The 50,809-nt window shown below is 66.6% G+C and carries 49 protein-coding genes, 1 tRNA gene and 2 pseudogenes; 23 read left to right on the forward strand and 29 right to left on the reverse strand.

The genetic code is table 11. The features are described from left to right. Positions 1–298 precede the first annotated feature (298 nt). Together Aple_RS31910 and topA are read right to left on the reverse strand one after the other, a co-directional pair. Complete coding sequence (locus tag Aple_RS31910) at positions 299–1,510, reverse strand: FAD-binding oxidoreductase (protein ID WP_246264923.1); 1,212 nt, start codon at positions 1,508–1,510, stop codon at positions 299–301. Positions 1,511–1,884: 374 nt separating this feature from the next. Then, positions 1,885–4,545, reverse strand: a complete 2,661-nt coding sequence (topA, locus tag Aple_RS31915) for a type I DNA topoisomerase (RefSeq protein ID WP_155348429.1) — start codon at positions 4,543–4,545, stop codon at positions 1,885–1,887. Positions 4,546–4,750: 205 nt separating this feature from the next. On the opposite strand from topA, the gene Aple_RS53680 reads away from it, so the two are divergent. Next, positions 4,751–4,936, forward strand: a complete 186-nt coding sequence (locus Aple_RS53680; protein ID WP_155348430.1) for a DUF5703 family protein — start codon at positions 4,751–4,753, stop codon at positions 4,934–4,936. Positions 4,937–5,099: 163 nt separating this feature from the next. Here Aple_RS53680 and Aple_RS31925 read toward each other — a convergent pair whose 3' ends face one another. The 3 genes from Aple_RS31925 to Aple_RS31935 all read right to left on the reverse strand — a co-directional run bounded on the left by Aple_RS31925 (position 5,100) and on the right by Aple_RS31935 (position 9,193). Further along, entirely contained in the window at positions 5,100–7,052 is a 1,953-nt protein-coding gene (locus Aple_RS31925; protein WP_155348431.1) for a chaplin family protein, read from the reverse strand. A gap of 193 nt (positions 7,053–7,245) precedes the next feature. Further along, complete coding sequence (locus Aple_RS31930; protein ID WP_155348432.1) at positions 7,246–7,803, reverse strand: hypothetical protein; 558 nt, start codon at positions 7,801–7,803, stop codon at positions 7,246–7,248. 94 nt (positions 7,804–7,897) lie between these two features. Continuing rightward, positions 7,898–9,193 (reverse strand): M20/M25/M40 family metallo-hydrolase, encoded by a 1,296-nt coding sequence (locus Aple_RS31935; protein WP_155348433.1) that lies wholly within the window; start codon positions 9,191–9,193, stop codon positions 7,898–7,900. A 132-nt stretch (positions 9,194–9,325) separates the two neighbouring features. Between Aple_RS31935 and Aple_RS31940 the strand changes: the two genes are divergently transcribed. After that, a tRNA-Leu gene (locus Aple_RS31940) sits at positions 9,326–9,411 on the forward strand. Positions 9,412–9,946: 535 nt separating this feature from the next. Here Aple_RS31940 and Aple_RS56410 read toward each other — a convergent pair. The 6 genes and pseudogenes from Aple_RS56410 to Aple_RS31970 form a co-directional block, all read right to left on the reverse strand. Further along, positions 9,947–11,065, reverse strand: a pseudogene (locus Aple_RS56410) (recombinase family protein); the annotation flags it as partial. 1,054 nt (positions 11,066–12,119) lie between these two features. Next, positions 12,120–12,617, reverse strand: a complete 498-nt coding sequence (locus Aple_RS31950; protein WP_155348434.1) for a hypothetical protein — start codon at positions 12,615–12,617, stop codon at positions 12,120–12,122. Beyond that, complete coding sequence (locus Aple_RS31955) at positions 12,614–12,769, reverse strand: hypothetical protein (protein WP_155348435.1); 156 nt, start codon at positions 12,767–12,769, stop codon at positions 12,614–12,616. Before Aple_RS31955 ends, Aple_RS31950 begins: the two co-directional genes overlap by 4 nt. Positions 12,770–13,337: 568 nt before the next feature. Next, complete coding sequence (locus Aple_RS31960) at positions 13,338–14,045, reverse strand: hypothetical protein (protein ID WP_155348436.1); 708 nt, start codon at positions 14,043–14,045, stop codon at positions 13,338–13,340. 113 nt (positions 14,046–14,158) lie between these two features. Continuing rightward, positions 14,159–14,791 carry a PDDEXK family nuclease gene (locus tag Aple_RS31965; protein ID WP_155348437.1) on the reverse strand — a complete coding sequence of 211 codons (633 nt, stop codon included), beginning with the start codon at positions 14,789–14,791 and terminating at the stop codon, positions 14,159–14,161. Between the two features lie 421 nt (positions 14,792–15,212). Then, positions 15,213–15,365 carry a hypothetical protein gene (locus tag Aple_RS31970; RefSeq protein ID WP_155348438.1) on the reverse strand — a complete coding sequence of 51 codons (153 nt, stop codon included), beginning with the start codon at positions 15,363–15,365 and terminating at the stop codon, positions 15,213–15,215. 147 nt (positions 15,366–15,512) lie between these two features. Between Aple_RS31970 and Aple_RS31975 the strand changes: the two genes are divergently transcribed. Next, positions 15,513–16,328 carry a type I restriction enzyme HsdR N-terminal domain-containing protein gene (locus Aple_RS31975; protein ID WP_155348439.1) on the forward strand — a complete coding sequence of 272 codons (816 nt, stop codon included), beginning with the start codon at positions 15,513–15,515 and terminating at the stop codon, positions 16,326–16,328. A 65-nt stretch (positions 16,329–16,393) separates the two neighbouring features. Here the strand turns inward: Aple_RS31975 and Aple_RS31980 are convergent, their stop codons facing one another. The 3 genes from Aple_RS31980 to Aple_RS31990 form a co-directional block, all read right to left on the reverse strand. Further along, a complete protein-coding gene (locus Aple_RS31980; RefSeq protein ID WP_155348440.1) occupies positions 16,394–17,731 on the reverse strand; it encodes an AlbA family DNA-binding domain-containing protein in 1,338 nt (445 codons plus the stop codon). A gap of 164 nt (positions 17,732–17,895) precedes the next feature. After that, positions 17,896–18,186: a hypothetical protein gene (locus tag Aple_RS56415; RefSeq protein WP_373869661.1), complete on the reverse strand. Its 291-nt coding sequence runs from the start codon at positions 18,184–18,186 to the stop codon at positions 17,896–17,898. Beyond that, on the reverse strand, positions 18,171–18,356 hold the full coding sequence (locus tag Aple_RS31990; protein WP_373869662.1) for an ArsR/SmtB family transcription factor: 186 nt from the start codon (positions 18,354–18,356) through the stop codon (positions 18,171–18,173). The genes Aple_RS56415 and Aple_RS31990 overlap by 16 nt, the downstream gene beginning before the upstream one ends. A gap of 344 nt (positions 18,357–18,700) precedes the next feature. On the opposite strand from Aple_RS31990, the gene Aple_RS31995 reads away from it, so the two are divergent. The 3 genes from Aple_RS31995 to Aple_RS32005 all read left to right on the forward strand — a co-directional run bounded on the left by Aple_RS31995 (position 18,701) and on the right by Aple_RS32005 (position 20,924). Next, positions 18,701–19,921, forward strand: coding sequence for a sigma-70 family RNA polymerase sigma factor (locus Aple_RS31995; protein WP_155348441.1), 1,221 nt, complete (start codon positions 18,701–18,703; stop codon positions 19,919–19,921). A gap of 124 nt (positions 19,922–20,045) precedes the next feature. Next, on the forward strand, positions 20,046–20,699 hold the full coding sequence (locus tag Aple_RS32000) for a hypothetical protein (RefSeq protein ID WP_155348442.1): 654 nt from the start codon (positions 20,046–20,048) through the stop codon (positions 20,697–20,699). A 9-nt stretch (positions 20,700–20,708) separates the two neighbouring features. Continuing rightward, entirely contained in the window at positions 20,709–20,924 is a 216-nt protein-coding gene (locus Aple_RS32005) for a hypothetical protein (protein WP_155348443.1), read from the forward strand. A gap of 54 nt (positions 20,925–20,978) precedes the next feature. Here the strand turns inward: Aple_RS32005 and Aple_RS32010 are convergent, their stop codons facing one another. Together Aple_RS32010 and mobF are read right to left on the reverse strand one after the other, a co-directional pair. Then, positions 20,979–22,004 carry an abortive infection family protein gene (locus Aple_RS32010; RefSeq protein ID WP_155348444.1) on the reverse strand — a complete coding sequence of 342 codons (1,026 nt, stop codon included), beginning with the start codon at positions 22,002–22,004 and terminating at the stop codon, positions 20,979–20,981. 227 nt (positions 22,005–22,231) lie between these two features. Then, positions 22,232–26,473, reverse strand: a complete 4,242-nt coding sequence (gene mobF / locus Aple_RS55740; RefSeq protein WP_155348445.1) for a MobF family relaxase — start codon at positions 26,471–26,473, stop codon at positions 22,232–22,234. 846 nt (positions 26,474–27,319) lie between these two features. Here mobF and Aple_RS32020 point away from each other — a divergent pair. Both Aple_RS32020 and Aple_RS32025 read left to right on the forward strand, forming a co-directional pair. Further along, positions 27,320–27,463: a hypothetical protein gene (locus Aple_RS32020; RefSeq protein ID WP_155348446.1), complete on the forward strand. Its 144-nt coding sequence runs from the start codon at positions 27,320–27,322 to the stop codon at positions 27,461–27,463. 49 nt (positions 27,464–27,512) lie between these two features. Further along, entirely contained in the window at positions 27,513–28,043 is a 531-nt protein-coding gene (locus Aple_RS32025; RefSeq protein ID WP_155348447.1) for an NUDIX hydrolase, read from the forward strand. Between the two features lie 14 nt (positions 28,044–28,057). Here the strand turns inward: Aple_RS32025 and Aple_RS32030 are convergent, their stop codons facing one another. The 10 genes from Aple_RS32030 to Aple_RS32075 all read right to left on the reverse strand — a co-directional run bounded on the left by Aple_RS32030 (position 28,058) and on the right by Aple_RS32075 (position 36,702). Beyond that, positions 28,058–28,879: a class I SAM-dependent methyltransferase gene (locus Aple_RS32030; protein WP_155348448.1), complete on the reverse strand. Its 822-nt coding sequence runs from the start codon at positions 28,877–28,879 to the stop codon at positions 28,058–28,060. 70 nt (positions 28,880–28,949) lie between these two features. Beyond that, the gene (locus Aple_RS32035; protein ID WP_246264926.1) at positions 28,950–29,882 is read right to left on the reverse strand and encodes a DUF2797 domain-containing protein; all 933 of its coding nucleotides are present in this window, start codon (positions 29,880–29,882) and stop codon (positions 28,950–28,952) included. Positions 29,883–29,918: 36 nt separating this feature from the next. Further along, the gene (locus Aple_RS32040; protein ID WP_155348449.1) at positions 29,919–30,632 is read right to left on the reverse strand and encodes a dTMP kinase; all 714 of its coding nucleotides are present in this window, start codon (positions 30,630–30,632) and stop codon (positions 29,919–29,921) included. 15 nt (positions 30,633–30,647) lie between these two features. Further along, positions 30,648–31,718, reverse strand: a complete 1,071-nt coding sequence (locus Aple_RS32045; protein WP_155348450.1) for a hypothetical protein — start codon at positions 31,716–31,718, stop codon at positions 30,648–30,650. Then, positions 31,715–32,584, reverse strand: a complete 870-nt coding sequence (locus Aple_RS32050; protein ID WP_218038586.1) for a hypothetical protein — start codon at positions 32,582–32,584, stop codon at positions 31,715–31,717. Before Aple_RS32050 ends, Aple_RS32045 begins: the two co-directional genes overlap by 4 nt. Next, a complete protein-coding gene (locus Aple_RS32055) occupies positions 32,574–33,377 on the reverse strand; it encodes a 7-carboxy-7-deazaguanine synthase QueE (RefSeq protein WP_155348451.1) in 804 nt (267 codons plus the stop codon). The genes Aple_RS32050 and Aple_RS32055 overlap by 11 nt, the downstream gene beginning before the upstream one ends. Positions 33,378–33,413: 36 nt before the next feature. After that, the gene (gene queD, locus Aple_RS32060; RefSeq protein WP_155348452.1) at positions 33,414–33,824 is read right to left on the reverse strand and encodes a 6-carboxytetrahydropterin synthase QueD; all 411 of its coding nucleotides are present in this window, start codon (positions 33,822–33,824) and stop codon (positions 33,414–33,416) included. Then, on the reverse strand, positions 33,821–34,537 hold the full coding sequence (folE, locus tag Aple_RS32065) for a GTP cyclohydrolase I (RefSeq protein ID WP_155348453.1): 717 nt from the start codon (positions 34,535–34,537) through the stop codon (positions 33,821–33,823). The genes queD and folE overlap by 4 nt, the downstream gene beginning before the upstream one ends. 183 nt (positions 34,538–34,720) lie before the next feature. Then, positions 34,721–35,656 carry a M20 family metallopeptidase gene (locus tag Aple_RS32070; protein WP_246264927.1) on the reverse strand — a complete coding sequence of 312 codons (936 nt, stop codon included), beginning with the start codon at positions 35,654–35,656 and terminating at the stop codon, positions 34,721–34,723. 338 nt (positions 35,657–35,994) lie between these two features. Continuing rightward, positions 35,995–36,702: an XRE family transcriptional regulator gene (locus Aple_RS32075; protein ID WP_218038587.1), complete on the reverse strand. Its 708-nt coding sequence runs from the start codon at positions 36,700–36,702 to the stop codon at positions 35,995–35,997. 245 nt (positions 36,703–36,947) lie between these two features. On the opposite strand from Aple_RS32075, the gene Aple_RS32080 reads away from it, so the two are divergent. The 5 genes from Aple_RS32080 (at position 36,948) to Aple_RS32100 (ending at position 39,215) form a co-directional block, all read left to right on the forward strand. Beyond that, positions 36,948–37,256, forward strand: a complete 309-nt coding sequence (locus tag Aple_RS32080) for a hypothetical protein (RefSeq protein WP_155348456.1) — start codon at positions 36,948–36,950, stop codon at positions 37,254–37,256. Between the two features lie 296 nt (positions 37,257–37,552). Beyond that, positions 37,553–37,870: an RNA-binding protein gene (locus Aple_RS32085; protein ID WP_174889904.1), complete on the forward strand. Its 318-nt coding sequence runs from the start codon at positions 37,553–37,555 to the stop codon at positions 37,868–37,870. Between the two features lie 28 nt (positions 37,871–37,898). Further along, a complete protein-coding gene (locus tag Aple_RS32090) occupies positions 37,899–38,363 on the forward strand; it encodes a DUF6879 family protein (protein ID WP_246264928.1) in 465 nt (154 codons plus the stop codon). Positions 38,364–38,482: 119 nt separating this feature from the next. Further along, positions 38,483–38,854 carry a hypothetical protein gene (locus Aple_RS32095; protein ID WP_155348457.1) on the forward strand — a complete coding sequence of 124 codons (372 nt, stop codon included), beginning with the start codon at positions 38,483–38,485 and terminating at the stop codon, positions 38,852–38,854. 196 nt (positions 38,855–39,050) lie between these two features. Continuing rightward, entirely contained in the window at positions 39,051–39,215 is a 165-nt protein-coding gene (locus Aple_RS32100; protein ID WP_155348458.1) for a hypothetical protein, read from the forward strand. 125 nt (positions 39,216–39,340) lie between these two features. Here Aple_RS32100 and Aple_RS32105 read toward each other — a convergent pair whose 3' ends face one another. Further along, positions 39,341–39,877 carry a GNAT family N-acetyltransferase gene (locus Aple_RS32105; RefSeq protein WP_155348459.1) on the reverse strand — a complete coding sequence of 179 codons (537 nt, stop codon included), beginning with the start codon at positions 39,875–39,877 and terminating at the stop codon, positions 39,341–39,343. After that, positions 39,877–41,328, reverse strand: coding sequence for a hypothetical protein (locus Aple_RS32110; RefSeq protein ID WP_155348460.1), 1,452 nt, complete (start codon positions 41,326–41,328; stop codon positions 39,877–39,879). The genes Aple_RS32105 and Aple_RS32110 overlap by 1 nt, the downstream gene beginning before the upstream one ends. Positions 41,329–41,701: 373 nt before the next feature. On the opposite strand from Aple_RS32110, the gene Aple_RS32115 reads away from it, so the two are divergent. The 10 genes and pseudogenes from Aple_RS32115 to Aple_RS32155 all read left to right on the forward strand — a co-directional run bounded on the left by Aple_RS32115 (position 41,702) and on the right by Aple_RS32155 (position 49,031). Beyond that, the gene (locus Aple_RS32115; protein WP_246264929.1) at positions 41,702–42,580 is read left to right on the forward strand and encodes an SAM-dependent methyltransferase; all 879 of its coding nucleotides are present in this window, start codon (positions 41,702–41,704) and stop codon (positions 42,578–42,580) included. After that, positions 42,577–43,185 carry a hypothetical protein gene (locus tag Aple_RS32120; RefSeq protein WP_155348462.1) on the forward strand — a complete coding sequence of 203 codons (609 nt, stop codon included), beginning with the start codon at positions 42,577–42,579 and terminating at the stop codon, positions 43,183–43,185. Before Aple_RS32115 ends, Aple_RS32120 begins: the two co-directional genes overlap by 4 nt. Next, a complete protein-coding gene (locus Aple_RS32125; protein WP_155348463.1) occupies positions 43,185–43,472 on the forward strand; it encodes a hypothetical protein in 288 nt (95 codons plus the stop codon). The genes Aple_RS32120 and Aple_RS32125 overlap by 1 nt, the downstream gene beginning before the upstream one ends. A gap of 238 nt (positions 43,473–43,710) precedes the next feature. Then, entirely contained in the window at positions 43,711–43,917 is a 207-nt protein-coding gene (locus Aple_RS32130) for a hypothetical protein (RefSeq protein WP_155348464.1), read from the forward strand. Positions 43,918–43,979: 62 nt separating this feature from the next. Next, entirely contained in the window at positions 43,980–44,933 is a 954-nt protein-coding gene (locus Aple_RS32135; protein WP_155348465.1) for a hypothetical protein, read from the forward strand. A gap of 414 nt (positions 44,934–45,347) precedes the next feature. Further along, positions 45,348–46,322, forward strand: a complete 975-nt coding sequence (locus Aple_RS32140) for an endonuclease/exonuclease/phosphatase family protein (protein WP_155348466.1) — start codon at positions 45,348–45,350, stop codon at positions 46,320–46,322. Then, positions 46,319–46,879 (forward strand): HAD family hydrolase, encoded by a 561-nt coding sequence (locus Aple_RS32145; RefSeq protein WP_155348467.1) that lies wholly within the window; start codon positions 46,319–46,321, stop codon positions 46,877–46,879. The genes Aple_RS32140 and Aple_RS32145 overlap by 4 nt, the downstream gene beginning before the upstream one ends. Before the next feature lie 9 nt (positions 46,880–46,888). Beyond that, positions 46,889–47,344: pseudogene (locus Aple_RS56420) on the forward strand (GntR family transcriptional regulator); the annotation flags it as partial. Between the two features lie 159 nt (positions 47,345–47,503). Further along, positions 47,504–48,757, forward strand: a complete 1,254-nt coding sequence (gene fxlM / locus Aple_RS32150) for a methyltransferase, FxLD system (protein ID WP_246264930.1) — start codon at positions 47,504–47,506, stop codon at positions 48,755–48,757. A gap of 82 nt (positions 48,758–48,839) precedes the next feature. After that, on the forward strand, positions 48,840–49,031 hold the full coding sequence (locus Aple_RS32155) for an FxLD family lanthipeptide (RefSeq protein ID WP_155348469.1): 192 nt from the start codon (positions 48,840–48,842) through the stop codon (positions 49,029–49,031). Between the two features lie 249 nt (positions 49,032–49,280). Here Aple_RS32155 and Aple_RS32160 read toward each other — a convergent pair whose 3' ends face one another. Further along, positions 49,281–50,687, reverse strand: coding sequence for an IS1380 family transposase (locus Aple_RS32160; protein WP_155348470.1), 1,407 nt, complete (start codon positions 50,685–50,687; stop codon positions 49,281–49,283). Positions 50,688–50,809: the final 122 nt, after the last annotated feature.

Below are 50,809 nucleotides of genomic sequence, written 5' to 3' on the forward strand. Positions count from 1 at the left end.
CGACCCCGTCATCCCCGTGGTCGCTCGTATGAAGCGGCAGCTTGATCCCCGGGTTCTCCCACCCACCCACTCTTCATTTCTTACCGGGACTTCCGCTCCGCCTCCCGGAACCGTGGACTCCGCCTTACAGGGCCGTGGGCTACTCCGGAGGCGTTCCCGGGGGCCTCCGGAGGTGTGATTGAACCCGAGGGTGAGGGCCGCTCCAGGGCATGAGCCGCTCCGGGATTTCCGCCCACCCCGGGACTCCCTCGGACAAACCACGGGCCACTGTCCCCACAGGCCGTGGGCCGTTCCCCTGCTATCGCAAGACCGGGAAATTGCCGCGAAACACGTTATGCGGATCACGACTACGCTTCAGCTCCCGCAGCCGGAGCAGCGTGGCTTCCGGGAAAGCCTTGGACGCATCCTCACCAGGAGCCAGGCACATATACGGCTTACTCCCGCTGACGTACCCATCAAACGCATCCGCCATCTCCCCCATCTTGGCCCCGACAGCCCTCCTGGCCTCGGCATCCGACGGAACTCCGAACATGGACAACAGAAAGGGCTCGATCAAGGGCGGAACCACGCCCCCATCAGCCCGATCCACAGCCACAGCTCCGCCGAGTTGGCGGAGTTGCAGGGCAGTCAGTGGCTCCATGGATTTGGCGTTGGCAAGCAGGAGCTGGCCCACGGTGTCGTCCAGGACGGTGAGGAGTTCGCTGCGCCACAACCCAGGACTCGGCTCAATGGGTTCAGCGCAAATACCACCCAACTCCTCCACCGGCATAACACCACGGTTATCCGAGACCACCCCCTCAACCGCCTCGAAGCGACTCAGCAACCTCTGCGCCTCCTCAGCCTCGCCCAAGAACGTCACCTCGACAGCAACCGACGGCGCGGCATCGGGCGGCTGGAGCAGACTGAACCAGACCGTCAGGTCCTCAGGAGCCGTAGCCGTGACCTCACGATAGGCATCCAGAACATAGGAAGCCCGATCAGCCGCCCACACCATCCGCCCGCCGTACAACTTCGGCGCGGGCTGAAGGTCGAACTCAATCGCGGTGACGACGGCGAAGTCACCGCCACCCCCACGCAGCGCCCAGAACAGATCAGGATCGGTCTCCGGCGTCACCCTGATCGGCAGCCCATCAGCGTCCACGGCGTCGAAAGCCCGGACGGTGTTCGCGGCGAAGCCGTACTTGCGGCTGAACCAGCCGATACCCCCGCTCAGCACGGCGCTGAGCGCGCCGACCGTGGCAGAGCTGCCGACCAGACCGGTCAGCCCATGCGGACTGGCCAACCTCAGAACCTGATCCCAGGTCGCCCCCGCGCCAACCCGAGCCGTACGCGTCACAGGATCGACCGCCACGTCATTCAACCGGTCGGTCCGCAGCAGGATCACCCCGTCCACGTCCCCGCTGGGCCGGTGCCCGCCTCGCTGCGCGGTGACGGTCAACCGCTCCTGCCGCGCATACGTCACCAGGGTGGCCACGTCGTCGGCGTCATAGGCCTCCACCACCGCCAGCACCCACTGATCGATCGCCCGGTTCCACGGCTTCCTGGCCTCGTCAAAACATTCATCACCACGCAACACCACGCGGCCTTTGATCGTTTGGCGCAGATCATTCAAGGTCATGCCGGCTCCAACGGGTCGGATAGCGGGTTCCTACCCCGACGACCCTAGACACCGCCTCCGACAGAACCGCCCCGCCTATCCGCAGGTCAACGCCACCCTAACCACCAGGCAACCCCAACCCACAAAAACCATCAACCACCCGAGAACCCACAAAGACCCCCCGACACCCCAACCCCATAGCCCGAAATATCAGCAAATACCAACCCCTCAAAAAGTCAGGGCCCGCAGCCACCAACGGCCACGAGCCCAGACCCACCCAGCAAAAACTATTTCTTCGTCGCCGCCGGCCGCGCCCGCGTGGCCCGCTTCGGCTTGGGCGCAGGCTCCCGCGCCCGCCGCTCCGCCAGCAACTCCGCCGCCCGCGCGATCGTGATCTCCTCCACCGTGTCCCCCTTACGCAAGGACGCGTTGGTAACCCCATCCGTCACGTACGGCCCGAACCGCCCGTCCTTCACCACAACCGGCTTATTCGAGTTGGGATCATCCCCAAGCTCCCGCAACGGCGGCGCCGCGGCCCGCCCACGCCCCCGCGGCTTCGGCTGCGCGAACAACGCCTTGGCCTGCTCGATCGTCACCGTCAGCAGCTCCTCCTCCGCCGCCAACGACCGAGAATCAGTCCCCTTCTTGATGTACGGCCCGAACTGCCCGTTATACGCCACGACCTCTTCGCCATCGATCTCCCCAACCACCCGGGGAATCGTCAGCAACATCAGCGCGTCCTCAAGCGTGATCTCCTGCAGATCCATCGACTTGAACAGCGAACTGATCCGCGGCTTGGGAACATCCGCCTTCTTCGTCCGCTTCTTGGCCCCATCCGCGGCAGGCACCGGCTCCGGCAGCACCTCCGTGACATACGGCCCGTACTTCCCGTCCCGCGCCTGGATCACAAACCCGGTCTCCGGGTCCTTGCCCAGCTCACGCGTCGTGCTCGGCCGCGCGAACAGCTCCTCGGCCTTCTCCGCCGTGAGCTCGTCCGGCGTCATGTCCTCCGGCACATTGACCCGAGCCCCATCCCGATCCAGATAGGGCCCGAACCGCCCCACCCGGATCACGATGTCGCTCCCCCGGATCGGGAACGAGCTGATCTCCTTGGCGTCGATGTCGCCAAGATCGCTGACCATCTCCTTGAGGCCCTCGTCCCCTTCGCCCTCGCCGAAGTAGAAGCGCCGCAACTCCGGCACCCGCTCCGCCCGATCATTGGCGATGTCGTCGAGCACCTTCTCCATCTCGGCCGTGAAGTCGTAGTCGACCAGATTCCCGAAATGCTGCTCAAGCAGGTTGTTCACCGCGAACGCCAGGAACGACGGCACCAGCGCCGTGCCCTTCTTGAACACATACCCACGATCCAGGATCGTTCCGATGATCGACGCATACGTCGAGGGCCGCCCGATCTCCCGATCTTCCAGCTCCTTGACCAGCGACGCCTCGGTGTATCGCGCGGGCGGCTTGGTCGCGTGACCGGCCACGTTGAGCTCCAGCGCGGTCAGCGCGTCCCCTTCGGCCAGGTTCGGCAGCCGCTTCTCGGAGTCGTCCCGATCCGTGGACGGATCATCGGCCCCCTCCACGTACGCCTTGAGGAACCCGTGGAACGTGATCGTCCGCCCAGTGGCGCTGAACTCGGCCTCCTCCCGATCGGCGAGGACCTTCACCGACACCGACTCGCCCACCGCGTCCTTCATCTGCGAAGCCACGGTCCGCTGCCAGATCAGCTCGTACAGCCGGAACATGTCCCCGGAGAGCCCGGTCTCGCCGGGCGTGCGGAATTCCTCCCCGGATGGCCGGATCGCCTCGTGCGCCTCCTGAGCGTTCTTGACCTTGCTCGCGTACACCCGCGGCTTGTCCGGCACATACGCCGAGCCGTACAACTTGACCGCCTGACTCCGCGCCGCCGCCACCGCGGTCTCCGACAGCGTGATGCTGTCGGTTCGCATGTAGGTGATGAAGCCGTTCTCATACAGCTTCTGCGCCACCTGCATCGTGTACTTCGCGGAGAACCCCAGCTTCCGGCTGGCCTCCTGCTGCAATGTGGTCGTCCGGAACGGCGCGTACGGCTTCCGCGTGTACGGCTTGCGCTCAACCGACCGCACCGCGTACGACGCCCCGGCCAGACGCCCCGCCAGCGAGGTCGCCGCCGCTTCGTCCAGATGCAGCACATCGCCGTTCTTCAGCTGCCCGGTGGAGGCGAAGTCACGCCCCTGCGCGACCCGCTTACCGGCCACACCGGTCAACGTCGCGCCGAACCGGCTCGGGTCGTCGGCCTTGCGGCCGGTGTCGAAGACGGCGGCCAGATCCCAGTAGGCCGCCGACGTGAACGCCATCCGGTCGCGTTCCCGCTCGACCACGAGCCGGGTCGCGACCGACTGCACTCGCCCGGCCGACAGCCGGGGCTTGACCTTCTTCCACAGGACCGGGCTGACCTCGTATCCGTACAAACGGTCGAGAATTCGCCGGGTTTCCTGGGCGTCGACAAGCCGCAGGTCCAGGTCACGCGGGTTGGAGACCGCGTCCTGGATCGCCTGCGGCGTGATCTCGTGGAACACCATGCGGTGCACCGGGACCTTGGGCTTGAGCACCTCGCGCAGGTGCCACGCGATGGCCTCGCCCTCGCGGTCCTCGTCCGTCGCGAGGTAAAGCTCGTCGGCGTCCTTGAGGAGCGCCCGGAGCTTCGTCACCTGGGACTTCTTGTCCGGATTCACGACGTACAGCGGCTCGAAATCGTGGTCGACGTTCACGCCGAGTTTGGCCCACGACTCTCCCCTGTATTTTTCCGGGATGTCGTCGGCCTTGCCTGGCAGGTCACGGATGTGACCGATGCTGGATTCCACGATGTAGCCGCGCCCGAGGTACCCAGCGATCGTCTTCGCCTTCGCCGGCGACTCGACGATCACCAGGCGGGTTCCGCCGGCGTTGCCGTTGTTGGCTGGCACGCTGCTACCTACCTCGCTGTTCGCTGTCGTATCCCCGTACTTACCGGAGTCGTGGCTCTGCCGACTCCGTTTCGACGGTAACCCGTCTCCGGTAGTCCTACCCCCACGGGCTACCCGGATCGGTCACCGCCTGGACCCGTCTCTCCACGAGGACGCAGAATAGAGCCCAAGAGGTTCCACCGTCCCAACGGGAGACTAATCGCAGATGCAGGAGTACTCCTACATGGATCTGTACTTGCCGCGCGGAACATCACGCGAAACCGCTCGCCAGGTACTGACCGAGCATGCGGAGTACGGGCATTGGGAACTGGACCGGCTGCGACTGTATCCCGACGGTAGCCGACGCGTACGCCTACGGCGAAAGATCATACGTGTCGCCCGAACCATGTGATCGTCCCAAGTCACGCCAGTTCCGCGCGAAAAAGGCTTTGCCCGTCCCGGGCCGCGCCCCCGGAACGGGCAAAGCTTCTCTGCTCCCATCCGCTGGATGCGGGGAGCGTCTGTGGTCACCCGGATAAGGGTGAGAAAACCGTTACCTTCGACCGACGGCCTTGTTACCTCCGGCCGAGACGAAAGCGACGGGTGGACGCGAAGAGCGCCGCCGAGGCGGCGAACATCGCGCCGAGCAGCAGGGCCGCCAGCGAGCCCGCGTTCATCCCGGTCACGCCGACCGGCTGGGCGGCGCTCATCAGGCCGAGCCCACCGACCGGCAGCGCACCGGCCGCCTGGCCGAGCGAGCTCGCCACCGGCAGCGAACCGGCCAGATCGCTCACCGGAGCGAGCGGGTTCGCGGCCGCGGTAGCCGTACGGGACGGGCCCGTGGGAGCAGCCGGAACGGCGGGAGAGCCGGGCAGACCAGGCAGGCCGGGCAGCGCGGGCAGGCCGAGCATGCTCGGCAGGTCACCCACGACCGGCAGCGCGGGCAGGCCCGCGGCGCTCATCTTCTGCGTGAAGTTGCCCACGTCCTTGACCCCCGCCAGCGCCGGGACCGACGGCAGACCGGGCAGCATGCCCCCCGCCTGGCTGGCGTTGACCTTGCCCCAGCTCCTGGTCCAGTACGCGTAGCCCTCGTCCACGGCCGACTGGGCCACCGCGGCCGGGCCGACCCGCGAGCCGCCCAGGCAGCCCGCGGCGGCGTCGCCCAGGACGGCGACCGCGTTGCCGCAGGCGTTGATCGGAGCCGTGATCGGCGCCACGACCTGGTTCCCGGCCAGCACCCCGGACTTCCCGTCGGTACGGTTACCACCGCCGCCAGGCCCGCCGTCGGCGGAGACCAGGCCCTTGCAGTGCGCCTCGGAGGCGCCCAGCGCGGCCACCGCGTTGCCGCAGGCGTTGATCGGAGCCGTGATCGGCGCCACGACCTGGTTGCCCGCCAGCACGCCCGAGCGCCCCGACGTGGTGTTGCCCCCGGCGCCCTTGCCGCCGTTCTTGACCGACGAGCCCCCGATGCAGCCCGCGAAGGCCTCCCCCGCGATGGCCACGGCGTTGCCGCAGACGTTGATGGGCGCGGTGATCGGCGCGACCACCTGGTTCCCGGCCAGCACCCCGGACTTCCCGTCCGTACGGTTGCCACCGGCGGCCGTGCCCGGCACGGAGTTCTGCACGTCGGTGCCGCCCTTGCAGCCCGAGATGGCGCCGCCGACGGAGTTGCCGCACAGGTTGATCGGCAGGCTGACCGGCGCGATCACCTGGTTGCCGCTGCCGACCCCGAACCGCCCGTCGGTGTCGTTCCCGGTCGAACCCGCGGCGGTGTGGTAACGAGGTCTGGGCTTGCCCGGCTTGCCGGTGTTGGTCACCGACGAGCCGCCCTTGCAGCCCGAGAACGCCTCACCGAAGATCGCGACGGTGTTCCCGCAGATGTTGATCGGACCGCTGATCGGCGCGATGACCTGGTTGCCGCCGAGCGCGGACGACCGCCCCGATGTGGTGTTGCCGCCCGGCCCGACCCCGGTGTTCTTGACCGACGAGCCGCCCTTGCACCCGGCGACGGCGTTCCCGAAGATCGCGATGGCGTTGCCGCAGGCGTTGACGGGCGCGCTGATCGGCGCCGTGATCTGGTTGCCGCCGAGCAGGCTGTGGTCGCCGTTGGTGGTGTTGCCACCGGCGCCGCCCTGGCCGGAGTTCTTGACCGACGAGCCGCCCAAGCAGCCCGCGTCGGAGCCGCCGAACAGCGACACCGCGTTGCCACAGGCGTTGACCGGCGCGCTGATCGGCGCGTTCACCTGGTTGCCGCCGAGCACGCTGCCGTTACCTGAGGTCTTGCCGGGAATACCCTTAGTGGTGTTCTCGACGGAAGCGCCGCCCTTCGACCCGGCGGTCGCGTCGCCGGCCACGCCGACCGCGTTTCCGCTGATGTCGATCGGCAGGGAGATGGGCAGGTTGACCTGGTTGCCGCCACCGACAGAGTTGGTGCCGGAGGTGTCGGCGATAGCCGTACCGCTGCCGAGGGCCATGACGCCGGCCGCGAGCAGCGCGGCGGGGGCTGAGCCCTTCGCCCACGTTCGCATGATGAATGCTCCTAGTGGTTCTTCTTGGGGGTTACCTGACAGCTCGCGAGAGATGTCCCAGGCCGGAGGGCATGGCACGTCGCGAGGGTGGTGGAATTTCCGCGTCACCCGCGTCGGAGCGGCTCGACGGAGATGTCGAAGGGCACGCTCCGCCACCGGTCGCTCTGGACGAGGGACCGGTATGGAGGCGGGGTCAGTCAGGAGAGAAGGAAGGATCGTCCGCCGCAGTGCGGACGACAGGGGGCACGAGCGCCGCCAGTGGGGCGGGCGAGTGCGTGAGCCGCGGGTCGGCGAAGGACCTCGCGACATCCCCGAACAGAATCAAGCCACCGCTGCTCTGGGGAATCAGACCGTTCCCCGGGGTGTGGTCAGCGGTGGACGGATCGGGCAGGACGGGCGTGGACTGGCTGGTCAGCCCGTCGACGTTCCGACCCGCCATCGCCTCGGCGTTGTCCGAGGCATGGATGCCGCCGCCCGTGGGGAAACCGCCGGTGTGCGACACCGACCCGGAGACGACAGCTGAGGGCGCCGTCTCGGCCACGGCCGAAGCCGTGCCGAAGACACCGAAGATCACGCCGACCAGCCATCCGACGGCGATCAGACCGCCGATGACCAGCAGACGAGCAAGCCGGGAGTCGGCCGCGAACCGCGCCATCCGATCGTCCCGGGCAGGACGGCGGTCGGCCGCGGGCACGCACAGGTCAGCGGAGGGCGAAACGGCCCCCTGCTGAAACCCCGGCGTGCGTGCCACGCGACCTCCCGAACTCCGTCGAGCCGCCCGATGCGGATCAACCCCTCAACGGAGCGTTACGTTAGCACCACCCACCGTCAACGCAACGGCTTTCTCAGCAGTAATCGAGGAACCGGTCAAGAACTCGGACCCCAAACTTGAGCGAATCCACCGGAACTCTCTCGTCAATGCCATGGAACATCCCCGAGAAGTCCAAGTCCGGCGGCAACATCAGCGGCGCGAACCCGAACCCGCGCAGCCCCAGCCGGCTGAACGCCTTCAGATCCGTCCCCCCCGACAGCGTGTACGGCACCGCCTTGGCCCAGGGATCCTCCGCCCGCAGCGCATCCGACATTGCCGTGACCAGCCGCCCCTCGAAGGCCGTCTCGACCGCGACATCGTGGTACACGTGCTCCCGCTGGATGTTCGGCCCGAGCAGCTCGTCGAGGGTTTCGAAGAACTCCTCCTCGAACCCCGGCAGGAATCGCCCGTCCACATGCCCGATCGCCGTCTGCGGGATCACGTTCGCCTTGTATCCGGCGTCGAGCATGGTCGGATTCGCGGTGTTTCGCAGCGTCGCCCCGACCATCCGGGCCAGCGGCCCCAGCTTGGCGACGGCCTGTTCCGCGTCCTCGGCCTTGATCTCGATGTCGAATGCTTCGCGGAAGAAGGACTGGACCGTGGGCGTGAGCCGTACCGGCCATTCGTAGCGCCCCAGCCGCCCGATCGCCTCGGCCAGCTCAGTGACCGCGTTCTCACTGTTCAGCATGGATCCATGCCCCGCACGACCGGTAGCGGTCAGCTTCATCCAGGCGATGCCCTTCTCGGCCGCCTCGATGAGATAGACCCGCTGCCGCTCCCCAACGGTCACACTGAACCCACCGACCTCACCGATCGCCTCGGTGCACCCCTCGAAGACATCCGCGTGCTTCTCGACCAGCCACTGCGCCCCGTAACGCCCGCCCGCCTCCTCATCAGCGGTGAACACGAGCACGACATCCCGCGGCGGCCGACGCTTCTCGCTGAGCCGCTTCCTGACAACCGCCAGGATCATGGCATCCATGTCCTTCATATCGACGGCCCCGCGCCCCCACACGCACCCGTCGACGATCTCCCCGCTCAGCGGATGCACCCGCCAGTCGCCTGGATCGAAGGGCACCACATCCAGATGCCCGTGCAGCACCAGCGCGTCCCGCGTCGGATCCTCCCCCGCGATCCGGGCCACCACATTGGCCCGCCCCCGATCACTCTCCAGAATCCGCGCCTCCACCCCCACCTCGGCGAGCTTCTCCGCCACATACTCCGCGGCGACCCGCTCCCCCGGCCCCGCATTGTCCCCCGCGTTGCGCGTATCGATCCGGATCAGATCGCCGCACAGGCCTGCAACTTCATCTTCACCAAGGCCGGCCATCCTGTTTCCTCCAGAGTCGGTACGGCTTGCGCCTCCCATCCTGGCCGATCGGATAGCGGGATGAACCACAGGCCCGCGAGTGCTAACCTTTAACAGCCGACGCGGGATGACGGTCCCGCGTGCAGGCACCACGTCCGGGTGGCGGAATAGGCAGACGCGCTAGCTTGAGGTGCTAGTGCCCAGTGATGGGCATGGGGGTTCAAGTCCCCCCTCGGACACATTCGATTCGCCCATGGAGTCCTGGTCAGATGTAGAGCTGACCAGGACTTTTTGTTTGCTCGGATGATAGGTCAGCCGGACGCCTAGCTTCGTGTACAGCCGGGCCTTCCTGATCGGCTCAGCCGTTCCCAGGAGCCGTACGGCGTCGCCCACGGTACGCATTGCCTCCGCCAGGTCATCTCGGCTAAGCCGACGCCTGCAGGCCGGTTCTCGGCGAAGCCGTGCTTCGGCTTGCACCTTCTTGGCCTGCTCATCCCGGATCCAGCCGGCGACGACCACGGGGTCAGCACCGGCTTCCAGGGCGGCACGATGCTGGGCGAGCTTCCGATCGCATTCGGCCAGTAGCCGCCGCGCCAGGGCCAGACCCTCATGCTCCGATGGCTCGATCTTCTGAGCTTCGACCAGGAGATCAAGCGTCTCATCGACGCGGTGAGGGGCGAACAACCTCCCGAGCCACCGATCAAGCTTCGGGACGATCACGTCCTCTCGGACGTAGACGTTGCGAGGATGCATGATCCGATTCGCCAGGGCGTACTCCTCCGGAAAGCGGCACCGGTAGTAAGGCGCCTCATTGGACCAGTTGCCCTGCATCCGGCGATCGCACGCCCCGCAGAAGATCAGCCCTCGGAGGATGTAGGGGTGGCTCGCGGTCTTGAGACGGCGACCGGTCTGCTGCCCGCCGCGCCCGGTGAGCAGCTCTTGGACGGCGTTGAAGTCTTCGGCCGACACGATCGGAGGGTGCACGATGTCGTCGGACCACACCCACTTTTCGCTTGAGTTCCAGCGCAGCTTGGTGGTGTGGCCAAGGCCGACATCGTCAATATCGATGAGTACCTCGTCTTTTCGCTGCCGGTTCCATACCTGGTGGCCCGTGTAGCGAGGATTGGTGATGATGGCCCGGACCGCGCTCTTGGCCCAGGCGATCCCGGATCTGTGGCGGTTGCGTTCCGGGTCGTGGGCTGAAGGGCTGGGAACGCCATCGGCGGTCAACCGTTCGGCGATGGCGTAAAGACCGTGGCCCTCCAGAAACTCGCGGAAGATCCCGGCGACGACGGAGGCGGCGAACTCGTCGAGTTCTAATCGGTGCTGTCGCTTACCGTCAGCGGCCTTGGCGGGGTTGGGGTGTGGGCCTGCGTCGGCCAGTCGGTAGCCGTAGGGTGGCCGACCTCCTAGGAAGCGGCCTTCCATCTGGGCCTGGGCGGACATGGCGCTGCGCACGCGGACCTTGATGCGGTTGCGCTCGCCCTTGCTCATGCCGCCGAACACGCTCATGACCAGGTCATGGGCCTCGTTGTTGGGGTCGATCGGACCGCCCACTTCGGGTACCCAGAGGGGGATCCCGAAGTGCTCGAAGACGGGGAAGGTTAGGCCGTACTGGTTGCCGTAGAAGGCACGGTGCGGTTCGCCGATCACCACCGCGTCGAAACCGCGGTCGGGCTTGCGTAGTTCGGCGAGCAGCGCCGCCGCCTGCGGGCGGCGCTGCCAAGGCATCGAGCGGGATTTGTCGATGTCGAAGAACTCGGCGACGATCACGCCCCCGCGCGACTCGATGAGCGCGCGGGAGCGGGTGATCTGCCAGGCCCGTGAGGACCGGGGGTCTTGGTGGTCCTCGGTGGAGACCCGGCCGTAGAAGGCGAAGGGGATGGCGTTCATAGGGATTCCTCAGGCCACGTCTGGGCGGCTGGTCGGCAGATTCTGTTTGTGCTGGGCCTCTAACAGGATGGCGAGCAGTTCGGTAGCGGCGCCTCGCGTGAGCCGAGGCGGTCCGCTTGGTAAGACAACTTCCAGAACCGGTTGGTTACGGATGGTGGATGCGGCCATGATGGAGGCACTCCTATCAGTTCATTACTGGCGGTAGGGGTGCGGCCCCGGCGACGTGCTTGGAGGTATGGCGTCGGGGCCGTGATAGCCGTACCGAGCCTAGATCCGCGCGGTGCGGATGGGACCTCGGCAGGGCGGTAGTCGGAGATCTCGATGACGTCGCCTGGGCGGGTACGGCCAAGGACGTCGTACGCAGTGGATGGATGGGTCACGTCGACACGGGAGAGCGTGGCGCGGTTGAGGACACATATCGCGTCGGACAAGGTTGTGAGGGTCTCACTGGTGTTGTCGTCATGTGGGTCGTCTGACGGTAGCCAGGCCAGCCATCGACCTCGGCTCTGATCGCCGGAAACTTGTCATGGCGCTTGTGTAACGTCTGAGTCGTCACGAGAGTCAGCAGCCGGTATATGAGCGATCTGGGCACCTTCGAGGTGTGCGTACTCGCGATGGATGGCACGCTGAACATGACCAACTCCTTTCGAGTGGGGCTGGCGGGAAACCCGGTGCCACGCGAGTCACAAGCGATCGCAGAACTGGGTCATCCCCTGACAGGGATCTGGGAGAGGCCTGCAATGCAGGCCGTCAATCGGAGCTGCCCTCATCTGCTTGGACGTGTCTAAGTTGCCCGTCCTCATCCAGCCGCCGACAGGTCCAACGTTCCACCCCCCTTGAGATTCCGGGGTCACACAGGTAGCAGAGGTATCAGCCATAGCCGTACAAACATCATTACACAATCTTGACTGGTATTGTCAGACTCCCTCACCAGGACCCTAACGCAGTCGGCTTCCGTCACGATCTGTTATAGGTCAACCTTATGGAGTAGCCGGTCGAGGGACGCCTGTACTGCGGCAGCGTGAAGTCCAGGGCTGAGTGGCCCGGGGAGATGTCACACCCTGCGCAGGTCAACCTCGCGCCGGAATGCGCTCAACGCCTCGTTGTACGCCTCCCGCTTGCGTGTGTACACGGCCTCGTTCTGGCCCAGCGCTTCGGTGAGTTCTCCGACCGCGTCCGTGAGCGGTCCGGCTGCCCGTACGAGCGGCCTGTGCCTTCGGGCTCGCGAGAGGGTCACAAGGGTGAGGGCGTCCAGTATGCGGCCCATCGCGGGCAGGAGGATGTGTTGGGAGTCGTTGGCGAGTTTTGTTCTCGTGCCTGGAATCAGACGCCCGTGCCAGGCCGCACGGAAGACCTGGAGGGACAGTTGGAACATTGCGGCACCGGTCAGCACGTCTTGGAGGGCCTTCTCGTAGGCGTCCCTGTCGTGCTTACGGTGGCGTGTCCACTGTTGGACTCCCGCACCCAAGATGCCGACCACAACACCCACAATGGCCGCCCCAGCGCTGATCAACGCGACCGCCAGTTCGAGGCCACTCTCTTCGGGGGTCATGCTGCGTCCGCCGCGTTGTCGGCCTGGCTCAGCAGCTCTTCCGCGAGTTCCCGCTGCTGCTCGGGGGTGAGCCGCGCGTGCACGGTGCCAACCAGGACCGGGTTGAGGTCCCCCGTCTTCGCGCGCGGGAGCAGGTTGAGTGGGAGCGGCATGCAGGCATTCTGTCAGGCGCGACCGACGATCCGGCAAACGGCGTCATCCCGTCGGCACCCGCAGACCACAGGCTTCGCTGAGAGCCATCCTCGCGCCCTGGGCGTCGACCCCCGTAGGGGGGTACAGGGGTAGTGAATGGCTTAGTACTTCTGGAACTAATAATGATTCATTAATTCCGCGACCGCCTTTCTCTGCTTAATACATAGCCTGTCGCTAGAGGCTGGTGCGAGACCCTGGAGCGTTGTGGACTAAAAAGGTGGACTTTAAAGTCGCCCTACTCGGGACATCCATGAAGCCATGGCGTGACCTGCTAAGGCCTGCATGACGGCTCATCCACCGGTTCTGCACCTCCCCGCTATGGGGCCGAGGCGCTAGGGCCGCCAGTTATTCACCCAACTAGCCCAAGAATCACCACAGAAGCGGTCGCGATCGGTATGATCCGTGGCGGCATCTGCTTTTGTGCGGGCCGGGGTGGCGACCCCGGCCCGCGCCTAAGCGGGTACTGCCGGGCTTTGGGCCCTGTCGGCTGCCGCTTCGGATTGCACATCATCAGTGTAGCGACGCACGTCAGGGTAGGTCTTCAGATCGCTCCCGAGGCCCGGATCTTCTTATCCGCCTTTCAGGGGAGATTCCATGCGCATAGATGTGTCCATCGTCGGTGGCGTCAACGTTTCGCGACACCGAGTGCAGGTACTGATCATTCTCGTGCTCGTCGTGCTCGTGCTGCGGCCCGAGATCGGTCAGCATCTCGCCACCGCTGTACTGCCGTAGCGTCTCGAAGGTACGCGGGCGGGGGTGCGCCAGGCACCTCCCGCCCTTACGGCCGCAGGTAGCGAGAAGTCGCCCTCGCCATTGTGGCAAACTGCTGTGCGCCCTAGGCGCAGACTTCGTCGGCAGGGCAAGGTGATAGGAGACGGAGTCTCCGTTGCCTCGATGTGCTAGATAGCCTGCCTCCGCCATGTGCAGCAGCGCCTCAGTGAGGAACGCGGAAGTGAAGGTGTCGTAGGTGATCGGGGTGGTCACATCGTCGGGCTCCATGCCCATCGCGGGCAGGATCTCGGTCTCGTAGAACTTAGGCATCTCAAAGTTGACGATGCGCCCGGTCTTGTCACTGACCGCCGCGAGAGCATTGGCCAGCACGTTGTACACGACACCGACGCGCGGCTGATGCTTGAGGTACTCCTCCGGAGCAACGAGACGCGCGTCGTTCGCCACGTCGAACCCGTCGACGGTCTTGAAGTTCGGGATGTCATGGCCGATGAGGCAGAGGAACACGAGAGTCTCCCACGAGTCAGGCGATGGCATGGACCAGATTGAACCTGCGGATCCCCGGTACCGCTTCACGGTTCAATGTCGGTGGAATCCGCCCGATGGTATCGGCCGCGCGTTCACCCTCTTGGCGTTTCGCCGTGCTCGAAGCGAGCCACGCGGGCAGCGTCATAGGCAGCTCTTGTGGAATCCGGGAGGCGGGCACCCGCAGGGAACCCCGTGAGGAGTGTCTGGGCGATCCGCTCAGGGGTGAGTCCTCGGCGCGCCTCCTCGTAGATGTCATCGCCGCCCACGTCCGCTGCGATGCGCACGCCGCCGTAGTCGCACCCGGCCCCGGGCTCGAACATCCAGGCCGACCACTGGAGGTCGCCCTTATGCATGTGCAGGCGGGTCGGGGATAGATCCTGGCCTTGCTCTGGGATGCGGCCGAACACCACGATGTCGTTGCCGCCGCTGTCGTGGCAGCCGCCACCGTCGTTGGTCGATAGGGACGCAGCGACGTCGAGGAGCCGGGTAAGGGATTCGGTGTCGAGCTGCCCCTTCACTTCGCCGAACATCCCGTATTCGGGAAGCCAAAAGTCGGGAAGATAGGCGATCGGTTCAGTGCCGAGGGTGAGTCTCGCGCTGCACTCGTACCCTTGGCGCTCGTACTCCCACGCAATCCCCAGGTGGTCGAAGTAGACGGCCCATCGCGCCTCTAAGCGAGAGCGGAAATGGCACCCGGCATATCTGGTTTCGATGGCAGATATCACGACACTGGACCGTCTGTACTGTTCATGTGCCCATCCTGGCTGAGTCAGGGGCTACGCACGAGAGCATGGCCAGCTTGAACCACGACCGTTCAGCCGACGCCCAGGCACGGTCGAAGCTGTGGAAACCCTGGCGTTGTACAAGCCGCACGCCATCGCATGCGATCAGTACTCTCGCTCCCACTGGGTACCTTGATTTCGCCCGGCAGGCACGCACCGTACTCGCTCTTGGGCAGATTCCGGGGTTCCAGTAGTCGCAAGGCCCCGCGCTTCTTCGGGTCCGCGCAACCTGCCACCTTCGCCGGAGTGGCGACCGGCCGCGACGCTGACACCAACCAGGCTGACCGCCATAACGACAGCGGCCAGAACAGCGATGATCTCCCTCATTCGTTCTCCTTGAAGGAGGCCGCCCACGTGAGGCGGCCTACAATGCCGTCGTCGGGAAGGTCAACGCGGCGCTGAAAGGTCTTGCACACGTTCCGGACTGCTGGCCGTACGCGCCGTCGACGTCGAACTCGAAGCCCTGGACGACCCGGCGGAGCAGCCGTCGCCATGAACAGGCCCAAGCCGCTGCCACCCGGCTCCTGCCTGAGAACTCGATCAACTGACCCCGTATGTGAGCGAGATGGAACGATCCGGGATCTATTGACACGATTTCCTGCGACGAGCTGAAAGCGGACCGTAATCTGCCGGGGCCAATGAGACGAGACGGAGGCAGACGGGTATGAGTGACCAAACAGCACAGACAAGGGTCGCCAAGGCACAGGAAGCGGCCGCGGACTCGGCTGCGACGATGGTGCCCGTCAGGATCGCCGGAATCGACGCGGTGCTCACCAAGAAGACGGTGGCACCCTCACGATCGGCGCCCAAGTGGGAGATCGATGCGCGCGACCGCGTCCGCTCGGCTATACGCCGCTACGCCAAGCCGCTGGCGACGCTGATCGCCCGCGACGCCAACGAAGCCGAGACGCGCCTGCTGGTCACTGACTTCCTGTGCGAGGGCCTCGGCTACGACAAGTACGAGGACCTGACGATGGAATACCAGGTCAAGGGCGAGTTCGCCGACTACGGCGTGCGCATCGACAAGCAGTTGGTGGCCTTCATCGAGGTCAAGCGGTGCAACCAGAAGCTGGACCTGCGGCATCTGCGGCAGGTCCAGATGTACGCGGTCAACGAGGGCGTGGAGTGGATGATCCTGACCAACGGCCAAGCGTGGCAGGTCTACCATCTCACTGGCGGGCTGCCCGTGGTGGTTGATCTGGCCCTGGAGGTGGATCTGCTGGGCGAGGACCCGCGCTCGGCCAAGGCTGACGCGCTGTTCTATCTGAGCAGGAACGCCCTCAAGAAGCGCTTGATCCACGAAGTGTGGAAGAGCCGGGCCGCCACCTCGCCCAAGGCGCTGGCCCAGGCCCTGCTGTCAGAGGGGGTGCTGGAGGCCATCCGCAAGGAAGTCCGCCGCCAGACCAGTCACAATGCCGAACCCAAAGACCTGGCCCGGATCCTGCGCGAAGAGGTCCTCCGCCCCGAAGCCCTCGCCTGATTGCCTCCCGTGCTGGCCGCACGACCGGCCTCGATGTTCCATCGCCCTGGGCCGGCCACCCGCTGCTAAACCGTCTCGATACCCGCCCTCTCGGCCCAGGCCCGTATCGAACCTGCGTACTCGCCCCACCGGCCTGGGGCGACCCGGCCGTCGGTGGTGATGTGCAGGACATCGGGGTGTCCGAAGGCTCGCATAATGTCCCCGACAAGGTACGCGGCGGTGGCCACCAGCTGGGGAGTGTCGTCAGCGAGTTCCTCCAGCGGGGCGGCCCGCTCCGCGCTCGCCCCGTGCCGGACGAACTGGCCCAGCCGCACAGTCGCTCCGGAGCCCATCGTGCCGAGTTCCATGCGCAGAGGGTCGGGGTCACCGACCTTTACCCGGATCAGCGCGTCACCTCCGGCGTAGGCGTAGTCACGCGCGTATCGGGCAAGGAACCGGACGCCGGAGAGCACAGCGACCATGAGGGACAGCTCACCGAGGCGGCAGGGCAAGTCGTCTCCTCGCCCGTCGAGGCGGGCCCGGGCGTTGAGGTCGGGCTGGTGCATGGCGAACACGCCGGCGCCATCGGCATACAGCTGAGCGGTCTGTCCCTCCACCCGCTCGTCGTACTCAAGACGGGCACCGGTGTCCAGGATCAGACAGCGAGGCCCGGGGGCTATCCGCTCCCAGGAGTTCCAGCCGTTGGTTAGCAGCACCGGATCCTCGCTGCCGAAGCCGCGTTTGAAGGCGGTGAAGGTGTCCCAGTTGACGACCATGTCGCCCGGCAGGTCCGGCACGAGGGACACCATCACCCAGGAACCGGGGTGGACGGCACACCGGTTCCGTGTGATTTCCTCGATCTCTCCGGAGCGGCTGAGCTGATCGCGGGCGAGGGCGAACCGGGCCCGGTACCTGGTGGCAAGCTCCGGCTCGGAGATGTTGACGGTCTTGTGGCCGAGACGCCGTGGCCACCGGTAGCCCTCGTTGATGAGGACGCCGTGCGGTGCCCGGGAGCTGCGGTGGACGGCGATGACGTAGCAGCCCATGCCCTCGCGATCGGGGTCGGGCACGGGGATCACCTCGAACTCGGCGTACGGGTGAACGTGGTCCCCGATGAGGCTGAGCAGGCGGGTGTGCTCCCTATCGGACAACAGGACCCCCGGCAGGTCGGTGAGTTGCGCGTCATCATCCTCATCGGCACCGATGAGGATGAGCCCGCCTTGGGTGTTGGCCATCGCCGCGACATCCCCGCCGGGCTTGTGCCGGTCGCTCGGCTGAGTCCCGTACATGAGCTTGTAGTCCAGGTCAGCTGCTTCGCGAATCTTGGAGTCCTTGAGCGTGAGGAGATGCTTCCACGTCAGGGAGTCGGCGGTGATCTGCGTGCCCAGGAGCTTCTCCAGCCGCTGGGATCGGAACTTCCTCATGAGCGGGCACGGTACGCGCTAGAGGGGACAACGTCGCGTCCTTCGCCCCGCCACTGCGGGCAACTCACCGTAACTCGATTATGACGGAAGATCGTCGGGCGATTCCGGCCCGGATGACCGGTTCTCCTCTGGGGCGGCGGAGCCGGCCCCGGGTCCGCCAGTCCTCACCAGGCGGCCCGTCCCCTCCGCAGTGGCCTCCAGACGCCACCCCGGCCGGCCAGCAGCTCCACCCTGCCGTCCCGGCTGAGCCGATCCGCCTGGATACCCGAGCCCACCACCACGGCCACCAGCGCCGGCAAACCGACCGCCTCAGCCGCCACGCGCCGCCCCAGCCCGGGAAGGCTCATGCGCCGGACCGGCCGAGCAAGGGCCTGACCGGAGGCCACAGGGGCGGTGGGGGCCTGGAGCAGGCCGGACAAGCGGTTCAGCGCGGCCGGGATCACCCAGTAGTACACCCAGGTCCCGCGCCGTTCCGAGCCGACCAGACCAGCCTCCGCAGCACCTTCAGATGGTGGGAAATGGTCGGCTGGGAGACCTCGAACGGGCCGGTCAGGTCACACGCGCACGCCTGGCCACTCTCGAAGGAGGCGATCAGCGACAGCAGCCGCAAACCGGACCGCCTCATCAGGAGCTCCTTGACTGGCGGCGAAGGTGACTACGGTGGAGGCCAGGCGTGCGCCCTTTCACTTAATTCATGTAGATGCATTGGGTGCCAGGTCAAGGCCATCTGAAGAGCGTTTCGTTGCGTCGATCGCGCGAGGCCTTGCCACGCCGAAACGCGCGAAGGTAGCGTCCTGCTGCCCTGGAACAGGGCAGGGCTGGAAACGAAGCCGGACCGCAGTGTCTTGTCCTTGTGGGTGACGTCCACGGTGTCGCCAGCGACGAAGTTCCGGGTCGGCGGAACGAAAACGGCTTCGTGTGCCGTGAGGTAGGCATGGCAGAGACACCATCAACCGGGAAGCCGATCAGATGACTGACGACCGCGAGCTGACCGCCGCTGAGATCGAGGCCTTCCAGCGCGAGGGATTCTTCGCCGACGAAGATGAGGCCACCGCCGAGACGTACCCGCGGGTCTTCAACCGGTCGGCCGGCTTCCTGTACAAGCGGGTGGTCCGCCCGCATGAACCGCTCCCGCCCGAGTACGTCACGCTGCCGCTGACTGGTCTGAGGGGTGAGGACAGGATGTGGATAGACCTGGCCGTCGCCCGGTGGAACATGTTGTGGGAGTGTGCTCAGTTCCGGCGTCACTTCTTCTCCGAGGAGGACCTTCCGGAACCGATGCACGAGGTGGCCGATCGCGGCGACGTGAACGTGGTCTTCGTGCCGAGGACGACCAGCCGCTTCCACGAGTATGCGCCACTGTTTCACCTGCTGCCGCGCTCGACCGTGCAACGGCAAGGGCTGCCGTTGCTGCGTGCGGGGCAGTGGCCGTACCTCGTGCAGACGGATCCGGTTGATCGGTTCCTGCCCGGTGACTTCGAGGAGCGGCTGTCGCGGGCGTGGGCTTCGACGGTGTGGGGCCATCTCAACTCGGGCTCGGGACTCAATAGCTTCTCCGGCAGGGATCCGATCCGGATTCTGGCCCACAACCTGGATTTCTGGCTCCCGGCCGTCACGGCCGCGATCCAGCAGATCCTTGGCGACTTTCCCGTCGTCGATGCCGACGTTGAGGAGACGCCTATTCCGTTGCAAGACGGGACCTTCCTCAAGGGCGTGGTGGCGGCGAGTCCCCGCATGGGCGGTGACCTGTGGTGCGGGGAGGCCGAGGCTGCTGAAGTCGTCCGGTCAACCGTCGACCATGCCGACGCCACCGGACGGCTCCGCGGCATCTTGGAGGCGGTGAAAGCCAACCGCGTCGAGGACGACTTCTCCGGCTACTGGTCGTACGCACGGGAGGACTTCGAACGCAAACTGCACAGCAAGCGTTCCAAGGTCAAAGTCCGGTTCGTGGAGTTGACCGACACCATCCCTGTGCAGGGCCCGGAGACCGAGGTGATCGCAGACATGGTGTACAGCGACTTTCTTGCCCTGCTCGATCCGCGCGAGCGGCAGGTCGTCGTCCTGATGAACAGCGGGATCACCAAGCTCGCCGAGATCGCGGACCTGATGGGCTACAAGAACCACAGCCCGATCTCCAAGCGCCTGGCCCACATCCGGGAGAAGGCGATAACGCACTTTGGGGAGCAGTGATTCATTCACTCCAACCTTCTCCGGACCGCCCAGTACATCTGCTCACCTTCCCCATGAAGGCTTAAGCGGAGATCCCACCTCGTCCTCGGTGACCGCGTACCATGCGCTTGAGCGCTGGAGAGACATGACTCTGTATCTGAATCTGCCGGACGGCACTGACAAGCTGGAGTACCTCAGCGGTTTACCGGGAAGTGAAGTTTTGCCCGGTCGGCCACGTGGCCTTGACGAGATTCCCAATTACAAGGCACTCATCTGCGTACTGGACAAAGGGACGTACGAGGCGGCCGGTTACATCGTCTCCGAAACGGACTTTTCCGCCTGGGCCCGCTCCACCGGCGATCGGTCGGAGACCTGGCTCCTCATAGACCGTCAGATCGCCGACGACCTTTGCCCAGGAGCGGCTGAGAAACGCCAGTCCTGGCAGTCTGGCCTGGAATCCGATGTCGAAGCCGCCGCGCACACCGATAACCTGTTTCCGGTGGCACGGGCGAGCCGCAGCGGGATCGGTTTTCACATCGAACTGTTGCGCAGGTATGCCAAGGCCTTTCGCGGCGAGCGGCAGGGAACCCGGTCTGACGACCTCCTGACGGATGCCGAAGTGCAGCACGTAGCCGCAGTCGACCTCGACGTCATCGCAAACGATCTGGAGACGTGGGCGGCGCACGACTGGGTTGCTGTCATCGACATCAGCGCGGAACGCCAGCATCTGGCGGGACCACTTCCTCCCTTCCCCGGCACCGGCCCGGATGAAATCCAACCCAGGACCGAAGGACGCTGAACCCCAACTGTGGAATACATCTGCGAGGTCTGCGACAAACCGATCACCCCGAACGCACGGGGCAAGATCCGGGTGGAAGGCGTGACTCACTCCAGCGCCCCTAAAGCGTGGATCTGGGGACCGGTCCCCTGCCACGACGAATGTCGGTTGAACCTGCGGACTCCGTACGACGACCAGATCAGCGTCGATGGCTACATCCTCACCTGGCAGGACATGACGGCTTAGCCGCCTTCCGTCTTGAGCGAAGATCGTCAAGTGGCTCCGGGACCAACGCCTGATCTACGCCAGCGTGCCCGCGTCCGCAGCGCTGGCGGCCTTCTTCACCAGTTCGATTAGCTCCTGCCAGGCGTTCTCCGCGCCCTGGGGCAGGAAGTGTGCGCTGCCGGTGAGTCGCTCGACAACAGCAACCAGGGTTTCCCGGCTCACCGGGATTGGCCGGCCGCGGACCTTCCCGATGACCGAGGTGATGATCTCATCGGCCCGCGTCAGTGGTGTGAGAAGCCGAGCGGCCTGAGACGCCGACCAGGTGCTGATGGTCGGCGTCTCGAACTGGCTGATGAAGAGGCCCTCAAAGGCTCCCTCTCGATATGGTGCCGGCCACAGATCTAGCTCATCGCTTTCGGCGCAGGCTTCAACGCCCTCGCGCTGAATAAGGAAGGTGCCCTGCATCGCCCGCTGGGCCACGGCGACACCGAGGCGCCGTTGAACGGCGACCTCCTGCAAGGGGAGATCGGCGGCGATCAGTCGCCCGGCAAGAACACCTGAGGTGAAGGGTCCTCCATTGAGGAGGTCATGGATCAGAGAGCTGGGCATTCCCTGAGCGAGCACGTCAAGCCGACGTAGCGCCCATTTGATCCACAGCGCGACGGCATCGAGGCTGACGTACAGGATCTCATCGGTGACTTTTGGATCTTGAGCGCGGCCGTGCCCGGTGCCATAGATGTTTCGGATCTCGGCGAGCTGCGTGACCATGGTCCTTGCGCTCTGGGCGATAGTGCGTAGCGGCGAGTCCTGGGCGAGGTCGATACCAGGCTGGCGCTGGAGTGCCGTATGCGCCTTTTTCACCACTGCGGGAAAATCGTCGTTGGCGCTCACCACCTCGCCCCGGACAACCAGGACCGCCTTCGCAACGGACTCAGCGAGCTCCTTCGCGCAGCCAATGGCCAGGGCGTGGTCACGTGCGGCGACCGCGCCTTCAAGCCTCCCGATCAGCCTCTGGGCGGCCGCCCACGAGGCATCTTCCATCCCAGCAGGTCGAACGAACTCAAAGGTCGCGAGCATCTTCGACGTGACCATCTCGGCCATAGGCCCATCCCCCCGCGTGCGTCGTACTGTTCTCCGCAATCAAATCGCAGCAACCGGGGAGCGGTCGCCATATTTGTGCGAGTACGACCTGTTCGGCCGCTACTGGGGCGGGGCCTGAGCTCACTTTCCGCAGCGCGCTCAGGCGGTGACGGTATCCGACCGCCTCCGGCAACGAACTTGCCGGTCCCTCTCGCCCGCAGCACGATGTCGGGACAGCGACGAGATGGTCAGCGGCCGAACCCTCGACCAGGTCCGTGCTGGCGGGGGAGCGTTGGCGGCACATACGCGGCCGGGGTACGGCTGGGGCCGGACCGGCCGATACCCGGGACCTCTTGGCCAGCGCCGGTTCGCGCGCCGACCTTTTCCGCCTGCTCGCGCCGTACGGCCTGCTCTTGCTCCCGTCGGTCCGGAGCCAGCCCGGCCCGGCGAGTGTGCTCGTCGACGACGGCCTGGTGGTGCTCGGCGGCGGCATCCCGGCGGGACCGGGCCGCCTGAACGGCCTGATCGGCGGTGGTGACGTCGGCGGCGCGGGCGGCGCGGCGGGCGGCGTCGATGCCGTGGGCCAGGTCGTCGTGCTGGGCGCGGATCATCGGCCAGGTGGGGGTGGGAGGGGCCTGGGTGGCGCTGGCCCGGGCGGCTTCGGCGAGTGCGGGCCGGGCCGGGCTGACCGGTTCGGCGCGGGCGGCCAGTTCGCTGAGCTCGCGCTCGATGGCGGGCAGCTCGGCCTCGAGTTCGCGGCGGCGGGCCCAGTGGCCGGGCCGCCAGGAGGTCAGCCCTTCCAGTTCGCCGGTCAGTTGCCGGTGGCGGGCGCGCAGTTCTTCGGCTTGGCGGTGGGCGGTGGTGATGGTGGCGTGGGCCTGGCCTAGGCGGGCGGCGTCGGCCTCGGCGCGCTCGATCGCCGCAACCTGGTCGCGCAATCGGGTGACCTTGGCGTCCAGGGCGCGTTCGGCGCGACCGCCGCCGTGTTCGGTGGTGCGGACCAGCGCGATCCGCGCGCCTGCCAGCTCGGCGCGGGTGGTCTGGAGGTCGGCGGCCAGGCGGCGGGTGCGGGCGGCCAGCTGCTGATCGTCGGCCAGGCCCAGCCCGTGCGGGACGCGGGTGAGGGACAGCAGCAGGTTCGCGCGGCGTACGGTGTCCAGAACCTGCTGCGCGGCCCGTTCCTGGGGCTCGGCTGGGCGCTCGGCAGTGCGGGCGGGCTGCTCCCGGTGTACCGCGTGATCCGGATCGCGGGCGGGTTCGCCGGGCATGCCCTGGCCCTCTCGGGCGAGGCTGGCGATCGGGTCGGGCTCGGGGGTGAGCAGTCGGTCGGCACGGTTGCCCTCCAGGGTGGCGGCATAGGCGGCCAGCGCCCGCTGCAGCTCTTCACCGAGGGTGCGGGCCTGGCCGTGGCGGGCCCGGTCGGCGTCGGTTTCCAGGAGGTCGCGGGGGAGGTAGAGGCGGGCGGTCTGCCGATCTCGCGCCATCGCCGCGTACAGGGTGTGCGGGTCCAGGCCCAGCCCGTAGATCAGGGCCTGCTCAGCGGTCAGCCCTTGGGCGGCCGCCACGGTCATCGCGGTGCCGTGGGTCAGGCCGCCGGCCGCGATGTAGTGCGGGCTGATCCACGCGCGGACCAGCTGCGGGCCATCCGCCGTACGGGAACGCCATTCGACCTCTACCCGCCGGTCAGTGCCAATGGCGGTGATGCGGCCCCGGTACCCGTTCAGCACGTCCAGGCCCTCACCGCGCCGGGTCCGGTAGTCGTTCTTGCGTACCCGGACGTGGTCGCCGACCGCCAGCGCCAGCATCTTGCCGCCAGGGAGAAGGTAGAGGCGGTCCGGGCCGTCTAGCTCACCGCGGGCGCGGCGGATCGCGCGGGCGGCTGCATTGAGCCGGTCGGTGGCCTCGTTGGTTCCCGCGAGCAGCAGCACCTCGGCAAGCTCGTCGTGGACACGTTCGGCGTCCTGCCGTGTGAACTCCGCTGGCCAGCCGAGTTGACGCGGTTCTCCCAGGTCATGGGGTTCAGTGGCGGTGCCGGGTTCGGCGGGGTGATAGAGCTGGCGGGCGTAGGTCCAGTCGGCCAGCATCGTGGCCAGGGTGTCGACGGCGTCCCGTCCAGCGTGCACGCGGCCGCCCTGCCCCCAGGTGTGTAGGGCCCGGCGGCGGTCCCCGGCCCGCCACAGCTCCAGCGCGGCGCGTTCGATGGGGTCGCGCTGGCGGCGGTTCTCGCTCAGCAGGGCGCCATCGACCTGGCGGTGGACCGCGCCGAACCCGCCACCGACGCCGACCGCGCGCAGTTGCACCGGGTCCCCGATCAGCGTGACCTTGGTGCAGGTGCGGCCGGCCTCGGTCAGCAGGACGGCCAGCTCGCGGTCGTCGACCATGGCGGCCTCGTCGATCGCCAGGACGTCCACACCGGACAGGCCGGGACCGTCCTGGATGCGGGCCAGCCAGGAGGCGATGGTAGTGGTGGGGATGCCGGATTCGCCGTGCAGGTTGGCGGCCGCCACGGCGGCGGTGGCGGCGCCGACCACCACCAGGCCGCGAGAGGACCAGGCGGTGCGGGCGGCCGCCATCAGCGTGGTCTTCCCTGCCCCGGCGACGCCGATCACGGCCTCGACACCGTGCCCACCCGTCAGCAGCCGTTCCAAGACGGCGCGCTGCTCATTCGACAGGGTCAGGTCGCTGCCAGTCTCGTAGACAGTGATCGCCAGGCGGGCAGCCTCGGCGTCCACCGTCGCCCAGCCAGCCCCGTACCGATCCCGCGCGGCCGCCAGGATGGTTTTTTCGGCGTCCAGGATGTCCTGGCTGGTGTAGCGCTGGCTGTTGGCCAGGTGGGTGGCTCCGGAGGCCGGGCGGCGTACGGCCGGGGCCAGCGCGAGCACCCGGTCGGTCAAAGCCTCAGCGTCGGCCAGGTCGGCCACGCCGTCCGGGCAGGCGTCGATCACGGCCGCCAGCGCATCGGCCCGGGAGACCTCTTTGGCGTGCGCGGTCAGCCCGCCTTCTGGGCGCCAGATCCACGCCGCGATCTCCTCCACCGCCGGACGGTCCGGGAGTACAGGGCCCGGACCGCCGGGGCCTGCCAGCCCGGCCGGGCCGGTGCCGGGGTCGGGCCGACAGGCGGCGACCAGGGCGTGGCCGTCGATGCCGACAGCGGCCAGCTGGGCGTGCCAGTCGGCGGCCAGACCGTGCTCGGTGGCCGTGCTCTTGGCCTGGCGGCTCTGTGCTGAGGCGAGTTTGCGGGCCTGGCCGCTGGCCTGGCCGTAGTCGACGCCCAGGCGGGCCAGGGTGGCGCGGACCTGGTTGCCGCGCTTGGAGAACAGGGCGCGCACGTCGGCAGGGATGGCCTGGATCTCCCAGGCTCCGGTGTCGGGGTCGCGAGCCCAGATGATGCCATGAGACAAGGTGAGTTCGCGCCGGAGCCGCGCTTTGAGCAGGGCGTCGGCGGCGTGGGCATGCCGGTGGATGTCGCGGCCGCCCGCGCCGATGGCCGACCACTTGCCGTCGTCGCGGCCGCGTACGAGGTTGGCGATGACGACGTGGGCGTGCAGGTGCGGGTCGGGGGCGGCGTCACCGACCGGGCGGGCGATGTCGTGCCACATCACCCAGCCCAGCAGGCCGGTGGACTCGGCGCGCTGGGCGAGCTGGCCGTCGCCCTGGTGGCCGCGCTGCCCGTAGGCGGCCCACTGCTCGACGGCGGCCACGGTCTCAGTGACGGCTTCGGCGAAGTTCTCCTTGATGGCGGCGGCGAACTGCGGGGCCGACAGCGTGGCCAGGCCGTGCAGGCTAGAAAGGCTCTTGGTGACGTCCAGGGTCAGGTCGTAGCCGCGGTTGCCGACCCGCACCCTGGCATCACGCCAGCGGCGGGTCAGCGCGAGTTCCTCGGCCGGGTACAGGTCGGCCAGATCCAGCCCGGCCGCGTCGGCTAGGCGCTCGGCGTCGCGGATCGGCAGCCGGTGGGCCTCGCCCTGGCGGGCCACACCCCGAGCTAAGCGGGTCGCGCGCTTGGCCAGTGCCGGTTGGTCGGCCAGTAGCGCCACCGTCCCGCCATCCAGGGCGCGTAGGATGGCGGCCTCCTCCAGGGCCTGCAGCAGGGGAACGGCGCCGAGTTTGGCGCGCGGGTCGACGGCGTGTTTGGGGGCCAGCAGGACCTGGCCGGTGCGCGGGTCGACGCCGTCCATGATGGCGCGAGCGGCGTCGTGCTGGCCGGGGGTCAGGGTGGTCAGCGGGGTGATGCCGACCTCGTGCAGGCCCTGGCCGATCCACATCAAGCCGCGGTCGCCGGCCAGCCGGTAGGCGACCTGGCCGTCCGGGCGTACGCCGGGGTCGTGCTCGGTGCCGGGAGCGAGTTCGGCATGGCGATCCGGATCGCGGACCTGGTGCCCGCACCCGGCGCCCTCCTGCAGGCGGTACTCGACCTGTTCCTGAGAGGGCCCGATCACGCTGACCCACGCCACCGGCCCGACCCTCCCCTCGCCTCCCGTTGTCCGCATGTCCTATCCACGCGAACCCTGCGACTCACCATCGTTCTGACCTGCGGCTCGCAAGGTAGGTCCGGATGATGCAAGGTTCGTTGTCGGTTGGCGCTGAAGCTTGCAGCGCGCCAACGCCCTGAGCTGGGCGCTGAAATCTTTCATGCACACCAGCCCTGTACGCTCGTCGGTCGGAACGAGGCGCGAGTGCTTCAGCAAGCGCCGGACGCACCCGAGTCGCTGGGCATCTGCCAGCCGACGGCAGGGCCTCTGACCTGGCCGCTGAAATCTTCACCGCTTCGTTCTCCTCTCCGCTGAAGCGCCCGCTGCAATCTCCGGCGCCGCGCTGCAATCTTCGGTGGCAGCCGACATTCGTCCGCTCCCCCGCGGCACTCCGATCTTGACCGGCGTATCGGAGATACCTTGGTCCATTCTTGAATAGATCTTGTAAGATATTATGACATGTCTTGTAAGCTTCCAATAGTGGTTCGAACATCTGAACATCACTACTGAGTGGATCTTGCAATGTGATCGGCTGATCGTGATCAACGACGCTTCCTCACTGGCCGAAACCGCCCATACCCTGACCCTCAATGGCCCGAGCGCAGCGTCAAATGTGTCGAAGCTGGGACGCGAACTCCTCACCATGGGCGTCCTGAAGAACAGCGGCGAGCTGATGGGCGGACAGCCCTTTCCCCCGACGCAGCTGCTGCCTCGACTACTGCCTTTCCGGCGCCGAGAAATGCGACTGCGCGCTTCTCCCCCCGTCAGCGGGCGCGAGCCGTCCAGGAACCGGAACCGATCACTGAGGCAGGCTCCCGTGCGACCAGAATCATCATCTGCCGCGGCGGCGGCGCCACCCCTAAAGTGCCCGAACTCGACGACGACCAGGTCCGGCGATTCGCCGAACTCACCGACGTCCGCGTCCCCGACTGCCTGGACGTATGCGAGCGGGCCAACGTCCTGATCGTCCAACCTTCACCGGCCGGGCGGCATGGCCCAATCTCATAGATCGCCCATTGCCCCACGCCAACCGCTGGGTCGGTCGTAGCCTAGGGCGATGGTTCACAGTGGGCCGGACCTGCTCACCTTGGCCGCGGCGTATGCCGACGCCCACCTGGCGCAGGCCGAGTACGACAACGCTCGCGCCTGGTTGGAGCACGCGCGTCAGGACCGGATGGATCCGTTGTCTGCCGAAGTCTGGGTGTTAGACAGCACCTTTCAGCATGTCTTGCTGGTGAAGCATCGCTGGCGTGGGTGGGTCCCGCCCGGCGGAAGGATCGAGCCTGGGGAGACACCACGCACTGCGGCCCGCCGCGAGTTGTTTGAGGAAACCGGCGTCACCGCGGAGCTGCTCGATGTGCCCGCGGCCGTGTCGGTCCGCTCCTACCGCCCGGATTGGTCACCCACGCTCGGGCTGTCGTACGCGGCAGTGATCGACATTTCGATTCCCTTGATCGGGGAGGCGCATCAACCTGCGGCGTGGCTCCCCTTGACTCAGCATTGGCAGAGCACGTTTCCTGACGACCGTCCCAGAATCCGCCGCTTCACTGAGCAGCTTGCCCGAGTGAGGAGCGGTTCCACCCGCTGACTTGGCTGCCAGATTCACGCCTGCGCGACGACGACCAGCCACGTGGTGGCGCTCACCTGGGTTTGGTCGACTCTGCTGAAGGCTTCGTGCAGGATCTCCATGCGCTGAGCGTGGGTCAGCTGGCCCGAAGGACGGGCGAACAGGGGGATGGACAGCCACGCCCGCTTCTCCTCCACCGTGCTGGTGCGGGTCACAGTGTCCTGCGCGAGGACGGTGAATCCGCCTGCCACGAGTTGCGTCTTCACAGTGGCGGGGGTAAGGACCGGACCCGGGTCCTCGCGGCGGCGGGGCACGTACCCGTAGTCGAGCACCGCGATAGCGGTGATCAGGTCGGTGAGCGACGGCGTTGTGCGCGCCCGATCGTCGGGGTCGGACAGGTCGGCGAAGCCGCCGCCGATGTTGAAGACGAACCGGCCGCCCGGCCGCAGGATGCGTTTCACCGCGGCGAAGGTCGCGGGTGTGTTGGTCTTCCAGATGGCCGAGTTGCACACCACGGCGTCGACGGTGGCGGTGATGTGGTCCGAGACGTCTTCGGCCCTGGCGGTGATCCAGGTGATCCGGGGGTCGTTTAGAGTGCGCCGCCCGACGGTCTGCATGGCTTTCGCGCTGTCGACGCAGATGACCCGGCCGTCGATCGGCATTGCCTCCAAGGCGATGGCGGCGGTGACACCCGTTCCTGCGCACAGGTCGACGATCAGCCGCTTGTCGGTGAGGTCGGCGCGGGAGACCAGGTCACGGCTGGTGTCGGCGTAGAGCGGGTGTTGGCGGGTGAAGCGGTCGTACAGCTCGGCGTTCAGCTCGTCGTCCCAGCCGACGATCGCGTCCTGGGGTCGCATGGGTCTCCTCTCGGCGCAGGCGGACAGGCTGCGCCCGCGCTCGGCGGTGCGTAGAGGTGCAGGGTGAGTATCAGAACAGTGACCCTTGAAGGATCGTCTCGGGCGAGGTGTAGTCGCCGATGGTGATCCGTCGGCCCTTCAAGGTGTTGAGGTCCAGGACGTACCGGACGCCGTCAGGGTGGGTGGCGTCGCTCGACAGCCGCGCCAGAACGTGGCTGCCGGAGCAGGATTCGACGAGGAAACCGTGCTCGCCGTGTCGCAGGTCGTGTGGGTAGACCGCGCGTTCCCCCTGCTGCTGCGGGGAGCGGAGCGCGAGACTCACGCCTGGTGGCTCCCATTCGTCCCGGACGATGGAGACCCCCAGGTCCGCGAGGGCGGCGATCGCACGGTCGACGACGCGTTCGTGCGCCGCGTGGATCCGTGCTGGGTCCGGGTCAGCCAGCGCGCCCAGCTTGGCGGTTCCACGGACCGTCTGGGTCAGGCCGAGTTCGCGGCTGAGTGCGTCCTCCAACATGCGGACCGCGCGGCCGTCCGGCACATGGGCTAGGTAGGTCGCCCACGTGGGTCCCTGTTCGTCCAAGCGCGATCGGCGGCGAGGCGCCGCCGCCGTCCCCACCTTGCTGACCGCGTGGGCGAAGGTGGCGACGTAGAGCCAGTGCGGTTGGGACATGTACGCCGCCAGCGCCGGTGGAGCATGACCGCCCTTGTGGAACTGATGGGCGAAGCGGAACTCGTCTTGCCCCAGGCACCCGGCGCACTGCCCGCCGCTGCCGGCCTCGGCCTGCCACGGGCATGGCAGCGGTTCGACCTGGCAGGTCCCGGCGAAGCCGTACCGCCCGGTGCAGAACCGGGCCGAGCCGCAGACCTTGAGCCCGAGGTCCAGCCCCATGACCTCAACATGACCGAGCACACCGGTCGCGGCGTCAGCCAGGAGCAGCGTCGGCCTCCCGGTCGCCCAGGTAACGCCGTGCCACAGGTACTGCCTGCCAAATTCGAGGCCCACGAGGCCGCCTTCCCCTGTCGTGATGGTTTCTGACCTTTACGTGACCTTCAAGTCGATCTGAAGGTCGAGGCGTTCGGACAACACCGTGAGCGTCTCGTTCAGCACGAAGCCTGGGCTTTTGCCGGTGACGTCGATGGACACCCAGGGCTCGTGGACGGTCTGCTGTTGAAGTTCGGCGGTGACGGTGTCCTGGTAGGAAATGAAGGCTTCGACCGTCATTCCGGTGTGTCCGGCCTCCAACGCGCTGAACTCTTGCTTGCGGCGTAGCGCCTCCTGGGCTGTGACCTGGAGGAACACGACGATGTCGGGTGGGGTGAGGTGGGCGAACACCTGGCCGGCCAGATGGGTGGGCACGTCGGGGTTGACGGCATAGCGGGCGAGGATCTTGTGGTGGGCATTGTCGAGGATGACGTGAGTTCCGGCTCTCAGGGCGGGCTGGATGATCAGCCGGTCCTGGAGGCTGTACCAAGCGGCGAGTGCGAATAGCCAGTAGTAGTCTCCGCAGGCGGCGCCCACGCTTGCCTTGCGTCGATAGACGACGGCGTTGAGGCTGTCGAGGTACTCCAACAGGTCGGTGCTTAGATCGATGCTCGACGGAACCTCGGTGGTGGTGTGCTTGCCCACGAGAATCGTGTCCTGCCCGAAGTCTTTGAGGGCCGTGTGGAGAGAGGCTGCCAGCGTCGACTTCCCGGCACCGTCGATCCCTGCCACTGTGATCAGTTTGCCGGTTCTCGTTTTCTCGATGCTCACGAATTCATCCCTCCGTCAGTGGGCGTCTTCGAGGCTGATGGTCCGTAACCGGAGCCGGATGATCTCGTGGATGCGGTCGAGCAGGTGCGTCCGGCGTTCGACCACAGTGGCGAGCCGTTCGTTGGATAGGTCGACAGGGTAGGCGTGGGCAAGGTTGTTGGAGATGACGTGCAGGAAACCGAACTCGATGTCGGCGGCGTGTGCGGCGCGTCCCATGTGCCCGATCTCGGGGTCGACGAACCGGTGCCCGTGCTGTCCGGCCAGCCAGTTCTCGCCTTCGAGCAGGATCGACGGCGACGTCACATGGACTCCGGAGCAGGTGTCCGGCTGGCCGATGGCCAGGTCATCGAAGAAGTCCCGCCAGGAGACCCTGCCCTCGGCCATGACGCTGCTGTTGCCGGTGGCCAGGGATGTGTTGGGCGCGATGTGCGAGTCGAGGGATCCGACCTTGCCGACGTAGACGACGCGGCGGGCACCCAGAGCGGCCAGGCGGGACACGACACGGCCGGCGACATCGCCCCAGATGCTGTGCAGGTAGCCCAGGTAGAGCACGCGCCGCCCTTCGACCTCGGCACGCTTCCACGCGTAGCCGTGGCCCGGCGTCCACTGCGTGCCGCCAGCGAACCGCCCCAGACCCCAGCCCAAGACGACGAGATCGTCGGTGGAGGGGTCGACGTTCAGCCGGGCGACGGACGCCTCGCACAGGGACTCGTCGGGAAGTTCGTAGTCGACCTGGCCGCGGTACCGTCCGACTATGTTCAGGTAGGTCGCGATGATCAGGGCGTAGTGGTGGACATAGTCCACGCCGGGGAAGCATTTGACCGTCAAAGCCTCGGCGTTGAACTCGGCGGTGGGGCGCTGCCAGTTGAACAGCTTGTCGTTCTTTTCATTCGTCGAGATCACGCTGGTGCGGTCGTAGTCGCCGATGACGCGGATGCGCGCCCAGTCGTGGTCCTGGATCAGGTGATGGACCTTGATCTCCAGATAGCGACGCAGACTCGGGACACTCATGGTGTGGCGGTAGAAATCGACGGGTGACGCGCCGAGCAGGCACGCCGGGGCCGCGTCGACAGCCGGGGCGCTCATCTGGGCATCCGGATCTTGATGGGGCAGCCCGCCGCGTACCGGACGGCCTTGATATTGTCGCGGATCAGCGCGAACCGCGCTGGGTCGATCCACTCCACTGTCTCCACCCGCGGCGTCGCTATCTTCTCGTACGGGCCGTCGGGAAGCATCGCGACGCCCATTGCGCCCATCAGCACCGGAGCCGCGCAGTCGACCGAGCTGATCCAGGTGTGCCCGCGCTGTTCGAACAACTCCAGGTGCCCCCTCTGGCCCAAGCCGAGCAGCCGGTAGATCCGTCCGGGGTCGACCAGCCCGTGGTCGTCGAGATGGCGGGTCATCGCGAGGCGGTTCTTCGACAGCTCCTGGCTCGGTTGTTTGCGCCGGGAGGCGGGAAACGCGATCGCGCCGACGTAGTCGCTGGAGACGAGGTGGTCGTAGCAGCGATGCCACTGGGTGTCGTCGGCGGCGTGCACCACCGCGCACAGCCGGAACTCATCGCTCAGATCGAGAATCCGGGCCGCCGCAGCGTCGCTGGCTCGCATCGTGGCAGGGCCGTCGCCCATCACGTCGGGCAGGATGATCTCTTCGGCGTGGACCGCCCGGGCGGCCCGCACCAGGTCGTCGGGACCGAGCGACGTGCCAAGGTCGAAGACACCGTTGTCGAGAATGATCGTGGCCCCCAATGTGGCCTCTTGGAGGAAGAACTCGCGGTATGCCAGGTCGTGCAGAACACGCTGAGCGGCCACATGATGCACCGTCGCTGGGGCCTGGGCAACGAAGTCCCGCAGGTAGGCGGCCGGTGCGATCACCGACACGTTGATACTCCCCGTAGTGCCCGCCGTGCTGTTCACGGAGGCGTTCGTGGACGAGCCGAGGTCATTTGCCACGTTCGTCTCCCCAGATCAGGACGTGCTCACGGGTGGTCAGATTCCAACCGTGCTCCAGCGCGGGGACCGCTGCCCTGCGCATCTGCTCGATGACGGCCGCCGCCGTGGTGCCCTCGGGGCTGAGCCAGATCTCCGTCAGCCCGAACTGGGCCTGTAGCTGAGCGATCTCGGCCACGTCGTCGGGGCCGCAAACCACGAACTTCCACCGCGCCTGGCCGCTGGCCTGGATCGCGGTGATCGCGGCGGGCTTGATCCGCCTGCTGCGCGGCACCGCGGAGGAGGCGAGCTTCAACCCGGCGTTGAACGCCACCCCTGCCGCGATCAGGTTGGCCCCCGGTGTGATGGTGGCATTCGTCTCGATTTCCATCCGCCGCCCTGTAGACACGGCCTGGTTCGCCAGATACAGCAGGGCATTCTTGCGCAGCAGCGGCTCGCCGCCGGAGGCGACGATCAGGTCGACCGCGGCGAGCCCGGGGTTGGTGGTGGACGGGTCCAGCCGCATCAGCTCGTCCCAGATCTGCTGCGGGGTCAGATGCTGGACGCCCGTGCTGAGGTCATGCTTGGCGCCGTTCCACGTGTATTCCGTGTCGCAGCGCATCGTCCCTGTGGCAGGGGTGTTCGCGGAGCCGGGAGCGGCGGCGTAACCGCAGGTCAGATTGCAGTCCCTGAACCGGATGAACAGGGCACGGCGGCCGAGGTTCGGCCCTTCGCCTTGGAAGGAGTAGAACAGTTCGGAGATCGGGACGGGCCACTGGCCGAGGTCGGCGACCGGCGATGCGACGGGGGCGGGCATGGGCTTCCTCTCAGTGGCGAGGTTTAGGGGACACACCTACGAAGCGGCTGGCCGGTCACGGCCCGGCAGAGGCGGGGTCGCCCGGTACTCGGCCCAGGTCGTGGAGGTTTCGGCAACGCGAACTGCCTCGATCGTCGCGGCGGTGGGCAGCGGCACGTTCGCGCTGCACCACTCAAACAGCACGCGCGCGAGGTTCTCACTGGTCGGCTCGACGGACAGGATCTCGTTGAGGATCCGGTGGTCATAAAGCTCGGCGAGGTGCTCCTTGAGCGGGTTGAGCTCGGCGAAGTCGACGACGAAACCCGGCCCGGACAACTCGCCCGCGGTAACGAAGACTTCGACGGTGTAGGAGTGCCCGTGCTGGCGACCGCATTTGTGTCCCTCAGGCAGACCGCGCAGGTAGTGCGCGGCCTCGAAGGTGAACCGCTTGCCGATCGTGTGGCTCATGGGGCGCTCCGGATCTGCGCCGTGGTCAGCTGCAGGAACTCGGCTCGAGCGGCCAGGTCGTCGCGGAGCTGGCCACGGGTGGCGATGGTGATCGCCGCCGCGCCCGCCGCGCGGACCCCGCGACGCGTCATGCACAGATGCTCGGCCACCAGCACGACACCGACGCCACGGCACTGAAGCTGCTGGTCCAGGTACGCGGCGATCTGCTGCCCGAGCTCCTCTTGCACCTGCATCCGCGCCGCGAACACCTCGACGGCGCGGGCCAGCTTCGAAAGCCCCGCGATGCGCTCGCCCGGCAGCACGCCAACCTGCGCCACGCCGGAGAACGGCAGCAGGTGGTGGGCACACATCGAGGTGAACGGCACGTCGCGCACCAGCACCAACTCGTGCTGATATTCACGGTTGGGGAAGGTGGTGAACTCCCACGGGGGGCAGGTCAGCAGTTCGGCCAGGCCCGCGACCATCCGCGCGGGCGTCCGCCGGGCAACCTCACTGTCTGCGGGCACACCGAGGGCGGCCAGCAGCGCCGCAGCGGCCAGCTCGGCCTGTGCGATGTTCAGGCGCGGTGATCCGGCGACCAGATCCCCGGGATTGCCATCCAGGGGGTGCCAGTCAGAGCCGGGGGACGTATAGGCCGTTGGGTGGATTGCCGTCGGTTCAGTGCCGTCTTCCCCGGGCAGTCCGACGATCAGATCGGCTGAGCGAGTGTCCATTGACCGGTGTCCTCCTGGGGGTAGCGGTTGCTGCAGCAACCATCACCCGGCGAGGTGACACCGACCAGCGCGCCTGGTGGCGCGCGACTTGCGCCCGGTTGTCGACGCGTTGTCGACGCAACTACGCTCCTCGCAGGTCACTGCGGAGATCACAACGGTCGGGCATACATGCGAGGTCGCTTCCTACGCCGTGTTCAGCAGGGTGAGCAGGGCCTGGTGGTAAGTGGCCTGGACCGGCGGGATCGAGTCCAGGCGGATCTGCTCGTCCGTGGCGTGTAGACCCCGGTAGTCGACGCCGAACCCAGCGGTAGCCGGGATGCCCAGCCCAGCCAGGTAGTTGCCAATGTTGGAAGGGCCAGCGACCTTCGGTGCCGCGTTCACCCCAAAGGCCCCTGCGGCGGCCAGGAGCGCGCTGCGCAGCGGCGCCTCCTTGGGCAGCGCGAACGCCGGCCATCGGGTGGTTACCTCCAGGTGTGTCGGCCGCGTGTCCGCCCACTGGGCGTCAAGGTCAGCAACGACGGAGCGCAGAAGATTCAGGGCGGCCTGGTCGTCGAACGCCGGGGTGAGGCGGACATCGACATTGAACGTGCACAGATCCGGAACGGTGGAATATCCCTCACCCCCACTGATCGCGGTGACGGTCAGCTTGGCCGACAACGGGAAGTCCGGCCCGGCCGATCCCGGCACGGGCGCGGCGTGCAGCAAAGAGACCAGCTCAGCGGCTTTGGCGATCGCCGACGGGCTGGTGGTTCTGGCTCCCGAATGACCGGCCACCCCGTGGACAGATGCGCGGACACGCAGCACACCGCGGCCTCCCGTCACGACATGGTCCAGTCCGGGATATCCGATCATCACCCCGTCGATCCGGCTGGCCGACCCCTCGAAGTACGCTTTGGCCCCTCCGAACGAGCCGGTGTGCTCGTCGACGTCAAACAGCAGCACGACGGTACCGCGCCATTGGTCGGCGCTCTGCCGGAGCCGCGCGACGATGTGGGCGAAGATCGCCGCCCCTGCTTTGGAGTCCGAGGAGCCCCGCCCATGCAGCCACCCTCCGCTGACCTCCCCCGACGTCGGGGGAAAGCGCCAGGTGTCCTCATCACCGAACGGCGCGGTGTCCAAGCAGGCGTCTAGTACGTAGCAAGGCCCGGGACCGGCGCCAACAACTTCGCATGTCAGCGCGACCGTTGATCCGCTGGGTCCCGTCAAAGGCCGATACGGCAAATCGTGGTCGGCGAGCCAGGCCGCCATATGCTCCAAGATCGGCTCGTAGGGATCGATGCCGCCGCGGCTGGGAATCTGTACCAGTTCACGTGTCAGTTTCACCACAGCGGGCTGATCGCGACCGGCCGCGTCCAGTGCCTCTTGGGCGGGCTCGGAAGCATCTGTGCCAGAATCGGCAGCGCCCATACGGGGTTTTCCCTCAAATGTCGTGGCAAGCCCCCTGCCGTCTTTTCGCGTCATGTCTGTGCACTCCGTTCTCGCACCACCGTAAGTGCGGCGACCTGCTCGATGCTCTCCACCCGCCTTGCCGCCGCGTATGCCTGTCGACCGTGATCCAGCAGTCGGGCTGCGCCAGCCACGCCCAGCACGATTCCCGAGTCGAACGCTTCATGCGAGGTCAGTGAGGGGATCGGTACGACCGCCATCTGTTCGCTTGCGCAGAAGAACCGCTCCGGCGCCATCGTGGTGTCCTCCATCAACCCCAGGTGCAGGGTCTTGACCCCCACACTACGGTCTTCTGGATCACGTACCCGCAGCAGTCGCATCAGGTGCTCCTGCAGCACCCGGTGGTGGGGCGGGCCGAACAGAACCCGGTAGTACACCAGCCGGGGCCGCTCGACCAGCACGGTCTCGATGGCCTTCAGGTACGTCTCGTCCCGTGAACGCGACCCCATCACCACCAGGCAATCGCGGGCACCGCTGACGGTGTCCAGCAGCGCCCGCTGCAAGTCGCCGAATCCGGCCAGCAGCCGAGGGCCAGGCCGGGCGGTCAGTCCCTCGTCTTGATGGGCGAACAACACGTCGGGAGACAAGTCGTAGATCTCACACAAGGTCTTCCGGTGGCCGATGCTGGTGGTGTGACGGCCGAGTTCCCACCCCGAAACCATGCTGGCCGTGACCCCAGAGTGTCCACCAGGAGTACGTAAGTCGATCTCCTCGACCAATTCCTCCAACGTCCAGTTACGGGCCAGTCGAGCCAGCCGCAAGGGTGATGCGTCCTGTGCGGATCGTGACGAGCGGCGAGGCATAGCCAATCACCTCCCGAGCTATCGCTGAAGGTCTATGTGGTTGCCTGTCCGACGCTACCCCGGCCTTGAAGACCCGACCTAGCCTCGGTGCACGGTGGGCAGTTTGCTCACGCGCCAGGAACGGCGAGTTCCGCGCTCGGTCCTCCGCGGGCCCGCTCCGCGTGCTGAACCGGGTGTTCTGCGACCTGCTCGGCCACAACGGCGCCTACCTTGCCCTCGCCGAGCACACCTGGCGGGTGATCTTTCCGATGGCCACTCGATCGAAGGAAATCCCCTTCACGGTCAACGGCACGGCCACCGCGCCCGCTCTTCCCCCACCCAGTCCTGCGACGACGAGTCCAGAGAAGTCAGAGGGCTTGCCTGGCTGGGTTTGGACTGGCCTGGTTATCGGGGTGGTCGCCGGACTGGTGGGCCTGCTGTTGAAGTTGGTTGAAGGTCGACGCACCTACAGAGAGCGGGGCGGAGCCTGAGGGAATCGACCTCAGCCAAAGTGAGGGTCAGTTCACCGGGGCCAGCCTCATCCAGGCGAGCGAGCGGACGCGATCGGCTCGCGCCCGGACGCGCCGGTGAGGGCGGGAGAGTTTCTTGCGCACCTAACTTGGGCTTCGCGTGTGCCTGCGAGCACGACCAACCCCAATTCGTTACCGGGTTGCTGATCATCGTTCATTGGTGTACCTGGCCATCCGCCTATAGCAACCATCGAAGGCATGAACAGTGCGACGCCTCGATAGGTCGGATGTGGGCGTCCCAAGTTAGGGAGCACACCATGAGACTAGATTTCGTGGGCGTCGATCCAGGCAACCCCGATGACGACTGTCCAGCCGTGTTCATCGACCCTGAGACCGGAGACTTCTACTTTCAGGGCGACACGGTCACAGATCCGGACGTGATCGCCTGGATCAATTCCGACAGTCGGATCAAGGACACAGAGTCGGTGGTACGACTCCCCGCCGCGATGGCGGAGATCATCATGGAGGCGGCCAGTGGCAGGTACGAGCGGGGCAAGCGGCGGTTCACGCCCGACACCCACCCCCGGCCCGCTGAGGACGTACGGAGCACACGAGAGCAAGCCGACATTCGCTGAACTGCTGGCCGAATGCGATACCTCAGCCGTGCATCTGGAGATGCACGACCAGCACCTCGTGACCGATCCGCGCTACCTGGCATGGAAGGAAGGTCGACCCCAACCAGAGACGCCGGGTGGGAAAGCGTTCCGCGAAACGGTCAGTGAGGCAGTCGCGCGAGGTGTGACGATCCGCCGGGCTCGTATCGTCTCGGAGCCGGTCAGCGACTATGTCCGCTGGGAGCACAGCCTCACGGCTGACCACAACATCGCCGCCGGCGAACTGGTCCGTTGGCTGCCCCGAGCGTTCGCGTCAGCTCTACCACTGCCCGGTAATCCCTTTTGGGTATTTAATCGGCGACTTGTGCGATTTTCCCTATTCGGTGGGGACGGCCAAGTTGTCGGCCACCAGTTCACTGAAGACCGTGCCGTCGTGGACCTTTGCGTGGCCGCGTTCGAAGCAGTGTGGGACCTCGCGATTGACCATGAGGACTACAGCCCTCCTGCTGCTTGATCAAGAGCCGTGCCATCCTCGTCATCGTCCAGCGCCCAGCAGGCCAGGCAAGCTCTCGCTGACCAACTCCGCGAGATCCGGCTCAATGCCGGACTGTCCGCGAAAGAATTTGGCGGACCGTGCTGGCTGGCACACCGAATGGACCGACGATCCGTTCCGCGCACGGCGAGGACGGTGTCGCGGTCCTGGCCAGCGGCTCCCGCTGGTGTATCGCGGACGGCCTGGCGAAGGTCCGCGGCCTGCCCCCGGGCGCGGAGGTGGACATCGCCTGGTCGAGGTACAGCCGCGACGGCAAGACGTTCAAAGATGATGCCTGGCCGCTGACGGCGCACGCCGACGCAAACGGCCGGGTCGAGGAGTCCGTGGGCGGTCGGTTCTCGCTCAACACCAACAACCAGTTGCGTCTTCGCGTGCTCAACCCGCGCGAGGACGTCGCCGCGGCAGTCGTCGAGAAGGTCTCGACGGCCAAGATCAGCATGTTTGGCCGCTGATCACCCGCTTCCAACCCGTCACCCAATTCGTTGGAAGCGCGGCCCGTGCTTCCAGCCTGCGTTAAACCCCCGCCATGGTGGCGGGACTCCCCGGAGGAGAGGCACATTCACGCTGAGCCCGTAACCTATTCCAGGCTCGTGGAAGCCAAGGTCAAGGCAATGACCCTGACTTCCTACTTTCGCCGGTGCCGCCGGTATGGCCATCCTGCTGGTGATCGCCGACGACCCGTCGCTGATCTCGTTCCTGCCCGACTGGGTGGAGGCGATCGCCATGCCGCTAGTGCCGACCGGACTGGCGGCCCTGGCCAGCTACAAGGCCAAGCACACCCCGCGGCCGGACCTCCCGGCCAACCAGCGGTAGCACCTGCGCGAAAAGCGATCGAGAGGTCGGCGGCAACGACAGCGACCCGCTGCACTTCGACGACCCGCTCATGGCAATGAGGAGCGACGCCGCAGGCGTGCCCCTAGGTGTTCGATGACGTGGGCCTATCGTCGGTCCAGGATCAAGACGTCGGTCACCATCGCATCCGGTGCCGGACGGCAGGTTCCGACCATCCGCCAGCCCCACCTCAAATACATGGGATGCGCAGCGGCGGCAGGGTTGGCTAGAAGCGTCGCATACGGCTCGGGCCGCCCCTCCAGCAGGAGATTCAGCAGGCGTTTGCCGTAGCCGTGACCGCGATACTCCGGCAGCAGATTGAGTTCGATGACCGCGAATTTCGCCTGCGCCACCGCCTCGGGCGGGCCGGGTGTCGTCTCGCCGCCCCACCAGGCACCTTCGGCCATCGGAAGACCGAATGCGAACCCGGCCAGCTTCCCGGCCTCATCGTTGGCGGCGACGAGGGCGAACCCCGCACGCTGGGCCTGGGCGCTTGTCCGGTCGCGGAACCTGTCGCGCCGATACAGGGGTCCACTGTTATACGGCGGTTCTTCTCTGATCCGGAGGTACACCTCGGCGTATTCGTCGCCGAGCACAGCGGCGGCGGCATCCTCTCCGGTCATGCGATGGAAGGCGATGCTCATCACGAACCTCTCGGAAGGGCCAGCTTCTCCCGGTATTCGATCACAGCGGGCAAATGGGCTCGTAACTCGTTCTGAGGCACGACAGCGACAACAGTCGAAGCCGCGTGCAGGACGAAGCTTGTCACATCGTCGGTGCCGAGTAATTCCAAAGTCCTCCGCGCGTAGGCCAGTCCTTCCGACACATCTCCTGAGCGCACCGCAGAGGTAGCCACATGCAGGTGCACTTGCGCGGACTGGCGGGCGGCATGGCGCGACCGGCCGGGAGCGTAGGCGGCGATCGAATCTTGCTGCGCCTGGCCGGCAGCAGGATAGCCAGCGAGGGTATAGACGAGCGAGCGAGTGTGAAGCAGCCTCTGTACCGGCCAACCCCACACAGACACCTCATCGTCGGTGATCGAGCCGGGAAGCAGCTTGTAAACGCGCGCCTGCTCGTCGAGCGCCTCGAATGAACCCTGACGATCCCCCATCAACGCCAAAGCATGCGCCCGAGCGCCTAACGCCTTAGTGGTCGCATGGCAAGGCATCCCGCGAGATGCCTTTAAGGCTGAATCGACGCGGGCGAGAATCAGCGGGAGCGGCCGGGGCTCGTAGAGTCCCAGGATCGCCTCGAAGGACGCCACAAGGGCGACCATGTCGTCACCGGCCGCCGCGGCGGCTCGGCGCGCTGAGGACCACCAGTGGTGGGATTGTCTGATGTGACCAGCCGAACCGAGAGCGTAGGCGAGGAACATCATCATTTCGGCATTGACTCGTGCCCAGCCCGTAGCTCTCTGCTTGGGCATGATTTCCTGCAAGGCCAGGATGTCCACGCTCAGGTCACCGATCACTTGAGGCAGCGGGTGAGAGACCATCCGGTGCGCGTACTCCCACGCGCGCTCCTCCCAATCGGCCAGGTCCGGCCCGCCCAACCCTTGGTCTACGACCGTACGCAGGCGTTCTAGTCCGTCCAACGGGGCAAACGCGGCGGTTGCTCCCAGGCCGACGATGCCGATGAGCAGCTGACGGCGTAGTTCTTCCATATCCATAGCATCGTGGGGGCGCGCGCTGGAGACGACAGGCTGGCGATCCGTATTGGCCTGGCCGCCGACGTCCTCCGCAGCCATGGTCCTCGCGCCAAACTGAAACGTTTCTCGCCGATTCGTGGGCGCTTCCTCTTCACGAGATGTCCTAGGGACACCTAAAGGCACTATTTGGGGATCATATGCGGATAAAAGGTCAGCGGCGCTGTGTCCGGGGAACATCCGCTCCAAGACCCGGCAATGCTCAGGCCGCGGGACGGTCTTCACCTTGCCCGACAGCCACCGGTTGAGCTGCTCGCGGCTAGGGGCGGTGCCAGCCAGCATCTTGTCCACCCGGCTGGCGATCTTGTTGTACTCGATACTGAAGGCCCGGTGTGACTGCAAATGCCGATTGGTCAGGAGCACCTTCAACAGAGTCCGCTGGCTGGACATGAGTCACACCTGCCCTCATCAGGATGGGTCCGATATGAGTCCGATCCCCGGATGATTTCACGATAGATGGCGTTCACCATGGGATTCCCGTTTCCGGGCCTTTTCAATATCCGTGACACACGGACGACACGCCAATGACTGAATGTGACGCACCTGCGACGCTGCAACGACCGGGTTCGGTCCCTAGCGTCGAAGCATGCCCCCTCTCGACGACACCCCCCAGGCGGGACTCGATGCTGACCTTCTCGGGCATCGAGCTTCTGTTGCGCCGCCGGTTCTCCATCAGCCCGTGCCTGCCCAGCGGGATGCAGGGCCGGGAAAGAGCTCGGTCGAGTTGGCGATTGAGCAGGTAACCGACCCTGATTCGGAGCCGGTGAGGCGTCGCCGGTCGCTTCTGCTGCCGACGGCGGTGGCCTACGACCCCAGGGAACCCAATGGGGCTCGGATCTATGACTACCTGCTCGGCGGGAAAGACAACCATCCGGCCGACCGGGAGGCTGGCGACCGGCTGGTGCGGCTCATTCCGGATGTGCCTGTGCAGGTTCGGGAGAACCGGTACTTCTTGCACCGGGTGGTGACCGAGTTGGTCGGCCTGGGCGTCCGGCAGTTCATTGACATCGGATCTGGGCTTCCGACCAGGGACAACACGCATGAGGTCGTCCAGGCCAGGGTGGCGGCGCTGGCTGCCGCCGCCAAGCGGAAGGCACCGGATGAGACGCGGGTCGTCTATGTCGATTACGACGAGCTGGCGTGTGTGCACGGCCGGGCTCTGGTCTCCGGCCTGGAAGACCGGGTGGCGATGGTGCACCAGGACCTGCGCACCCCCGAGAAGATCTTTGAGGACGAGACGGTTCGCAAGCTGATCGACTTCAGTCAGCCGGTGGCCGTGCTCGTAATCGCCGTCCTGCATTTCATCACCGATGAGGAGAACCCGGGCGCGATCATCGCCCGTATCCGGGACCGGATGCCGGACGGCTGCTATCTGGCCCTCTCCCACGGCTGCCCGGATGGTATGGAGCCGGAGGCTCTTGCGGCGGCGGTGGCGGTGTATGAGAAGGCGTCCGCTCCGTTTACCCCCCGCCCACGCGAGGCGATCACCGCTTTGTTCGACGGCTGGGAGCTGCTGGAGCCGGGCGTGTGCGAGGTCTCACAGTGGCGGCCGGAGCTGGACCGGGTCGACATCGGAGGGAACGGCGCGCCCGTGGTCGCCCGGTCGGGCGCGTCTTTTGTCGGCGGGTTGGCCAGGCGATGACGGCGGAACTGGTCGGCGATCACGCGCCGGAGACGGCGGACGGGCCGCTCGGCAGGGTGCGGACTGCCCTGCGGGTCCATCACCTTCTTTCTTTCTACCGCGCCGAAGACGAGGCGAGGTCCGGACACGTCGGGGACGAGTTGGCCGACGATGGCCGGCGGTTGGTGGTTCTGCATCCTGCCGGAGGAAGTCCCGCGACCATCGGCTGGGTAGGCGCGGTGGATACCTACCTGCTGAACGTCCCGTATGAGAACGGCGAACACGCGGTCATGGCCAAGACCGAGCAGAAGACGGTAGGGGCCCTGGCCTGCCTCTGGGGGGTGGAGGCCGCTCCTGAGCAGTCTCCGGCCGATCGATTGCGCGCGCTTGAGCAGCTTCTGGCCAAGCGTGGAGTCTCGGCGCGGATCGTGGAGGGGGAGCAGGAGATCCGGCTGGAGGTGGACGGCACAGAGACGGCGGTGGTGCCGGTGAAGGTGGTCGTGGGCGGCCGGGGCGGGGCCTATCTGGTGTACATCGGATCGGGCCAAGGCACCCGGACGCTGATGGCCAGAGAACCCGGTGGCGCGGCCGTGTTCGTGATGCGCGGCCTGAATCGGGGGGTCTGATGCGTCCACGGGTTGAGGCCCACTCGCTCGGCGAAGCGGTGGTGCCGGTGCTGGAGGGGCGGATTCTGCCCAAGAGCAGGCCCGTGACCGGCGCGGTCGTCGAGTTGCTGGATCACGCCGCCGCGTATGTGGCTCTGCTGTCGGACCAGTGGAACGAGCAGATCTGGGAGCGCGGGTGCGTCCGCCAGGCGTCGGCATCCGAGATGGACACGGCACGGTCGGCCGGGCGGTCCGAGCTCAACCCGGGCGGCACAAGCCGGGCACCGATGTCCCGTCCCCTTCCCTGATGCTCACGGCCGGCCGGTCGCTTCCCTTAGTCGAAAACGAACCGGCCGGTCGTGCCCATGCCCGAAAGGACCAGTTGATGCTCTGCCCGACGGGTGGACAAAGAAATTCCGGGCCGCCCTCACTTTCCCACCCCGCCAGCTCCTCCACCGCCGCCGCCTTCGGACGATGAGTAGCGCCACTAGACGCCATGACCGGCCGGTCGTGGCCATGTCATCCAGGTGAAGAGAGGTGTTCGACGTGCTGGGGTTTGTGCTGGGTGCAGCCGGGGCGGCGATATGGCTGGCGCTGGCGATATGGCTGGTGCGCCGGACCGTGGGCGCTGCTGGCGCGGGCGCGGATCAGTGGGTGGCGTTCGTGGCGGGGACGGTCCTGCTTGTGGGGGTGCCACCGGCTGTCTGGCCCTGGGATGAGCGGGGGGCGGCGGTAGCTACGGGAGAGCCCTGAACGAGGGCTGCAGACCACGCCCACTAACGCGAAACGGATCGACCCCCAACGAAAGGACCAGGATGGACAAGACATATGAGACCGACCGAGTCACGCCCGCCACGGAGGCCGCCGCTGACCGTGACACGGCGCGGGCCACGACCAGATCCTTCGAGGAATCCGCGGCGCGATTCCTGGAGCCGGTCTACAAGGTGGCGTGGTGGAAGCAGCTGATCGGCAGCCTGTCGGTTGCCGCCGTCCTCGTCGGCTTAGGCATGGCGGCCCGGCTTATCGCGCCGACGCCGTTGGCGTTGGCGTTGGCCGTGTGCGCGGCCATGGCAGCGGCGGCAATGGTGCTGGTGCGTCGCGGCGCCTTCCGTCAGATGCGCGATGCCGACTGGAGCACGGCAGAGCACTACTGGAGCCGGGTGGCCCACCAGGTGCCGACCAGTCATGGCGCGGTGCTCGCCCGGGCCATCTCCGGCACGCTGGCCCGTCACCCTGCGGTCCAGGGAATCCATCCTTTCCTGATGCCCTGCCCAGGCGAGGTCCCAGACGGTAGCTGTCATCACCGGGAGTGCGCCACCGTGGCGGTGGCGACTGCCGCTGCCGGGCACCGCGTGGTGTTCATCGGTCGACGTTCCTTTCGCATGCCGACCGAGGCGTTCGCTGCGGTCGTATGGCACGAGATGCGGCACGCCGCCGGCGCCATGCTCGGCTACGGCGTCGCACAGATCGCCCTGAGATTCGCGGGCTGGTTCGCGGTCGGCTACCTCTCCCTCGGGTGGCCGTCTGCGATCGCGGTGTGGCTGGCGTTGGGTGCGATCGCTTGGGTCAACGAGTTGATCTGCGACACGAGCGGGGGCCGTGCTACCAGTGGTGCTGCAATCTGTCTCGCGCTCGACTGGAAGGCCGCCGCAATGCGATCGGCCCCGCTAGGGGTGCGACTAAGGCACCTTCTGGTCGGGGTGCTGGTTCCCAGCCATCCGCCATGCTGGGCGCGGTCGCTGGTCGCCCGTGTCCTGGTCCCCAGGTGAGGCGGGCAGGGTGACCTGTTCAACCGTGCCAGCGAAAACCCATATCGATGCAGGTTTCCTGATCAGCTCTCTTCTTGGGTCGGGCCGTGAATCTTCCGGCTGACTTTGCTGGCCACCGGTTAGCCATAGAGTCCGAGAACTAGACCTGGCGGAGATTGAAACTCGTGACTCCGTATCAAATACAGAAGGCAAAACAACTAGCGATATATAGACTCGCCGATCTCTACCCTGATCAGTATGAAGTAATTCTAACTGCGGTGGAAAATGAATTCGGAATAACCAACGGCGTCGGTGGAAGCTCTAGGCGCATGAGGGCGCGTCGGAGACTGAGGGATCTTCACTGGCCGGCGTTTGAGAAACTGCTACTCGCCACTTCACGAGAAGTAATGGAAAAGGCAAGGGAGACATCGGAGAATGGTTGCTCTCTCCGTTTATCCTGATCAGCTCTCTTTCTTAGGTGGGGCCATGAATCTTCCGGCTGACTTCACTAGCCACCGGTTCGCGGCTGGTCGCGAGCGTGCCAATACCTTGAAGGTCGTCACCTTGAATCTGGAGGCGGGCGGCTGGGACGGCCACCATGGGCAGCATCAACGTCTCGACCTTCTGCCGGAACTTATCGGTGACGCCGACTTGGTTCTTTTTGTGGAAGGCAAGGAGTTCAGCCTCCATGGGCAGGAACTGCGGTTCCATGCGGAACGGTTGCTGGCCGATCTCGGGCTGCGCAGCTTCATGACCCGCAGCGTCATTGGGGAACTTCATGATCTGGTGTTCGCCCGCTGGCCCAGGTTGCGGCTGGTCCGCCATTACACGCCGGACCTGCCAGGCGTCTTCCATGATCAGATCGGGTGGCTGAGTTTCGAGGTCACGGGCTTGGACCGGCTCTTGTGGGTCCGGTCGGTTCAGTGGGCGAGTTGGAACGGCGACGTCCGGTTGGATCTCGCGCAGAAGCTCACCCGATACGCAGCTCCGGACAAGGCGGCGATCATCGGCGGGGACCTGAACGCGATATGGCCGGATTGCCCCGGCCATGACGAGTTCGAGCCTGACTGGCTGGCGATGCCGCCGCACAAACGCACACACAAGACGCTGCCGCCGGGCCTGCGGCCGGACAAGGCGCAGAAGGTGCTGGTCTCCGACCGGCGGGCGACCCAGATCCTGCACGAGGTCAAGTTCGTCAACGCGGGCTGCCTGGCGGGCGACATGACGCCCACCCTCAATCACCACATCGACAACGGGCAGGGCGCCCGGATCGATCATCTAGTGTTCAGCCCGTGGCTGGCCCCGGCGATCATCCCGGAATCGTATCGGGTCCGGTGTGACGAGTTGAGTGAGCAAGCCAGCAACCATCGCAGGGTGTCGGTGCGCCTGGATCTCGGGCGGCTGGGATGACCCGCACGGCGGCGGGTTTGGCCCTGACGGTGGGGCGGATCTTCTGTGTGATTCTCGACTACGGCGGCACACTCGCCCCATACGATGCCCCGATCGATCCCGCCCTCGGGATGCGGCCAGTGGCAGCGGACGCGGTTGAGGCGTTATATACGTTCCGGGAGGCCAGACTGCGCCTCGTGCTGGCCTCCAACACCCAGCCGGAACAAGATCGGCGGCTAGCGTTACGAGCGGCCGGCGTGGAGAAACTGTTCTCGGTGGTGCTCCAGTCCGCGCAACTCGGCGTGGCAAAGCCCAGCCTCACCTTCTACGCCATGGCCATCGCCGCCGCCCAGTCCTCCCCGCACCGGATCGTGTGGGTGGGCGACAACATCCAGACCGACGCCCTGGGACCTGCCAGGCATGGCATGCAGGCTGTTCTCATCCGGCCGACCGGGCTCCGAGACGGCGAGGTTCAGCCGTTCGGGGTTCACCTCGCCCGGGATATGGCGTCGGCCGCCCAGCCGATTGTTTCCAGCCCGAATGCGTTTATGGAACAAGCAAACGATGGAAGGAGGTGAGCGCTTTCCATGGATTGGCGTGAAGCGAAAATCGATCCGGCGAGCAAGACACGGGGTCACATCCAGATCGCCGACATTCTTGAGAAATCCATCGCTGACGGCTTCTTGGCGCCGGGTACTGCGATACCGAGCGAGAACGAATTAATGGACGTATTCGGCATCGGACGGACGACCGCCCGCTGGGTCGCCGCTGCGCTGCGCGAGCGTGAAGTGATCCACACGATTTCTGGTCAGGGCTCGTTCGTCGGTCGCGAGGGCGAGCCGAATTCTCCCGACGTGCGATCACTCCCGCGCAGGATCGCTGATCAGATTGTGTCATCGATCCGATCAGGTGGTTACGCGGTCGGCTCACGCCTCCCAGGCGAGCGCGTACTTACACGTTTCCATGGCGTTTCCAGGCCGACTCTGCGAAGAGTGCTGGTGATTCTTCGCAAGGAAGGATGGGTGTTCACTGTCCCGTTTTCAGGGACCTTCATTTCACCTCCCGGACGTTGGCCCTCAATCGACGCACGTGCTGATACGCCAAAGTCAGCGAGCGGCGCACCCTCGCGCGCCGTCCCTCGCTCGCCACTGACTGCTGACACCCGACCTGCGCCAAAACCCCACGTTTCCAAGGAGGAATCCATGCCAGCCAGTCAGGCCGATGCCGTCTGGCCAGATGCGGGACAAGCCGCTCATGGCCCCGGCGGAGGGGACGCTGCCGCGCTGCGTGCCGCCATGGTGCGCGAACTCCGTGACCAGGGGGCTATACGGTCTGAGCCCGTGGCGGCGGCCTTCGCCGCCGTACCGCGCCACCTGTTCACGCCGGGCGAGTCGCTGGAGGTCGCCTACGGCGTGGACAACGCGCCGATCGTCAAGCGCGGCGACAACGGTCTGACCCTCAGCTCCGTATCCGCCCCCCACCTCCAAGCCATCATGCTGGAGGCCGCCGAGATCAAGCCCGGCATGCGTGTGTGCGAGGTGGGGAGCGGCGGCTACAACGCCGCGTTGATGGCCGAACTCGTCGGCGAGAGCGGACGTGTCATCACGGTGGACATCGACCCTGAGATCGTCGAGCGCGCAGGCACGTTCCTTCACCAGGCTGGCTACGACCACGTCCACGTGGCACTGGCCGACGCGGAACAGGGCGTCCCCGGGGCTGCTCCGTTCGACCGGATCATCGTTACGGCCGGGAGCTGGGACATCCCGCCCGCGTGGATCGAGCAGCTCGGCGACGACGGCCGGATCGTCGTCCCTCTCCGGCTGAAAGGGACGACCCGATGGATCGCGTTCGACCGCGACAGCTCGGGTGGCCTGGTCAGCCGCGGCTACGGGTTGTGCGTCTTCGTGCCGTTCCAGGGGGCCGGTTCCCACACCGAGCAGAACATCACGATCGAGGACGGAGTGGTGCTGCGTCTGGACGATGAGGACATCGAGGTTGATAGGGACGCACTGCGCCGGGCGTTGCATCTGCCGAGAATCGAACGTTGGTCCGGTGCTGTGTTCGACATGCCCGACGAGCAGATGCTGTTCCTGCTCACCAACGACCCGAACGTGGCGCTGCTGCACGCCGACCAGGAGGCCGTCGACCTGGACCTGGTAGCACGCCCGGCGCTTAAGGGCGTGCCCGTCCTGATCAGCGGCGACAGCTTCGCCTACCGGGCCGCGAGGCCGAACGACGACATGAGCAGCGGTTTCGAGAGCGGCGTCTACGCGCACGGGCCCTCGGCCGAGGACCTCGCCGTCCGGTACGTGGAGCTGTTGCGCCAGTGGGCGGACAAGTACCACCGCCGCGGTGCCGCTTCCATCCAATACATCCCCAAGCCCGCCACCCCGCCGGCTCTCTCCGCAGGGGTCCTGGCGAAGCGGCACGGAACCGTCGTCGTCACCTGGCCCTAGACCACCGGGCGCCCTCGGGCTCGAACGATCTGCCCGAGGCGCACCGGGGAACCCCAACCGCCCCAATGAAGGAGGCACCGTCATGACCGCCCGTTCTACCGAAGGTGCGGCAACGCTCGCACTCGATCAGGCCGCCGTTGACTGGGATGCCGACTGGCTTGCCGAGCTGGACGTGGCCATCGTCGAGTCCGGCGTGGCTGCCGAGCAACTCATCCGTATGACCGACGACGGCTGTAACTCGACGTGCGGGACCGCGTGCGTCAGTTGCGGCTAGGCACCCTGCTGAAATCCGACGCCTGACCTGAGCCTGGATACACCGCGTGATTTTTCGTGGTCGCTTCCTGGTCCAATTCCGTTACGAGGGCCGTTTCGCCAGGTGACGTGCCGTTTCTGGGCATGCGGGGACCGCTGCGCGCGGGTCGCAGCTTGTCCACGTGGCTCGGGGGCGGGGTCGTGCGTCGATGGCGCGGGTGACCGCGGGGGTCGTGACGGTGCCGGCGGTGACCGAGGGCGTGCGGGCTGGTCAGGCCACCACAGCGGGCGGCGGTTTGTGGAGGGTCTCGAAGAGGTTCATCCACGCCCTCTGCCAGCGCCAATGCTCGGGCAGGTGGAGGGTGAGGTGGCCGCGTCCGTGCCGGGCCAGCCGGGCGGGGACGGCGATCAGCCGGCGGCGGAGCGTGGCGCCGCGAGCCCTGGCGTGAACTGGGCCGGCCAGGCAGCTCGCGGCGCGTAACAGATTGTGGGTGATCGCCGCGCAGGTCAGCCAGGCGGCGTTCGCGGCGAAGTCGCCGGAGGGAAGGTGCGCGAGCGGGCCGTCGGCCAGGTCGGCGAAGACCTGCTCGACGATCGCGTGGCCACGGTGCTGTTGTTCGGCTTGGACCAGGTGGAACGGGCTGTCGGTGAAGACGGCGTGATACCGGTGGACGCTGAACAGTTCGTCCTGGCCGATCGCGGAGGCGGGGTTGAGCCGCTTGACCCGGCGCACGATCAGCCGTGCCGTGACGGCCTGGCCCTTCTTCGACGCGAACGCCGTGTAGGGAACTTCGGCGATCTCGGCGTCGGAGATCCAGCACCCGGCCTGCTCGTCGAAGATCGCGTCCGGATACTCGATCGCCGTCCAGGCGTCTTCGGCGATGGTGGCGATCGCCGCCTTGATCTTGCGGTCCATCTTCGCGGTGATGGAGAAGCGCGCGCCCGCGCGGCGGCAGGCGGCGACGACGCCGGCGGAGTAGAACGCCGAGTCGCCGCGCACGATCAGGATGCCGGTGGCGCCCGCCGCCCGCGCGGCCGTTATCGACTCGGCCACCAGCGATTCCGCACCGCGGGCCGAGCCCGCGTTCCCGCCGCGTAGCCGGGTGCCGGTGACGACCGGGGCGGCCAGCGGCGTCGACAGCACCGAGGCCAGCACGTTCAGCCCGCGCACCAGCACACTCTTCCCCTGGATTTTCGTGTGCCCGAACCCGCTGCCCTGCTTGGCGTATCCGTAGGTGCGTTTCTGCGTCGAGTCCACATCGAGGAACGCGACCGTGCCGGCTCCGGGCAGCAGCGGCGCACACGCGGCCAGACGAGCCAGCAGTTCGCGGGCGACTTTCTCGATCTGGCGGACGTTCCCCCAGCTCAGGCAGCGCAGGAACGAGCCGAGCGTGGACGGGGCGCGGACCTGGTCGAACAGTTTGTCCATGCCGCCGTGCCGTAACGCGTCCAGATCGGCGATGCTGTCGGCCCCGGCGGCCATCCCGGCCACGATCGAGGTGATTTTCGCGGCCGCGTTCACGCCGAGCCGGTCGGCGACGGCGACGTGCTCGCCGACGAGTCCGCCCAGGTCGCAGTGGTCGGCCAGGCGCATCACCGGCTCCAGCCCGGCGTAGGCGACCAGGTGCTCGTCGTCGAAGCTCGCGTGGGTCCTGGCTGCGGCATGAAACAATCGCACTTACGAGGTGTCCTTCGCCTGCGGATCTTGGAAGCGTAGAGAACTCCCATCATCCCAGGTCGCAGGGCACCTCCTCTCATTTCAGCGCAATCAAGTCAGATTCGGCGCGGTGTATCCAGGCT

It is taken from the genome of Acrocarpospora pleiomorpha (assembly GCF_009687885.1).
Classification (GTDB): Bacteria; Actinomycetota; Actinomycetes; order Streptosporangiales; family Streptosporangiaceae; genus Acrocarpospora; species Acrocarpospora pleiomorpha.

What these genes read in the sequence shown, in the direction of transcription:
- Aple_RS32125 (WP_155348463.1), top strand. Translation starts at nt 43,185, where the DNA reads ATGCGTCCACGGGTTGAGGCCCACTCGCTCGGCGAAGCGGTGGTGCCG.
- Aple_RS32010 (WP_155348444.1), bottom strand. Translation starts at nt 22,004, where the DNA reads ATGGCCGAGATGGTCACGTCGAAGATGCTCGCGACCTTTGAGTTCGTT.
- Aple_RS31980 (WP_155348440.1), bottom strand. Translation starts at nt 17,731, where the DNA reads ATGAGGAAGTTCCGATCCCAGCGGCTGGAGAAGCTCCTGGGCACGCAG.
- Aple_RS31955 (WP_155348435.1), bottom strand. Translation starts at nt 12,769, where the DNA reads ATGCCGCTCCCACTCAACCTGCTCCCGCGCGCGAAGACGGGGGACCTC.
- Aple_RS31950 (WP_155348434.1), bottom strand. Translation starts at nt 12,617, where the DNA reads ATGACCCCCGAAGAGAGTGGCCTCGAACTGGCGGTCGCGTTGATCAGC.
- Aple_RS32100 (WP_155348458.1), top strand. Translation starts at nt 39,051, where the DNA reads ATGGCCATCCTGCTGGTGATCGCCGACGACCCGTCGCTGATCTCGTTC.
- Aple_RS31925 (WP_155348431.1), bottom strand. Translation starts at nt 7,052, where the DNA reads ATGCGAACGTGGGCGAAGGGCTCAGCCCCCGCCGCGCTGCTCGCGGCC.
- folE (WP_155348453.1), bottom strand. Translation starts at nt 34,537, where the DNA reads ATGGACACTCGCTCAGCCGATCTGATCGTCGGACTGCCCGGGGAAGAC.
- Aple_RS31995 (WP_155348441.1), top strand. Translation starts at nt 18,701, where the DNA reads ATGACTGACGACCGCGAGCTGACCGCCGCTGAGATCGAGGCCTTCCAG.
- Aple_RS32085 (WP_174889904.1), top strand. Translation starts at nt 37,553, where the DNA reads ATGAGACTAGATTTCGTGGGCGTCGATCCAGGCAACCCCGATGACGAC.
- queD (WP_155348452.1), bottom strand. Translation starts at nt 33,824, where the DNA reads ATGAGCCACACGATCGGCAAGCGGTTCACCTTCGAGGCCGCGCACTAC.
- Aple_RS32105 (WP_155348459.1), bottom strand. Translation starts at nt 39,877, where the DNA reads ATGAGCATCGCCTTCCATCGCATGACCGGAGAGGATGCCGCCGCCGCT.
- Aple_RS31935 (WP_155348433.1), bottom strand. Translation starts at nt 9,193, where the DNA reads ATGGCCGGCCTTGGTGAAGATGAAGTTGCAGGCCTGTGCGGCGATCTG.
- fxlM (WP_246264930.1), top strand. Translation starts at nt 47,504, where the DNA reads ATGCCAGCCAGTCAGGCCGATGCCGTCTGGCCAGATGCGGGACAAGCC.
- Aple_RS32155 (WP_155348469.1), top strand. Translation starts at nt 48,840, where the DNA reads ATGACCGCCCGTTCTACCGAAGGTGCGGCAACGCTCGCACTCGATCAG.
- Aple_RS32110 (WP_155348460.1), bottom strand. Translation starts at nt 41,328, where the DNA reads ATGTCCAGCCAGCGGACTCTGTTGAAGGTGCTCCTGACCAATCGGCAT.
- Aple_RS53680 (WP_155348430.1), top strand. Translation starts at nt 4,751, where the DNA reads ATGCAGGAGTACTCCTACATGGATCTGTACTTGCCGCGCGGAACATCA.
- Aple_RS32030 (WP_155348448.1), bottom strand. Translation starts at nt 28,879, where the DNA reads ATGCGACCCCAGGACGCGATCGTCGGCTGGGACGACGAGCTGAACGCC.
- Aple_RS32140 (WP_155348466.1), top strand. Translation starts at nt 45,348, where the DNA reads ATGGTTGCTCTCTCCGTTTATCCTGATCAGCTCTCTTTCTTAGGTGGG.
- Aple_RS32045 (WP_155348450.1), bottom strand. Translation starts at nt 31,718, where the DNA reads ATGAGCGCCCCGGCTGTCGACGCGGCCCCGGCGTGCCTGCTCGGCGCG.
- Aple_RS31975 (WP_155348439.1), top strand. Translation starts at nt 15,513, where the DNA reads ATGAGTGACCAAACAGCACAGACAAGGGTCGCCAAGGCACAGGAAGCG.
- Aple_RS32145 (WP_155348467.1), top strand. Translation starts at nt 46,319, where the DNA reads ATGACCCGCACGGCGGCGGGTTTGGCCCTGACGGTGGGGCGGATCTTC.
- Aple_RS32135 (WP_155348465.1), top strand. Translation starts at nt 43,980, where the DNA reads ATGGACAAGACATATGAGACCGACCGAGTCACGCCCGCCACGGAGGCC.
- Aple_RS32120 (WP_155348462.1), top strand. Translation starts at nt 42,577, where the DNA reads ATGACGGCGGAACTGGTCGGCGATCACGCGCCGGAGACGGCGGACGGG.
- mobF (WP_155348445.1), bottom strand. Translation starts at nt 26,473, where the DNA reads ATGCGGACAACGGGAGGCGAGGGGAGGGTCGGGCCGGTGGCGTGGGTC.
- Aple_RS32000 (WP_155348442.1), top strand. Translation starts at nt 20,046, where the DNA reads ATGACTCTGTATCTGAATCTGCCGGACGGCACTGACAAGCTGGAGTAC.
- Aple_RS31990 (WP_373869662.1), bottom strand. Translation starts at nt 18,356, where the DNA reads ATGAGGCGGTCCGGTTTGCGGCTGCTGTCGCTGATCGCCTCCTTCGAG.
- Aple_RS32055 (WP_155348451.1), bottom strand. Translation starts at nt 33,377, where the DNA reads ATGCCCGCCCCCGTCGCATCGCCGGTCGCCGACCTCGGCCAGTGGCCC.
- Aple_RS32025 (WP_155348447.1), top strand. Translation starts at nt 27,513, where the DNA reads ATGGTTCACAGTGGGCCGGACCTGCTCACCTTGGCCGCGGCGTATGCC.